The sequence below is a fragment of the Streptomyces sp. NPDC030799 genome (genome assembly GCF_055572255.1).
Genome location: NZ_JBVIDS010000001.1, coordinates 285,481 through 343,151, shown reverse-complemented (window position 1 = coordinate 343,151; position 57,671 = coordinate 285,481). Strand labels below are relative to the sequence as shown.

Annotated in this window: 44 protein-coding genes and 2 tRNA genes (2 of these 46 only partly in view); 9 read left to right on the top strand and 37 right to left on the bottom strand. The window is 70.9% G+C overall.

Features of this window, described 5'->3' with window-relative positions:
* The 3 genes from ACZ41I_RS01445 to lepA all read right to left on the bottom strand — a co-directional run.
* Positions 1–655 carry the 5' end (the start) of a SpoIIE family protein phosphatase gene (locus ACZ41I_RS01445; protein WP_468513075.1) on the bottom strand. The gene continues 1,169 nt to the left of window position 1, outside the view, so 655 of the gene's 1,824 nt are visible here — the first part of the coding sequence; its start codon is at positions 653–655; its stop codon lies beyond the left edge, outside the window.
* A 208-nt stretch (positions 656–863) separates the two neighbouring features.
* Positions 864–2,738, bottom strand: coding sequence for an AMP-dependent synthetase/ligase (locus ACZ41I_RS01440; RefSeq protein ID WP_399772033.1), 1,875 nt, complete (start codon positions 2,736–2,738; stop codon positions 864–866).
* A 271-nt stretch (positions 2,739–3,009) separates the two neighbouring features.
* Entirely contained in the window at positions 3,010–4,884 is a 1,875-nt protein-coding gene (lepA, locus tag ACZ41I_RS01435) for a translation elongation factor 4 (protein WP_399772037.1), read from the bottom strand.
* A 226-nt stretch (positions 4,885–5,110) separates the two neighbouring features.
* On the opposite strand from lepA, the gene rpsT reads away from it, so the two are divergent.
* The gene (gene rpsT / locus ACZ41I_RS01430) at positions 5,111–5,377 is read left to right on the top strand and encodes a 30S ribosomal protein S20 (protein ID WP_089106790.1); all 267 of its coding nucleotides are present in this window, start codon (positions 5,111–5,113) and stop codon (positions 5,375–5,377) included.
* Positions 5,378–5,749: 372 nt separating this feature from the next.
* Here the strand turns inward: rpsT and holA are convergent, their stop codons facing one another.
* The 8 genes from holA to leuS form a co-directional block, all read right to left on the bottom strand.
* Positions 5,750–6,739 (bottom strand): DNA polymerase III subunit delta, encoded by a 990-nt coding sequence (gene holA, locus ACZ41I_RS01425; RefSeq protein ID WP_363217918.1) that lies wholly within the window; start codon positions 6,737–6,739, stop codon positions 5,750–5,752.
* A gap of 88 nt (positions 6,740–6,827) precedes the next feature.
* Entirely contained in the window at positions 6,828–7,073 is a 246-nt protein-coding gene (locus tag ACZ41I_RS01420; RefSeq protein WP_363217919.1) for a hypothetical protein, read from the bottom strand.
* Positions 7,074–7,128: 55 nt separating this feature from the next.
* A complete protein-coding gene (locus tag ACZ41I_RS01415; RefSeq protein ID WP_468512897.1) occupies positions 7,129–7,965 on the bottom strand; it encodes an arylamine N-acetyltransferase family protein in 837 nt (278 codons plus the stop codon).
* A gap of 26 nt (positions 7,966–7,991) precedes the next feature.
* Positions 7,992–10,742: a ComEC/Rec2 family competence protein gene (locus ACZ41I_RS01410; protein WP_468512896.1), complete on the bottom strand. Its 2,751-nt coding sequence runs from the start codon at positions 10,740–10,742 to the stop codon at positions 7,992–7,994.
* Positions 10,739–11,749 carry a ComEA family DNA-binding protein gene (locus tag ACZ41I_RS01405; protein WP_468512895.1) on the bottom strand — a complete coding sequence of 337 codons (1,011 nt, stop codon included), beginning with the start codon at positions 11,747–11,749 and terminating at the stop codon, positions 10,739–10,741. Before ACZ41I_RS01405 ends, ACZ41I_RS01410 begins: the two co-directional genes overlap by 4 nt.
* 120 nt (positions 11,750–11,869) lie before the next feature.
* Complete coding sequence (locus ACZ41I_RS01400; protein WP_399772049.1) at positions 11,870–12,715, bottom strand: DegV family protein; 846 nt, start codon at positions 12,713–12,715, stop codon at positions 11,870–11,872.
* A gap of 69 nt (positions 12,716–12,784) precedes the next feature.
* On the bottom strand, positions 12,785–13,429 hold the full coding sequence (locus ACZ41I_RS01395) for a hypothetical protein (RefSeq protein WP_399772052.1): 645 nt from the start codon (positions 13,427–13,429) through the stop codon (positions 12,785–12,787).
* A 173-nt stretch (positions 13,430–13,602) separates the two neighbouring features.
* Positions 13,603–16,473 (bottom strand): leucine--tRNA ligase, encoded by a 2,871-nt coding sequence (gene leuS / locus ACZ41I_RS01390; protein WP_363220074.1) that lies wholly within the window; start codon positions 16,471–16,473, stop codon positions 13,603–13,605.
* 457 nt (positions 16,474–16,930) lie between these two features.
* On the opposite strand from leuS, the gene ACZ41I_RS01385 reads away from it, so the two are divergent.
* Positions 16,931–18,241, top strand: a complete 1,311-nt coding sequence (locus ACZ41I_RS01385) for a cytochrome b/b6 domain-containing protein (protein WP_399772056.1) — start codon at positions 16,931–16,933, stop codon at positions 18,239–18,241.
* Entirely contained in the window at positions 18,238–19,848 is a 1,611-nt protein-coding gene (locus tag ACZ41I_RS01380) for an NADH-ubiquinone oxidoreductase-F iron-sulfur binding region domain-containing protein (RefSeq protein ID WP_399772058.1), read from the top strand. The genes ACZ41I_RS01385 and ACZ41I_RS01380 overlap by 4 nt, the downstream gene beginning before the upstream one ends.
* A gap of 114 nt (positions 19,849–19,962) precedes the next feature.
* On the opposite strand, the gene ACZ41I_RS01375 is transcribed toward ACZ41I_RS01380, so the two are convergent.
* Positions 19,963–20,035: transfer RNA gene (locus ACZ41I_RS01375), tRNA-Ala, on the bottom strand.
* Positions 20,036–20,138: 103 nt separating this feature from the next.
* On the opposite strand from ACZ41I_RS01375, the gene ACZ41I_RS01370 reads away from it, so the two are divergent.
* The gene (locus ACZ41I_RS01370; RefSeq protein WP_468512894.1) at positions 20,139–21,380 is read left to right on the top strand and encodes a glycosyltransferase 87 family protein; all 1,242 of its coding nucleotides are present in this window, start codon (positions 20,139–20,141) and stop codon (positions 21,378–21,380) included.
* Here the strand turns inward: ACZ41I_RS01370 and ACZ41I_RS01365 are convergent.
* The 3 genes from ACZ41I_RS01365 to ACZ41I_RS01355 form a co-directional block, all read right to left on the bottom strand.
* The gene (locus ACZ41I_RS01365; protein WP_006136074.1) at positions 21,349–21,582 is read right to left on the bottom strand and encodes a hypothetical protein; all 234 of its coding nucleotides are present in this window, start codon (positions 21,580–21,582) and stop codon (positions 21,349–21,351) included. The two genes, ACZ41I_RS01370 and ACZ41I_RS01365, sit on opposite strands and share 32 nt — an antisense overlap.
* A gap of 3 nt (positions 21,583–21,585) precedes the next feature.
* Positions 21,586–21,759: a hypothetical protein gene (locus tag ACZ41I_RS01360; RefSeq protein ID WP_014672673.1), complete on the bottom strand. Its 174-nt coding sequence runs from the start codon at positions 21,757–21,759 to the stop codon at positions 21,586–21,588.
* A gap of 69 nt (positions 21,760–21,828) precedes the next feature.
* Positions 21,829–23,193: an MFS transporter gene (locus ACZ41I_RS01355; protein WP_468513074.1), complete on the bottom strand. Its 1,365-nt coding sequence runs from the start codon at positions 23,191–23,193 to the stop codon at positions 21,829–21,831.
* A gap of 295 nt (positions 23,194–23,488) precedes the next feature.
* Here ACZ41I_RS01355 and ACZ41I_RS01350 point away from each other — a divergent pair, with 295 nt between their 5' ends.
* Complete coding sequence (locus ACZ41I_RS01350; RefSeq protein WP_468513073.1) at positions 23,489–24,415, top strand: helix-turn-helix transcriptional regulator; 927 nt, start codon at positions 23,489–23,491, stop codon at positions 24,413–24,415.
* A gap of 51 nt (positions 24,416–24,466) precedes the next feature.
* Here ACZ41I_RS01350 and ACZ41I_RS01345 read toward each other — a convergent pair.
* The 7 genes from ACZ41I_RS01345 to ACZ41I_RS01315 form a co-directional block, all read right to left on the bottom strand.
* Positions 24,467–24,539, bottom strand: a tRNA-Ala gene (locus ACZ41I_RS01345).
* Positions 24,540–24,655: 116 nt separating this feature from the next.
* Positions 24,656–25,324: a histidine phosphatase family protein gene (locus ACZ41I_RS01340; RefSeq protein WP_363218429.1), complete on the bottom strand. Its 669-nt coding sequence runs from the start codon at positions 25,322–25,324 to the stop codon at positions 24,656–24,658.
* The gene (gene rsfS, locus ACZ41I_RS01335; RefSeq protein ID WP_363218430.1) at positions 25,324–25,767 is read right to left on the bottom strand and encodes a ribosome silencing factor; all 444 of its coding nucleotides are present in this window, start codon (positions 25,765–25,767) and stop codon (positions 25,324–25,326) included. Before rsfS ends, ACZ41I_RS01340 begins: the two co-directional genes overlap by 1 nt.
* A 98-nt stretch (positions 25,768–25,865) precedes the next feature.
* Positions 25,866–27,584: an LCP family protein gene (locus ACZ41I_RS01330; RefSeq protein WP_468512893.1), complete on the bottom strand. Its 1,719-nt coding sequence runs from the start codon at positions 27,582–27,584 to the stop codon at positions 25,866–25,868.
* Positions 27,585–27,600: 16 nt separating this feature from the next.
* A complete protein-coding gene (gene nadD, locus ACZ41I_RS01325; protein ID WP_363218432.1) occupies positions 27,601–28,287 on the bottom strand; it encodes a nicotinate-nucleotide adenylyltransferase in 687 nt (228 codons plus the stop codon).
* Positions 28,288–28,343: 56 nt separating this feature from the next.
* Positions 28,344–28,508, bottom strand: coding sequence for a hypothetical protein (locus ACZ41I_RS01320; RefSeq protein WP_363218433.1), 165 nt, complete (start codon positions 28,506–28,508; stop codon positions 28,344–28,346).
* A 122-nt stretch (positions 28,509–28,630) separates the two neighbouring features.
* Positions 28,631–28,795, bottom strand: coding sequence for a hypothetical protein (locus ACZ41I_RS01315; RefSeq protein WP_468512892.1), 165 nt, complete (start codon positions 28,793–28,795; stop codon positions 28,631–28,633).
* Positions 28,796–28,896: 101 nt separating this feature from the next.
* Here ACZ41I_RS01315 and ACZ41I_RS01310 point away from each other — a divergent pair, with 101 nt between their 5' ends.
* On the top strand, positions 28,897–29,979 hold the full coding sequence (locus tag ACZ41I_RS01310; RefSeq protein WP_399772072.1) for a M48 family metallopeptidase: 1,083 nt from the start codon (positions 28,897–28,899) through the stop codon (positions 29,977–29,979).
* Positions 29,980–30,077: 98 nt separating this feature from the next.
* Here the strand turns inward: ACZ41I_RS01310 and ACZ41I_RS01305 are convergent, their stop codons facing one another.
* The 8 genes from ACZ41I_RS01305 to ACZ41I_RS01270 form a co-directional block, all read right to left on the bottom strand.
* The gene (locus ACZ41I_RS01305; protein WP_468512891.1) at positions 30,078–31,148 is read right to left on the bottom strand and encodes an SCO2583 family membrane protein; all 1,071 of its coding nucleotides are present in this window, start codon (positions 31,146–31,148) and stop codon (positions 30,078–30,080) included.
* Positions 31,149–31,236: 88 nt separating this feature from the next.
* Positions 31,237–31,803 carry an SCO2584 family spore wall biosynthesis protein gene (locus ACZ41I_RS01300; RefSeq protein WP_468326936.1) on the bottom strand — a complete coding sequence of 189 codons (567 nt, stop codon included), beginning with the start codon at positions 31,801–31,803 and terminating at the stop codon, positions 31,237–31,239.
* A 99-nt stretch (positions 31,804–31,902) separates the two neighbouring features.
* Positions 31,903–33,189 (bottom strand): glutamate-5-semialdehyde dehydrogenase, encoded by a 1,287-nt coding sequence (locus ACZ41I_RS01295; RefSeq protein ID WP_363218438.1) that lies wholly within the window; start codon positions 33,187–33,189, stop codon positions 31,903–31,905.
* 128 nt (positions 33,190–33,317) lie between these two features.
* The gene (locus ACZ41I_RS01290; RefSeq protein ID WP_399772077.1) at positions 33,318–34,283 is read right to left on the bottom strand and encodes a phage baseplate protein; all 966 of its coding nucleotides are present in this window, start codon (positions 34,281–34,283) and stop codon (positions 33,318–33,320) included.
* A 128-nt stretch (positions 34,284–34,411) separates the two neighbouring features.
* A complete protein-coding gene (locus tag ACZ41I_RS01285; RefSeq protein WP_363218440.1) occupies positions 34,412–34,837 on the bottom strand; it encodes a hypothetical protein in 426 nt (141 codons plus the stop codon).
* Between the two features lie 120 nt (positions 34,838–34,957).
* Complete coding sequence (gene proB / locus ACZ41I_RS01280) at positions 34,958–36,064, bottom strand: glutamate 5-kinase (protein WP_468513072.1); 1,107 nt, start codon at positions 36,062–36,064, stop codon at positions 34,958–34,960.
* A 189-nt stretch (positions 36,065–36,253) separates the two neighbouring features.
* Positions 36,254–36,976, bottom strand: coding sequence for a hypothetical protein (locus ACZ41I_RS01275; protein WP_468512890.1), 723 nt, complete (start codon positions 36,974–36,976; stop codon positions 36,254–36,256).
* Positions 36,966–43,520 carry an RHS repeat domain-containing protein gene (locus tag ACZ41I_RS01270; RefSeq protein WP_468512889.1) on the bottom strand — a complete coding sequence of 2,185 codons (6,555 nt, stop codon included), beginning with the start codon at positions 43,518–43,520 and terminating at the stop codon, positions 36,966–36,968. The genes ACZ41I_RS01275 and ACZ41I_RS01270 overlap by 11 nt, the downstream gene beginning before the upstream one ends.
* Positions 43,521–43,895: 375 nt before the next feature.
* Between ACZ41I_RS01270 and ACZ41I_RS01265 the strand changes: the two genes are divergently transcribed.
* The 3 genes from ACZ41I_RS01265 to galU all read left to right on the top strand — a co-directional run bounded on the left by ACZ41I_RS01265 (position 43,896) and on the right by galU (position 48,468).
* Entirely contained in the window at positions 43,896–44,996 is a 1,101-nt protein-coding gene (locus tag ACZ41I_RS01265; RefSeq protein WP_363218443.1) for a phage baseplate protein, read from the top strand.
* Between the two features lie 225 nt (positions 44,997–45,221).
* Entirely contained in the window at positions 45,222–47,525 is a 2,304-nt protein-coding gene (locus tag ACZ41I_RS01260; RefSeq protein WP_468512888.1) for a bifunctional glycosyltransferase/CDP-glycerol:glycerophosphate glycerophosphotransferase, read from the top strand.
* A 28-nt stretch (positions 47,526–47,553) separates the two neighbouring features.
* Entirely contained in the window at positions 47,554–48,468 is a 915-nt protein-coding gene (gene galU, locus ACZ41I_RS01255) for a UTP--glucose-1-phosphate uridylyltransferase GalU (RefSeq protein WP_468512887.1), read from the top strand.
* A gap of 100 nt (positions 48,469–48,568) precedes the next feature.
* Here the strand turns inward: galU and obgE are convergent, their stop codons facing one another.
* The 7 genes from obgE to ACZ41I_RS01220 all read right to left on the bottom strand — a co-directional run.
* The gene (gene obgE, locus ACZ41I_RS01250; RefSeq protein ID WP_363219394.1) at positions 48,569–50,014 is read right to left on the bottom strand and encodes a GTPase ObgE; all 1,446 of its coding nucleotides are present in this window, start codon (positions 50,012–50,014) and stop codon (positions 48,569–48,571) included.
* Between the two features lie 152 nt (positions 50,015–50,166).
* Positions 50,167–50,421, bottom strand: coding sequence for a 50S ribosomal protein L27 (rpmA, locus tag ACZ41I_RS01245; protein WP_023550764.1), 255 nt, complete (start codon positions 50,419–50,421; stop codon positions 50,167–50,169).
* A gap of 14 nt (positions 50,422–50,435) precedes the next feature.
* Positions 50,436–50,756, bottom strand: a complete 321-nt coding sequence (gene rplU, locus ACZ41I_RS01240; protein WP_003990208.1) for a 50S ribosomal protein L21 — start codon at positions 50,754–50,756, stop codon at positions 50,436–50,438.
* A gap of 191 nt (positions 50,757–50,947) precedes the next feature.
* Entirely contained in the window at positions 50,948–52,009 is a 1,062-nt protein-coding gene (locus ACZ41I_RS01235; protein WP_399769078.1) for an iron-containing alcohol dehydrogenase family protein, read from the bottom strand.
* Positions 51,997–52,749 carry a phosphocholine cytidylyltransferase family protein gene (locus ACZ41I_RS01230; RefSeq protein ID WP_399769075.1) on the bottom strand — a complete coding sequence of 251 codons (753 nt, stop codon included), beginning with the start codon at positions 52,747–52,749 and terminating at the stop codon, positions 51,997–51,999. The genes ACZ41I_RS01235 and ACZ41I_RS01230 overlap by 13 nt, the downstream gene beginning before the upstream one ends.
* Before the next feature lie 108 nt (positions 52,750–52,857).
* Complete coding sequence (locus tag ACZ41I_RS01225) at positions 52,858–57,276, bottom strand: Rne/Rng family ribonuclease (protein ID WP_468512886.1); 4,419 nt, start codon at positions 57,274–57,276, stop codon at positions 52,858–52,860.
* A gap of 262 nt (positions 57,277–57,538) precedes the next feature.
* A protein-coding gene (locus ACZ41I_RS01220; protein WP_363214819.1) for a TIGR03936 family radical SAM-associated protein crosses the window boundary here: on the bottom strand, positions 57,539–57,671 show its end. It continues 644 nt past the right edge of the window; the window shows 133 of its 777 coding nt (coding positions 645–777); the start codon falls outside the window, past its right edge; it ends in the stop codon at positions 57,539–57,541.

Below are 57,671 nucleotides of genomic sequence, written 5' to 3'. Positions count from 1 at the left end.
AGTCGGCGAGCCGGGGCACGATGAGCTGGCCGGTGAGGGCCGTCACCAGGTTCTCGTCCAGCTGACCGGCGAGCAGGTCGGAGGCCTCGGCGAGGAAGGACAGCGCGCCCCGGCCGAGCCAGTCCCGGTCACCGCCCGCGCGGTGCGGCTGCGGGACCAGGTCCTCGGCCACCTCCAGGGCCGCGTCCGGCGCGGGTGTGTCCGCGTCCGTCACGCCGCCCGGGGGCAGCCGCGCCCAGACCGTCTTGGCGCCGGCGCGGTAGGTGACGCCCCAGGACTCGGCGAGCGTGGTGACCAGCCGCAGGCCGCGCCCGTACTCGGGGGTGTCGTACGCCCCCTCGCCGCCCGGGGAGTCGCGCGGGGCGCGGCAGGGATGCTGGTCGCCCACCTCCACGGTGAACGCGCCGCTCTCCTCCAGCCGCCAGACGACCTCCACGTCCGTACCGGCGTGCACGACGGCATTGGTGACCAGTTCGCTGACGACGGCCATGGCGTCGTCGACGAGCCGCGCCGAGACCTCGGGCGCCTCGGCCAGCGCTGCCCGCACCAGCGCACGGGCCGAGCCGGGCGCGAGAGGACTTCCGGGCAGCGTGGTACGCCCGTGCACCTCCCGAGCCCTGGGCTCACTCTCCCGCTGCGTGGGTATGGCCGCCATGTCCATGCGGCCAGGGTGACAGACAGGGGGCACCTATAAGCGCTGAGTCACTGAAGTGGGCAGAAGACGACCACTTTCGAACGCCGGTGAGCTCAACTTACCCAGGGGCGCGGGGCTCTGCCCGATATGCGGCTCCGCCGCGTGGGCGCGAACAACCACGACGCATCCGCAGCCGCCGGCAGTCCCCAGCCACCCCTTCGAGACCGCGTCAGGCCTCCCGCGTCCCGGCGTACATCTCGTCGATGAGGTGCTTGTACTCCCGCTCCACCACGGGCCGCTTCAGCTTCAGGCTCGGCGTGATCTCCCCGTGCTCCACATCGAGATCCCTCGGCAGCAGCCGGAACTTCTTGATGGTCTGCCACTTCTGCAGCCCGGCGTTGAGCTGCCGCACATACCCGTCGACCATCTCGACGGTCTGCGGCGCCGCGACGATCTCGGCGTACGGCCGGCCCTCCAGCCCGTTCTCCTTGGCCCAGTCCAGGATCGCGATCTCGTCCAGGGCGATGAGGGCCGTGCAGTAGTTCCGGTCTGCGCCGTGCACCAGGATGTTGGAGACGTACGGGCACACGCCCTTGAACTGGCCCTCGACCTCGGCCGGAGCGACGTACTTGCCGCCGGAGGTCTTGATGAGGTCCTTCTTGCGGTCGGTGATGCGGAGGTAGCCGTCGGGCGACAGCTCGCCGATGTCACCGGTGTGGAACCAGCCGTCGGACTCCAGCACCTCGGTGGTCTTCTCGGGCAGCCCGTGGTAGCCCTCCATGATGCCGGGGCCGCGCAGCAGGATCTCGCCGTCGTCGGCGATGCGCACCTCCGTGCCGGGCAGCGGCTTGCCGACCGTGCCGGTGCGGTAGGCCTCGCCGGGGTTCACGAAGGAGGCCGCGGAGGACTCGGTCAGGCCGTAGCCCTCAAGGATGTGGATGCCGGCGCCGGCGAAGAAGTAGCCGATCTCGGGCGCGAGCGCCGAGGCGCCGGAGACACAGGCGCGCAGCCGGCCGCCGAAGGCGTCGCGGAGCTTGCCGTAGACGAGGGCGTCGGCGACCTTGTGCTTGGCCGCGAGGCCGAACGGCACGGCGTGGGTTCCGGTGCGCCGGAAGTTGTCCTGGCTGACCTTGGCGTACTCGCGGGCGACCTCGGCGGCCCACTGGAAGATCTTGTACTTGGCGGCGCCGCCCTCGCGGGCCTTGGCGGCGACGCCGTTGTAGACCTTCTCGAAGATGCGGGGCACGGCCGCCATGTACGTCGGCTGCACCACCGGCAGGTTCTCGATGATCTTGTCGACCCGGCCGTCGACGGCGGTGACGTGGCCGACCTCGATCTGGCCGGAGGTGAGCACCTTGCCGAAGACGTGCGCGAGCGGCAGCCACAGGTACTGCACGTCCTCGCCGCTGATCAGGCCGGTCGCGGCGATCGCCTTCGCCATGTACGCCCAGTTGTCGTGCGGGAGCCTGACTCCCTTGGGGCGGCCGGTGGTGCCGGAGGTGTAGATGAGGGTGGCGAGCTGGTCCTTGGTGATCGCGCCGACCCGCTCCTTGATCAGCTCGGGGTGCGTCTCCAGGTAGGCGACGCCGCGCTGCTCCAGCTCGGCGAGGGTGATCACCCAGTCGCTCGTCTCGGCGCCGGCCGGGTCGATGACCACGACCTTGGTGAGGTCGGGCAGCTCGGCGCGCTTCTCGACGGCCTTGGCGGCCTGGGCCGCGTCCTCGGCGATCAGCACCCGGCTCTCGGAGTCGGAGAGGATGAAGGCCGATTCGTCCGCGTTGGTCTGCGGGTAGATGGTGGTCGTCGCGCCGCCGGCACACAGGATGCCGAGGTCGGCGAGGATCCACTCGACCCGGGTCGACGAGGCGAGCGCCACGCGCTGCTCGGGCTGCACGCCCAGCTCGATGAGGCCGGCCGCGATCGCGTACACCCGCTCGGCGGCCTGCGCCCAGCTGAGCGACTTCCAGTCGTCGGGGCCCTGGCCGGACGCGGGGGGCACCGGATAGCGGTAGGCCTCGGCGTCCGGTGTGGCCGCCACGCGCTCCAGGAAGAGGGCCGCCACGGACGGCGGACGGTTCTCGATCAGGGTCTGTGTGTCGCTCACGACATCCTCCGGGGCCCGCGACGGTGCGGCTGACTCGGTGCGGCTGGGTTAACTCACGGTGGGGGTTCGTGCTGCTGCTTCGCTGTTGTTTAACTCGCGAGTAACTATCGAGCAGGGATCAGAGTAAGCCGCGACCGGCCGCTGCGTAAGGGGCTTCGGCCTGTCACTTTCCACGCAGAGCGACGCTACGCACGCGTAGGGGCCCACCGCACTTTCGTACGACAGGCCCCCGCGTGCCCTTTTTAGGGACGCCACCGGTTGTTACCGACGGTTACTTCTTGCCCTTGGCCGACCCCGCGCTGTCATCGCTGGACAGGACGGCGATGAAGGCTTCCTGCGGAACCTCCACGGAACCCACCATCTTCATCCGCTTCTTGCCTTCCTTCTGCTTCTCCAGCAGCTTCCGCTTACGGGAGATGTCACCGCCGTAGCACTTGGCGAGGACGTCCTTGCGGATGGCGCGGATGGTCTCGCGGGCGATGACCCGGGAGCCGATGGCGGCCTGCACCGGCACCTCGAAGGCCTGCCGCGGGATCAGCTCCTTGAGCTTGGCGACGAGCCGCACGCCGTACGCGTACGCCTGGTCCTTGTGGGTGATCGCGGAGAACGCGTCCACCTTGTCGCCGTGCAGCAGGATGTCGACCTTGACCAGGGAGCTGGTCTGCTCGCCGGTGGGCTCGTAGTCCAGCGAGGCGTAGCCGCGGGTCTTGGACTTCAGCTGGTCGAAGAAGTCGAAGACGATCTCCGCGAGCGGGAGGGTGTAGCGGATCTCGACACGGTCCTCGGAGAGGTAGTCCATGCCGAGCAGGGTGCCGCGCCGGGTCTGGCACAGCTCCATGATCGAGCCGATGAACTCGGTGGGCGCGAGGATGGTGGCCCGCACGACCGGCTCGAAGACCTCGTTGATCTTGCCTTCGGGGAACTCGCTCGGGTTGGTGACCGTGTGCTCGCTGCCGTCCTCCATGACCACGCGGTAGACCACGTTGGGAGCGGTGGCGATCAGGTCGAGGCCGAACTCGCGCTCCAGGCGCTCACGGATCACGTCCAGGTGCAGCAGGCCGAGGAACCCGACGCGGAAGCCGAAGCCGAGGGCGGCGGAGGTCTCCGGCTCGTAGACCAGCGCGGCGTCGTTGAGCTGCAGCTTGTCGAGCGCCTCGCGCAGCTCGGGGTAGTCGGAGCCGTCGAGCGGATACAGCCCGGAGAAGACCATCGGCTTGGGGTCCTTGTACCCGCCGAGGGCCTCCGTGGCGCCCTTGCTCTGGCTGGTGACGGTGTCACCGACCTTGGACTGGCGGACGTCCTTCACACCCGTGATGAGGTAGCCCACCTCACCGACGCCGAGGCCGTCGGCCGGGAGCATCTCGGGCGAGTTGACGCCGATCTCCAGCAGCTCGTGCGTGGCGCCGGTGGACATCATCCTGATGCGCTCGCGCTTGTTGAGCTGGCCGTCGATGACACGGACATACGTCACGACACCGCGGTACGAGTCGTACACGGAGTCGAAGATCATCGCGCGGGCGGGCGCGTCGGCCACCCCGACCGGCGCCGGGATCTCCTTGACGACCTTGTTCAGCAGCGCGTCCACGCCGAGACCGGTCTTCGCGGAGACCTTGAGCACGTCCTCCGGGTCGCAGCCGACCAGGTTGGCGAGCTCCTCGGCGAACTTCTCGGGCTGGGCCGCGGGAAGGTCGATTTTGTTGAGGACGGGGATGATCGTGAGGTCGTTCTCCATCGCCAGGTAGAGGTTGGCGAGGGTCTGCGCCTCGATGCCCTGGGCGGCGTCGACGAGGAGGATGGTCCCCTCACAGGCGGCGAGCGACCGCGAGACCTCGTAGGTGAAGTCGACGTGCCCCGGGGTGTCGATCATGTTGAGGATGTGGGTCGTGCCCTGGTCGGGGCCCTCGGTCGGGGCCCAGGGCAGACGCACCGCCTGGGACTTGATCGTGATGCCGCGCTCGCGCTCGATGTCCATCCGGTCGAGGTACTGAGCACGCATCTGCCGCTGCTCGACCACCCCGGTCAGCTGGAGCATCCGGTCGGCGAGCGTGGACTTGCCGTGGTCGATGTGCGCGATGATGCAGAAATTGCGGATCAGAGCCGGGTCGGTACGGCTCGGCTCGGGCACATGGTTAGGGGTCGCGGGCACGCAGGGTCCTGTCTCTTGAGGCGCCTTATGCCTCGGGTCGGATCGATACGTAGTCTCCATGGTCCCACGCGAAGGGACCGGCTACCGTTTTGGGCCGCTCGCAGGGCCACTGGTACTGTAGGTGGCTGTGCCTCATGCCCTCTCAGCGCGAGGCACGTCAGAGAAATTTTGGATCACCGGTACGGGACCTTCGCGGCCCCGCACCAGAACCTGAAAAGGCTCCTTCGTGGCGAACATCAAGTCCCAGATCAAGCGGATCAAGACCAACGAGAAGGCTCGGCTGCGCAACAAGGCCGTCAAGTCCTCCCTGAAGACCGCGGTCCGCAAGGCCCGTGAGGCCGCTGCCGCGGGTGACGTCGAGAAGGCCACCGAGCTGCAGCGCGCTGCCGCGCGTGCGCTCGACAAGGCCGTCTCGAAGGGCGTCATCCACAAGAACCAGGCCGCCAACAAGAAGTCGGCGCTTGCTTCCAAGGTCGCGTCCCTCAAGGGCTGAACTCCTTTCTGATCTGACCGCCGGAAGGACCCAGAGCGGGCCCTCTCTCATCCGCTCCCGACCGGCACCCCAGAGCCTGTTCGCGGCCTGCGTTCGCCACGCGGGAACGGGCTCGACAGCTTGAACCGAGAACCCCGGCGCCTTCCCTTCCCCAGGGCGGGCGCCGGGGTTCTCGTCATACGAGGGTCAGGCGCCTCCCGGGGCGAAGCTCTTGCGGGGGGCCGGGGCGAAGCCTCCGGCGGGGGCAAGGGCGGAGCCTCCGGCGCAGATCCGGGGCGGAACCTCCATCTCGGATCCAAGGCGAAGCCCCGGCGCGGTCCGGGCGGAACCTCCGGAACGGCCCGGGACGAAGGGGCGGAACCCCGGGACCGGCTACCCGCGCCCGCGGGACCGTGCGGCCCGGGCAATCACCACAACCGCCTTCTCCAACGCGTACTCGGGATCATCGCCGCCGCCCTTCACCCCCGCGTCCGCCTCCGCAACGGCCCGAAGCGCCGCCGCGACACCGTCCGGCGTCCACCCCCGCATCTGCTGCCGCACCCGATCGATCTTCCACGGCGGCATCCCCAGCTCCCGCGCCAGATCGGCCGGCCGCCCCCCGCGCGCGGAGGACAGCTTCCCGATCGCCCGTACGCCCTGGGCCAGCGCACTGGTGATCATCACCGGCGCCACGCCCGTCGCCAGCGACCACCGCAGCGCCTCCAGCGCCTCCGCCGTACGCCCCTCCACGGCCCGGTCGGCGACCGTGAAGCTGGAGGCCTCGGCCCGGCCGGTGTAGTACCGCCCGACAACGGCCTCGTCGATGGTCCCCTCCACGTCGGCGACCAGCTGCGACACCGCCGAGGCCAGCTCCCGCAGATCGCTGCCGATGGCGTCGCACAGTGCCTGACAGGCCTCGGGCGTCGCCGACCGCCCCGCCGCCCGGAACTCACCGCGCACAAAGGCCAGCCGGTCCGCCGGCTTGGTCATCTTCGGGCAGGCCACCTCGCGGGCCCCGGCCTTGCGCGCGGCGTCCAGCAGCCCCTTGCCCTTCGCCCCGCCCGCGTGCAGCAACACGAGCGTGATCTCCTCGGCGGGCGCCCCGAGATACCCCTTCACGTCCTTGACCGTGTCGGCGGACAGGTCCTGCGCATTGCGTACGACCACGACTTTCCGCTCGGCGAAGAGCGAAGGACTGGTGAGCTCGGCGAGCGTGCCGGGCTGCAACTGGTCCGGGGTGAGGTCGCGTACGTCCGTGTCGGCGTCGGCGGCCTTGGCGGCGGCCACCACCTCCTGCACGGCACGGTCGAGCAGGAGGTCCTCCTGGCCCACGGCGAGCGTCACCGGGGCGAGAGGGTCGTCATTCGCAGTCTTCCTGGCCATCACGCACAGCATCCCACGAGGCACTGACAACGGGCCCGTACAGGCGCGGACAGCCGTACTCGCTCGGCTGCGGGCAGGCGGCGCTGGGTCACGGCTCCTCGCGCCAGCCGTCCCACTCCCCCGCGAACGCATCCAGCGCCGCCGGATCCAGCCGGCCCCGCTCGTCCCGCAGCACCAGCAGCCACTGCGCATCCTCGGCATCGTCCTCGCCGGCCAGCGCGTCCCGGACGAGCTGCGGCTCCTCGTCCAGTCCGAACCGCTCCCCCAGCGCCTCGGCCGCCTCCTCGGCAGCATCCCGGTCGGGCAGCACCAGCACGTGTCTCACATCGCTCACGGGCCCATTCTCCGGCACCGCACGGGAACCGAACCGCCGGGGACTCGGCACCGGCTCAGGGGGTCGGATTCCGGTTCCGCACCGTCGGCACACGGTCCAGCTCGATCCCGAACCGCTCCCGGTACACGGTCAGCACCTCCTCGTCCGTCTCCAACTCCCGTGTCTCCCGCTTCCCGTCGGCCGCCGTCGTCTTCAGCACACGCCCGCTGAGCGTGATCCTCCCTCCGTCCTCGGTGACCCGTGAGCAGACCAGCGACTGGGTGAAGTGCGACAACGGCGAGGTCCTGTGCCACCAGGCCCCGGCCACGAAGTCCCCGAGCACCCGGGGCCGGGTCTCCAACCGGTACTGCGGCCTGCCGTCCCTCAGGACGTCCAGGTCCCCGGCCCCCGCCGAGCCGCCGCCGGGCACCCCGGCCGCGTCCGGCCCGGCCTCCGCCACCCGGAACACCCCGCCGGGGTCGACCTGCTCCGCCCGTTCCGCATAGCTCAGCGGATAGTGGCTGTGCGCCCCGAACCCGACGTCCGCGATCCAGGTGTCCCCCTCCACCGTCCGCACCCGCAGGGCGAGATGGTCGTACGGGATCCCGAGCCGCCCCTTGTCGTCGTACACGCGGGCCGCGAGCAGTTCCACCCCGTAGCCGAGCGCGGTGAGCAACGCGCCGAACAAGCCGTTCAGTTCGTAGCAGAAGCCTCCCCGCCCGCGTCCTGTCACCTTGTCCAGCAGCCACTCCTCCTCCAGCAGGATCTCCTCGTCGAGGTGGATGGACAGGTTCTCGAAGGGAACGCTCTGCAGATGCCGCAGGTGCAGCTCACGCAGGGCCCGCCCGGTGGGCCGCTGCGGGCGCTCGGCCCCGATCCGGCGGAGACAGTCGTCGACCTGGTGTGAGTCCATGGACCCAGTCTGGGCGAACCCCGGTCTCAGCCTCTGGCCACCCGCACTTCCCCACCGGTCCCTCCCGTCCCGCCGACGGCAAGCTCCCCGTCCCGGTCGGTGCGCAGCACCAGCGCGCCGCCCGCCCGCAGCCCGGCCACGGTCGCCGGAGCCGGATGTCCGTACGGGTTGTCGGCACCGCAGCTGATGAGCGCCACCCGGGGAGCCGCCAGCCGTATCAGCTCCGGGTCCTGATAGGCCGAGCCGTGGTGGGCCACCTTCAGTACGTCCACACCGGTCAGCTCGGCCGCCACCGGTGACCGCGCCAACGCCTGCTGGGCCGGCGGTTCGAGGTCGCCCAGCAACAGCAGCCGCAGTCCGCGCGAACGGACCAGCATCGCGACGCTGGCGTCGTTCGGTCCGTCCGGCTCCGGCAGCGGGCCCGGCCACGCCGGGTACTGCGGGTCGGACGGCGGCCGGGTGCTCGGCGGGGGCCACAGGACCTGCCAGGAGAGCGGTCCGGTACGCCGTTCCTCACCCGCGACGGCCCGCGTCACCGGAATGTGCCGCGCCGCCGCCTCCCTTCTGACGAACTCGGCCTGGTCGGCGGGTTCCTCGAAGCCGGTCGTCTCGATCGCGGCCACCGAACGGCCCCGCAGGACACCGGGCAGCCCCGCCACATGGTCGGCATGGAAATGGGTCAGCACCAGCAACGGGACGCGCGTGATGCCCAGCTGCCGCAGACAGTGGTCGACCAGCACCGGATCGGGCCCGGCGTCCACGACCACCCCTGCTCCCTCGCCCGCCGCCAGTACGGTCGCATCCCCCTGTCCGACATCGCACATCGCGAACCGCCAGCCCGGCGGCGGCCAGCCGGTGATCACCCGGGTCAATGGGGCCGGCCGCACCACCACCAGCACCAGCAGCACCGCGAGCACCCCGGTCCACCACGGGTGCCGCAGCAATCGCCGGCCGGCCAGGACGACGGCCACGGTGACCGCCGTAAGCGCCAGCGCTCCCGGCCAGCCTCCCGGCCAGCCCACTCCCGCTCCGGGCAGCGCCGCCCCTGTCCGGGCCACTTCGGCGATCCATCCGGCCGGCCAACTCGCGCACCAGGCCAGCGCCTTGGCCGGTGCCATCGCCAGCGGCGCCGTCACGAGCGCCGCGAACCCGAGCACGGTGGCCGGTGCCACCGCCACCTCGGCCAGCAGGTTGCACGGCACCGCCACCAGGCTCACCCGCGCCGACAGCACGGCCGTGACGGGGGCGCACACCGCCTGCGCCGCGGCGGCCGCCGCCAGCGCCTCCGCGACCCTCGGCGGCACCCGGCGCCGCCTCAGCGCCTCGCTCCAGCCCGGTGCCACCACCAGCAGCGCGCCGGTGGCCAGCACGGAGAGCAGGAAGCCGTAACTGCGGGCCAGCCAGGGGTCGTAGAGCACCAGCAGCAGGACGGCCGTGGCCAGTGCGGGGACCAGGGATCTGCGGCGCCCGGTGGCCAGGGCGAGCAGTGCCACCGCGCCACAGGCGGCGGCGCGCAGCACGCTGGGGTCGGGCCGGCTCACGACCACGAAGCCCAGCGTGAGCGCTCCGGCGAGCAGCGCAGTCCCCCGCAGTGAGAGCCCCAGGCGCGGGGCCAGGCCGCGGCGCTCGACGCGCTGGGCCAGTCCCGGCGGCCCGATCAGCAGCGCGAGCAGGATGGTGAGGTTGCTGCCGGACACGGCGAGCGTGTGCGCCAGATCCGTCTCCTTGAACGCGTCGTCCAGCTCGGGCGTGATCCGTGAGGTGTCCCCGACGACCAGCCCGGGAAGGAGCGCCCGCGCGTCCCCCGGCAGATCGCCGGTCGCCTCCCGCAGCCCGGCTCTGAGCCGTCCCGCGAGCCGTTGCGGTCCGCTGGGGCCCGCCACGATCCGCGGCCCGGGCCGGCCACGCACCCGCAGCACGGCCGCGGACCGGTCCCCGCCGGTCAGCGCGGGCGCCAGCCGTCCGCCCACCCGCAACCGCGTGGACGGCAACAACCGGAGCCAGGCCTCGCGCGCACCCCGCGTGCCGCGGATCCCGGCCCCCGCCGCGCCCTCCTCCGCCGGACCGCCGTTCCGGGCAGCACCCTCCGGCGCCGGAACGTCCGCGTCGACGACCAGCAGCACCGGAGTCCGCGTCCGCACGCTCGTCCCGTCGGTCCGCTCGACGCGCCGCACCTCCGCCCGGGCCAGTACCGCCACCGGCGCCGCGTGATCACCTCGTACCCGTGGCCGGCTGAGCCAGGGATCGCCGCTCACCTCGACCTCGGCGGTCACGGTCGCATACCGGCGGGCCAGCTCGGGCACCGGCCCGCGCCGGACATCCGCCCCGTGCAGTCCGGCAGCGACGGCTGCCGCGGCGACGCAGAGCAGCACGGCGGCGATCGAGGCACGGGCCCACACGAACCGCTGGAGCGTCCGTCCGCCCTGCGTCCTCGATCCGCCCCGCCTGGTCCGTGCGAGCCGTCCGGACCGGGCGGGCCGGCGCGCCGACAGCACAACGATCCCGCCCACCAGGCAGACGACCGCGATACCGGCCGTCCAGGCCGCCGGTGCGTCCAGTGACAGGGCCGCCGTGGCCCAGGCCGCGAGCGCAGGCGGTACCAGGCGCAGGTCCGTGGTCCCGGCCCGGTCGCCGCGCACGGTCCCGTTCCCCTCGGAGTCACGGACCACGGCATCCGCGGATCCCCCGTCCTCCGGCCGTCGGCCTCCTGGCCCGGCATCCGCGAGCACTCCGGGCCTCCCCCGTCCCGCCGGCCCGCTGTCGATCACCCGGCTCATGGCCGTACCAGATTCCGTAGATCGCCGAAGCGGCGGTCGCCGATGCCGTTGACCTCGCGCAGTTCGTCCACCGAGCGGAAACCGCCGTGCCGGGTGCGGTAGTCGATGATGTGCCGGGCGAGCACCGGGCCGACCCCGGGCAAGGTGTCGAGCTGGTCCGCCGTGGCCGTGTTGAGGGAGACGGGTGCCGCCGGGCCCGCAGCCGCCGGCCCGGCGGCCGGTCCGGGGGGCGGTGCCGGCCCGACGGGCGCGCCGACGACGACCTGTTCTCCGTCGACCAGGAAACGGGCCCGGTTGAGCCCGTCGGTACTCACGCCCGGACGGACACCGCCGGCCGCCCGCAGCGCGTCCGCCACCCGGGAACCGGCCGGCAATCGCCGGATCCCCGGTTTGCGGACCTTGCCGCTGACGTCCACGACGATCTGTCCGCCGGGTGTCGGCGACGCACCCGCTCGCGCACCGGCCTTCGCGTCATCTTCCTTCTGGGCGTAGGGAGTCCGCGCACGCACCACTTGAGGGGCGCTGACGGACTCCGTCCGCCCGGCCCAGAAGTGCTGGGCGGCGAACACCGCGGCGGCCACGAGGACCACGGAGAGCGCCACGACTCCGCGCCGCTCCACTGCGAACCGCGCCTGCAACCGGACCGGCATCCGCTCCCGCAACGCCAGCCCGGCCCGCTCCCGCCAACCGGGGCCGACGGGCTCCCGGGACGGCAACGCGTGCGTGGTGCCGGCAGGTTCGGGTTCCGGCGCCGGCTCGGTGTCGGTCGACGGACACCCGGGGCTCTCCCCGTCCGGGGGTCCGTTCCCCGACTCCCGCCATCGCACGGCTCGTTCACCGAAGAGGAGCTCCGCCCGGCGGCGCAGTTCCTCGGCCGACGCCGGCGGGCGGTGGCGGGAGCGACGGTGGTCGACGCCGCGGCGGTGACGGGTACGACCGTCGGAGGCGGGACCGCGGCCGGGGCCGCTGGTCGCCGTGGCTGTGCGTGTACGTGATCGAAGTGCCATGCGACGAGGATGGAACATCCCGCCGATTCGCGATGATCTTGGTCAATTCCCGGGGACGACCGCCCGGTTGTGGACAACTCCGCCACCCGTACGAGTGAACGGTCAGCCTGCGAACGAAGATCAGCGGGGGGAGACCACTGCTCCCAGCAGCCCGGGACCGGTGTGTGCCCCGATCACCGCCCCGACCTCGCTGACATGCAGGTCGGCCAGGCCCGGCACCCGTTCCCGCAGCCGGTCGGCAAGCGCGGCGGCACGGTCGGGGGCCGCGAGATGGTGGACGGCGATGTCGACCTCGGCGCCGCCCGCCCGCTCGGCGGCGATCTCCTCCAGCCGGGCGATGGCCTTGGACGCCGTACGGACCTTCTCGAGCAGTTCGATACGGCCGCCGTCCAGCTGGAGCAGGGGTTTGACGGCGAGCGCGGATCCGAGCAGGGCCTGTGCGGCTCCGATGCGACCGCCGCGGCGCAGATAGTCGAGGGTGTCGACGTAGAAGTAGGCGGACGTGCCCGCGGCCCGCTTCTCGGCGGCCGTGACGGCTTCGTCCACGGTGCCGCCCGCCTCCGCGGTCTCGGCCGCCGCGAGCGCGCAGAAGCCGAGGGCCATCGCCACCATCCCGGTGTCCACCACCCGTACCGGCACCGGCGCTTGGCGCGCCGCGAGGACCGCCGCGTCGTAGGTGCCCGACAGCTCGGCGGACAGATGCAGGGAGACGATTCCGCTCGCGCCGGACTCGGCGACCCTGCGGTAGGTTTCCGCGAACACCTCGGGGCTCGGTCGGGAGGTCGTGACAGGGCGGCGTTTCTGCAGTGCCTGGGCGAGCGAGCGCGTCGAGATCTCGGTGCCCTCTTCGAGTGCCTGGTCGCCGAGGACCACGGTCAGGGGCACCGCTGTGATGCCGTGACGCTCCATCGTCCGCGGCGGCAGGTAGGCCGTTGAATCGGTGACGATCGCGACATGGCGGGACATGAGCTGGAGGTTACCTGCCGTGGCGCGCACGCGGCAGCCCGGCCCCTGGGGTGCGGGCCGGACGGCCGCTCAGGTGGTGCTCTCGGGGCGGGGCCTCTTCTGCCAGAGGTGGGCGGGGCGGGGCGACGACGGGGCGATCGCCTCCGGCTGCTGCCCCTCGGCGGAGCCGGCGGGGGTCCAGTGGCGCAGGGCGTCGGCCTCGATGTCTATCTGGTCGCTGAGCGCGCCCAGGTCGTCGTCGACGAAGCGGCGCGCGCGGTCGCGGACGGCCCAGCGCAGTGAGTCCGCCGACTTGGTGATGCGCTCGGTGCGCCCGCGCAGCTCGGGCAGCCGCGCGGTGACCTCGGTCCGGTCCGGCTCCGACTCCAGGCGCCTGAGGTCCGCGTCCAGCTCGTGCCCGTGCGCGCTGAGGCGCTCGAAGAGGCCGAGGGACTCCTTCAGGGACTCGTCCTCTGCCGCGCCCGCGTGCAGGGCGTCCTGGGTTGCGCGCATGGAGGTGCGCAGCGAGAGCCGCAGGTGCGCGATCTCGGCGGCCGGGCCGACCTGGACGAAGGACTTGGCGCGCAGCGTGTGGTCCTCGACCGTGCGGCGGGCCTGCTCGATCCTCCGGTCCACCCCGCGCTTGGCGGCGCCGACCGCCTTGACCGTGGCGTACACGCCCAGGCCGATGAAGAGCAGAAAGAGCAGGGCGAACACGGCGATCACTGCTTCCACGACGCTCCTCCTCCGGCCGGCGCGGCGCTCGCCGCTGCGCCTTCCACAGTAAACGCAGCGGGCAGGCCCGGAGTTCCGGAAGAACCCCGAACCTGCCCGTAGGGGACTACCCTGACGCCCGTCGTACCCGGCGTCCGGTCACCAGCACCCTGACTGCGCCGTACCGATGCGCGTCACGCCGGAACGATGTTCACCAGCTTGGGCGCCCGGACGATCACCTTGCGGATGCCCGCGCCGCCCAGCGCCGCGACCACCTTCTCGTCGGACAGGGCCACCTTCTCCAGCTCCTCCTCGGAGATGGCCGGCGGCACCTCCAGACGGGCCTTGACCTTGCCCTTGATCTGCACGACGCAGGTCACGGTCTCGTCCACGACGTAGTCCGGGTCGGCGACCGGGAAGTCCTGGTGGACGACCGAGTCGGTGTGGCCCAGCTTGCGCCACAGTTCCTCGGCGATGTGCGGCGCCAGCGGGGCGACCAGCAGCACCAGCGGCTCGGCCACGGACCGCGGCACCGCGGTGCCGGCCTTGGTCAGGTGGTTGTTCAGCTCGGTGACCTTGGCGATGGCGGTGTTGAAGCGCAGCCCCTCCAGGTCCTGGCGGACGCCGTCGATCGCCTTGTGCAGGGCACGCAGGGTCTCCTCGTCCGGCTCGGCGTCGGTGACGGTGACCTCGCCGGTCGTCTCGTCGACGATGTTGCGCCACAGCCGCTGCAGCAGCCGGAACTGGCCGACGACCGCGCGCGTGTCCCACGGGCGGGAGACGTCCAGCGGGCCCATGGCCATCTCGTACAGGCGCAGGGTGTCGGCGCCGTACTCGGCGGCGATCTCGTCCGGGGTCACCGCGTTCTTCAGGGACTTGCCCATCTTGCCCAGCAGACGGCTGACCTTTTCACCCTGGTAGTAGTAGGCGCCGTCGCGCTCCTCCACCTCGGCGGCCGGTACCGCGATGCCGCGGCTGTCGCGGTAGACGTAGGCCTGGATCATGCCCTGGTTGAACAGCTTGTGGAACGGCTCGGCCGACGAGACGTGGCCCAGGTCGTACAGGACCTTGGACCAGAAGCGCGCGTACAGCAGGTGCAGCACGGCGTGCTCGGCGCCGCCGACGTACAGGTCGACACCGCCGTGCGGCAGGCCCTCGCGCGGGCCCATCCAGTACTGCTCGATCTCGGGGTCGACCAGCTGCCGCTCGTTGTGCGGGTCCAGGTAGCGGAACTCGTACCAGCAGGAACCCGCCCAGTTGGGCATGGTGTTGGTCTCGCGGCGGTACTTCTTCGGCCCGTCGCCCAGGTCCAGGGTGACGTTGACCCACTCCTCGTTGCGCGACAGCGGGGTCTCGGGCTGGGTGTTCGCGTCGTCCGGGTCGAAGGTGCGCGGGCTGTAGTCCTCGACCTCGGGCAGCTCCAGCGGCAGCATCGACTCGGGCAGCGCGTGGGCGATGCCGTCCTCGTCGTAGACGATCGGGAAGGGCTCGCCCCAGTAGCGCTGGCGGCTGAACAGCCAGTCGCGCAGGCGGAAGTTGACGGTGCCCTCGCCGATGCCCTTGTCCTGCAGCCACGCGGTGATGCGGGCCTTGGCCTCGGCGACGCCCAGGCCGTCCAGCGAGATGTCGTCGTTGGACGAGTTGATGATCTTCGCGTCGTACGACGCGAAGGCGTTCTCCCACGTCGAGGTGTCGGTGCCACGGCCGTCGGTCGGCTCGACGATGCAGTGGATCGGCAGCTCGAAGGCGCGCGCGAACTCGAAGTCGCGCTGGTCGCCCGCCGGGACGGCCATGATCGCGCCGGTGCCGTAGCCCATCAGGACGTAGTCGGCGATGAAGACGGGGACCTGCTCGCCGTTGACCGGGTTGGTCGCGTACGCGCCGATGAAGACACCGGTCTTGTCCTTGGCCTCGGCCTGCCGCTCGACGTCGGACTTGGACGCGGCCTGCGCGCGGTACGCGGCGACGGCCTCGGCCGGGGTGGCGTGGCCGCCGGTCCACACCGCGTGCGTGCCCTCGGGCCACGCCTCGGGGGTGAACTTCTCGACCAGCGGGTGCTCGGGTGCCAGCACCATGTAGGTCGCGCCGAACAGGGTGTCCGGGCGGGTGGTGAAGACCGTGATGCGCTCGCCGTCGATCGGGAAGTCGACGCGGGCGCCCTCGCTGCGGCCGATCCAGTTGCGCTGCTGCAGCTTGATGGCCTCGGGCCAGTCCAGCTCCTCCAGGTCCTCCAGCAGCCGGTCGGCGTATGCGGTGATACGCATGTTCCACTGGCGCAGGTTCGCCTTGAAGACCGGGTAGTTGCCGCGCTCGGAGCGGCCGTCGGCGGTGACCTCCTCGTTGGCCAGCACGGTGCCCAGGCCCGGGCACCAGTTGACGGGCGCGTCGGAGGCGTAGGCCAGGCGGTACTCGCCCAGGATGTCGGCGCGCTCGGTGGCGCTCAGCTCGTTCCACGCGCGCGTGGTGCCCGGAATCGCACGCTCACCGGACTCGAACTGGCTGATCAGCTCGGAGATCGGGCGGGCCTTCCGCGCCTCCTCGTCGTACCAGGAGTTGAAGATCTGCAGGAAGATCCACTGGGTCCACTTGTAGTAGTCCGGGTCGATCGTGGCGAACGAGCGGCGCTTGTCGTGGCCCAGGCCCAGCCGGCGCAGCTGGGCCTTCATGTTCTCGATGTTGGCCTCGGTGGACACGCGCGGGTGCGTGCCGGTCTGCACGGCGTACTGCTCGGCGGGCAGGCCGAAGGCGTCGAAGCCCAGGGTGTGCAGGACGTTGTGGCCGGTCATGCGCTGGAACCGGGCGAAGACGTCGGTGGCGATGTAGCCCAGGGGGTGGCCGACGTGCAGGCCCGCACCCGAGGGGTACGGGAACATGTCCATGATGAACTTCTTGGGCTTGGCGGCCAGCTCGGCGTCGCCGGCCAGGTCGCCCTTGGGGTTCGGCGCCGCGTAGGTGCCGTCGGCGTCCCAGAAGTCCTGCCAGCGTGCCTCGATCTCGGCCGCCATGGCGGCCGTGTAGCGGTGCGGCGCCGCCACCTCGGCGGCAGCGGGGTTCGTCTCGCTCATGATCCTCAAAGCTCCATCGATCGTCTCTGCCTGCGGCTGTGACATTCAAAGAAACGAAAAAACCCCTCGCACAGGAGGGGACGCCGCGCCGATGCCGACCTCGCGGTTCGACCGGGGGTCGGTACTGATCAGCGCGGCCCGCTAAGCAGAAGGCGTACGGCACGCATGGCGCTAGGGTACCGCAGGCCCCGAGCCGGCCGCGACGACCTCGGGGAGGCGGGGACGGCTTGAGCAAGCCGCGACGCGCTTCCGTATCCCTTGTGGACATGCCAGGAAGCCCCGCCGGAACTGAACAAAGGTCAAGGATTACTTCGCGTACCGTCCCCTAAGGGACATCACCCCAGTCACATCGTCCGTTGATAACAACGCAATAACTCAAACCCCGTACTGATCGGTATGGCGCCACTTAGAGTTCGGCAGCGGGACCGCTTTCCCGAAACTGCTCGGAGTTGCCCCCATGAACCCTCGTCGTAGTACCAGCTCCCTTCCCAAACCGGGCCGCTCGGCCTATGGGGTGGCGTCGGCTGCCGTCCTGCTGCTCATACCCGTGGTCGTACTGGTCGGAGGCAACCAGTTCCGCGACTTCCTGAACTTCGGCGCGGGCGTGCTCTCCCTCGTCTCGCTCAGCTGCTCGGTGATCTGGGGCCTGTTCGCCCAGGACCGGATCTTCCTGAACACACGGCAGCGGATCGTCGGCCAGGCGGTGCACCGCACGACGGCGGTGGCCTCGATCGCGTTCCTGCTGCTGCACATCACCACGAAGGTCGCGCTCGGCCACACCCAGGTGATCGCCGCGATCATCCCCTTCTCGCTCGGCGTCACCGGAATCGGCGGCCTGATCGGACTGGGCTCGCTGGCGGGCCTGCTGATGATCTTCGTGGGTGTCACCGGCGCCCTGCGCAGCAATTTCGCCGCCCCGGCCCCTGTCGCCGCCCGCTGGCGCGCCATGCACATGCTGGCCTACCCGGCCTGGTGTGCGGCGCTGATCCACGGCCTCTACGCGGGTCGCTCGGCCAAGCCGATCTTCGTGATCCTCTACAGCCTCTCCCTGCTCGGTGTGATGGGCGCCCTCGCGCTGCGCGCCGCCCCCCGCCCGGTCAAGCGCAAGGTCGCAGACCGACTGGTGGCGCTCTTCGGCAGCTCGGAGCGGCCGGGGCTCGAAGGGCTGGACGCCAGCCGTGCCCGGGCGGCCGAGCCGGCGACGGCGGGCTTCGAGGGCCGACGCGAGCCCAGGGCGGCAGCCGCTCCCTCCGCGCCGCTGTACCAGTCCCCGGCCACCCCCGCCGCGGAACCCGCATCGGGCTTCGCCGCCGCCCCCGCCGCGGAACCCGCATCCGGCTTCGCCGCCGCCTACCGCGCCGTCTCCACCCCGGGCCGCACCCAGCAGCCGTACGCGGCCGGCCAGACCGCCCGCATGGACCTGCCGCTGGACCTGCAGGCCACGGGGGCCGTCCCGCGCGTGGACGGCCCCTCCAGCACCTCGGGCAGCTGGCCCATCCCCTCCCCGCCGCCGGTCGGTGAGGCTCCGCCGTCCGCGTACGACCCGCTCCAGGACACCGGGCAGACCATCCCGGTCTACGGCAATGCGGACTCCGCCGGCTACGGCGGAAGTGACATGTACGACACCCGTGAGACAAACGGCTTCTACGGCGCGTACAACCCGAGTGACACGTACAACAGCGGTCCCGCTACCGAAACGCTGCCCGGCGCGTTCGACGCACCGGGTTCGGGCGAACCTTGGAACATGCCGTCCGGAGGCTTTAAGTGAACGAGGCCCTGCCCGACGTCCCCGAAGTCCGCGTGGTCGGCCTTCCCCAGCTCACGTCGGGCTTCGACCTTGTGGAACGACTCGATCTGCCCATGCACCTGAAGGTGCACGGGCCGCTCGACCCGCTCGGCGGCGAGCAGCTCGCGCAGCTCGCCGAACGCATCAATCTGAAGGGCCGCGGCGGCGCGGGCTTCCCCTTCCACAAGAAGCTGCGCTCGGTCGCCGAGTCGGCGATCAAGCGCGGCGTGCGGCCGGTCGTCGTGGTCAACGGCAGCGAGGACGAACCGGCCTGCCGCAAGGACACGGTGCTGATCAACCGCGCCCCGCACCTGATCCTGGACGGCGCGCTGCTGTGCGCCGAGGCGCTCGGCGCACGAACGCTCGTGATCGGCGTCACGCGTGAGTCCACACAGCGCTCCATGGAGGCCGCGCTGGCCGAACGCGGGCTGAGCAACAGCCGTAGATCGGCGCTGCGCGCGTGGGTGCAGCGCAATCCTGTGCGGATGGTCACCGGGGCCGCCGCCTCGCTGATCCGCTCGGTCGACGGCGGCCCGGCGATCCCGCCCGGCCGCAAGATCAGTGCCTCGCAGAGCGGGGTCGGCGGCGCGCCCACGCTGCTGTCGAACGCGGAGACGTTCGCGCAGCTGGCGATCGCCGCCCGCATCGGCCCCGAGCGCTACGGCAACACCGGCCTGTACGACGAGCCGGGCACCGTCATGCTCACGGTCTCCGGTGCGGTCGCCCGCCCGATGGTGATCGAGGTCCCCACGGGCGTGCCGCTGCGCTACGTGCTGCAGCTGGCGGGCGCCCCGCCGGTGCCGCAGGGCGTGCTGACCGGCGGCTACCACGGCAAGTGGATCGACGCGGCGACCGTCAACGAGGCGATCGTCTCCCGCAACTCGCTGGACGCGGTGGGCGGTTCGCTGGGCGCCGGCGCGATCCTGCCGATCAGCCAGGAGACCTGCCCGCTGGGCGAGTCGCTGCGGGTGGCGCAGTGGCTGGCCGAGGAGAGTGCCGGCCAGTGCGGCCCCTGCTACCTCGGACTGCCGGCCGCGGCGCGCGGGCTGGAGGACATCCTCAACGGCGGCGGACCGGCCGCCCTGGAGGCGCTGAAGCAGGTCGCGAAGAACGTCAAGCGCCGTGGCGCGTGTTCGCATCCGGACGGCTCGGCGATGTTCCTGGAGTCGACCATCAAGGCGTTCACCGACGACCTGGCCGCGCATGTCCTCGGAAACGGCTGCGGACGGCCCGTGGAGGGCGTTCTGCCGCTCTTCGAGGGAGGCAAGGCCCCTACGGGCATCCCGGGCGGCACAGAGCCCGAGGAGACCGGCGGCAGCCGCCAGAAGATCTACGTCGACTGGACGCTGTGCCGGGGCCACGGACTGTGCGCCGACATTCTCCCCGAGGTGTTCGAACTCGGTGCCGACGGTTTCCCGACCGTCGCCCAGGCGCACGTGCCGCGCTACGCGGAGGCGAAGGCGCTGCGGGCGGTGCGCCGCTGCCCGGCGCTCGCCCTGCGCATCGAGGAGGACACGCGCGGGCAGGCGCCCTCCCGGAACCTGCCGGTCGTTTCCCAGGGCCGCGGCCGGCGCGCTCTCGGCCGCTGAGCACACGTGGGGGCGGGTCACCCTGGCCGGGTGACCCGCCCCTGCGTTCGACCGTGTCCGCGCGCAACACGCCGAAGGCGGACCATCCTTCGAATGGTCCGCCTTCGATTTCTGTGGAGCTAAGGAGAATTGAACTCCTGACCTCCTGCATGCCATGCAGGCGCTCTACCAACTGAGCTATAGCCCCTTGTTTTGTTGTTTCGCCCGGTTCCCCCGGCGACGACGTAAACATTACAGGCCCGGGGGCGCAGCACCAAATCGGTTTCACCTCCACACCGGTACGACCGCTAATGTCACCTTTTGTGCCCGTGATCACGTCATCAGCAGCCCGCCGTCGGCTGCCGGTCGCGCCGGGGGTGTGCCTGGCGTCCTTCGCGGCGTTCTGGGCCGCGCAGCGGGCCGCGCACGTGTCGATGATCGATCTGTTGGTGTACCGGGCCGAGGGCGCCACCGTGCGCGCCGGCGGCGACCTGTACGCGCTGCGGGCGACGGCCGCGCATCTGCCCGCCACCTACCCGCCGTTCGCGGCCCTGCTCTTCACCCCGCTGACCCTGCTGGACACCGCGTCCCTGCGCGCCCTGGCGACGGCCGGGAACCTCGCGCTCCTGGTGCTCTTCGTACGGCTGTCGCTGAAACTCGTCGGCCACGCGCGCGTGGATGCCGTCTGGTGGGTCGCGGCAGCGGCCGTGTGGTGCGAGCCGGTGTGGACGACCCTGCGCTACGGCCAGGTCAACCTGCTGCTGGCCGTCCTGGTGCTGGGGGACCTGTCCCGCCGCCCCGGCGGCCGGTACGCCTCCTGGCCGGGGGCGGGGCTCGGACTGGCCGCGGCGGTCAAGCTGACGCCCGCACTGTTCCCCGTGTTCCTGCTGGTGACGGGCGTCGTGGCACATGTGCGGGGCGGGGACCCAGGGCCGTGGCTGCGGCACGCGCGCGGGGCGGGCGTCGTGTTCGGCGCGGCGACGCTTCTGGCGGCTGCCGTCCTGCCGTACGACTCGCGGCGGTTCTGGACGGACCTGGTGTTCCGCGCGGGGCGGGTCGGGCATGCCGAGGACACCGCCAACCAGGCCCTGCGCGGCGTTCTGGCCCGCCTGCTGCACACACCCGACCCGGGAGCCCTCTGGGCCGCCTCCGCGGCTGTCGTGACCGCCCTGGGCCTCGCGGCCGCCGTGGCAGCGGAGTTGCGCGGGCGGCGGGACTGGGCGGTGTGCGCCTGCGCCGTCACCGCGCTCCTGACCAGCCCGGTGTCGTGGACGCACCACTGGGTGTGGTGCCTGCCACTCGTGCTGCTGCTGTGGTCGCACGGCTCCCGGACCGCGGCCCTGGGCATGCTGCTGGTCTTCTGCTCCTACGCCCCCTGGTGGGTGCCGCACGGAACCGGGCGTCCCGAACTCCACCAGGGTGCCCTGGAATTGACGCTTTCGGCCCTCTACGGAGGTGCCGGCGCGTGCTTCCTCGTGCTGACCCGGACATCGTTGCCGAGGCGCGGCGGCGTGTCCGGCGTCAAGCGGTCACGAAGGAGTAGAACCGCTTGAGTGTGCAGTGCTCCTCCAGGAGGCGGCCGTAGATCGGCTCACCCTCCAGTTCCCGGTACGTCTCGATCGGGTCGCCTTTTATGATCAGCGCCCGCGCGCATTCCTCGCACCAGTACTGGTAGTCGGGATTGATCGGCTCCATGTCACGGACGATCGGCGTACCGCTGCCGCACCAGTCGCACTTTCGCCTGTGTGCACCCATCGATCAGCTCCAGCTGTGGCCGCAGGCCGTGCACACGTAGGAGATTCCGCCGTTGTCGCCGAGAACCTGGGCGACATGTGCGGAACCGCAGGAAGGGCAGCTCAGCCGGGTGGTCGTGTCCCGTATCAACGCCGCACCGAGGAGGTGGCCGACCTCCTCAAGGATGCTCGCAGGCATCGCTACTCCCTCCCGTCGGGCCGCGCCCCCTTCCGGCCGTTTGATTCTGCCACGGCCGGAGCAATACGGTCAGCGACGCCTCAGTACCAGTCCGGACACGGCTCCCGCCGCGGCCGTCGCGGCCAGCGCCCAGGCGCACACCCAGAACGCCTCCGCAGAGGTATACGAGCGCACGACGCCGAGTGACTCAAGCCGGTTCAGGAACAGTGTGCCGAAAGCCGCCACACCGATCAGCTGACCGAGCTGGGCGACCGTCGCCAGCAGGCCGCTGGCGTCCGCCGCGTCCTCGGGCCGTACGGTGGCGAGCGCTCCGGTGAGCGTGGGACTGAACGCGAGCGCCAGGCCGGCACCCACGCCCGCGTATCCGGCATACAGGAGCGCTCCCCCGTCGCCGCCCGCGTGGAAGGCCAGCCCCACGACGGCCACGGACACCGCGGTCAGCGCGAAACCGGCCGGGGTCAGGACGCGCCGCAGGCCGGCGGGCCACCTTTGCCAGGTCAGGCTGACGGCCCCGAAGACGGCGGCGGTCGGGGCGAAGCTCAGTCCGGCCCGCAGCGCGCTGTATCCGAGGCCGCCCTGGACATGCAGGGTCAGGGCGAAGAGGAAACCCGCGTTGACCGACATCACGGCGAGGATGCGGAGGACGGCCGGGCCGATCCCGGGATGGCGCAGCACCCGGGGTGCGATCAGCGGGGCGCCGCCGCGTCGGGCCAGCCGGGACTCGTACCCGCAGAACAACCCGAACAGCACCGCGGCGGCGGCCAGCGACAGCCAGGACCACACCGGCCAGCCCTCCTCCTGCCCGAGCACCAGCGGGACCGTCAGCAGCGACACGGCCGCGCCCAGCAGCACCAGTCCGGGCAGGTCGAGCGCACGGGCCCGCTCCTTCCCGGCCGCGCCGCCCCTCGGCAGGACCCGGCGGCCCAGTACGAGCAGCAGGGCACCCACCGGCACGTTGACCAGGAACACCGGCCGCCAGCTCGTGCCGAGGAGATCGGCGCTGACCAGCACTCCGCCCGCGATCTGCCCGGCCGCCGCGCCGACGGCGAGGACCGCCGAATAGGCGCCGAGGGCCCGCGCCCGCGCCTCGCCGGTGAACGTGCGCTGGATGAGGCTGAGCACCTGCGGGATCGCCGAGGCCGCGCCGGCGCCCTGCACCAGCCGGAAGACGATCAGTTCGGTCGCCCCCTGCGCCAGGCCGCAGGCGAGCGAGGCCCCGGTGAACAGGGCGACGCCGGCGAGATGCACCCGTCCGTGGCCGAGCCGGTCGCCGAGCCGGGCTCCGGTGATCATCAGCACGGAGTAGGAGATGGTGTAGCCGGCGATGACCAGCTGCAGATCGGCGCCCGAGGCATGGAGTTCGGAACCGATCGTGGGGGCGGCGACGTTCACGATGAAGACGTCGAGGGCCGCCATGAACAGGGCGGCGAGCAGGACCGTGAGCAACAGCCGGGGCCGGTTGTCAGTGCCGGATGCTTCACTGTCCGTGACGGAGGATTCCGCACTGCCGGTGACCGATGGGCCACTGTCAGTGGCGGATGCTTCACTGATCGCAGGGTTCGGAACGGGCTCGGTGCCCGGCCCGGTCCGGGATGTCGTCGTCATGGCGTCGAGCCTGCCGACGGGCCGGTACCGGTGCCGAGTGCCCGGCGATGCTGGTACTGCCAGCACCTGGCAGGGCCGGGCCCGGGTGCCGACGATGGAGACGGGGACGACGGGGGGCTGGACGATGGTGACGGAGCTGACGAGGACGACGCAGGCGACGCAGGTGACGCGGACACCGAGTACACAGCGGCGCAGGCCGGAGCTGGCCGCTTTCCTGCGCAGCAGGCGGGCGCGGGTGACCCCGGCCGACGTGGGGATGCCACCGGGCCTGCGGCGGCGCACGCCGGGGCTGCGCCGGGAGGAGGTCGCCCAGCTCTCCGGTGTGGGCGTGACCTGGTACACATGGCTGGAGCAGGGCCGGCCGATCAACGCCTCGCCGCAGGTGCTGGACGCGGTCGCCCGCACACTGCGGCTGGACTCGCCGGAGCGGGAGCATCTGTACCGGCTGGCGGAGGTGCCGTTCGAGCCCGACCGGGAGGTCCTGACCCGGCGTGTGGGCCCGCATGTGCAGGACATCATGGACGCCCTCGATCCTCTGCTCGCGGTGGTGTACAACGCGCGTTACGACGTCCTGGCCACCAACGCGGCCTACCGGGACCTGTTCGTGGTGCCGGACACCCCCGGCATCGACGTGCCGAATGTGCTGTGGACGCTGTTCACGCTGCCGGACGGCGCCTGCCCGCTGGTGCAGCGGGAGCAGGAGCTGCCGCTGATGGTGGCGACGCTGCGATCGGCCTACGGCAGACATGTGGGCGAGCCGGCCTGGGAGGACTACATACGCGGGCTGTGCGGGGAGAGCCCCTGGTTCGCGGCGCTGTGGGCGAGCGGTGAGGTGGTGCTTCCGGGGCCGCGGGTGAAGAGGTTCCGGCACGCCGCGGTGGGCGAGATGCGGATGAGCTCGCAGTCGCTGTCCATCGACGGGATGCCCGAGTGCCGCATCGTCGTCTACACCCCGGAGGACGAGGAGACGCGCGAGAAGGTCGCCCTGCTGCGGGAGCGACGGCAGCGATTGTGGTCGCCGGCGTACACAACAGAAAATCCCGCCCCCTGACGGGGACGGGACCTTCATCATCGATCTTTGACAACTCAACAGAGTGTCGAGTGGAGCTAAGGAGAATTGAACTCCTGACCTCCTGCATGCCATGCAGGCGCTCTACCAACTGAGCTATAGCCCCTTGCGCCACGCGGCGGAGCCGCTGGCTTCTCGCTCCGCTCGGCGGGGCGAACAAGAAGAACTTTAGCCTGTGACCTGCCAGAAAGTGAAATCCGGGGTCCGGGAGCCTGCGGCAGGTCAGTCGTCGTCGCCGAGGACGGGCTCCGGAAGGGTGCCCGCGTTGTGCTCCAGCAGACGCCAGCCGCGGGCGCCCTCGCCGAGCACGGACCAGCAGCAGTTGGAGAGGCCGCCGAGGCTCTCCCAGTGCTGGGCCTCCAGGCCGAGGAGCCGGCCGATGGTGGTGCGGATGGTGCCGCCGTGGCTGACGACGACGAGGGTGCCGTCCTCGGGCAGCTTCTCGGCGTGCCGCAGGACGACGGGCGCGGCTCGGTCGGCGACCTCGGTCTCCAGCTCGCCCCCGCCGCGGCGGACCGCCTCGCCGCGCTTCCAGGCGGCGTACTCCTCGTTGTAGCGGGCGATGATCTCGTCGTGCGTCAGGCCCTGCCAGACGCCCGCGTAGGTCTCGCGCAGGCCTTCCTCGCGGGTGATGTCGAGGCCGGTGAGGGCGGCCAGCTCGGCGGCCGTGTGCGCCGCCCGCTGCAGGTCCGAGGAGATGATCGCGTCGGGCCCCAGGGAGGCCAGCAGCCGGGCGGCACGGCGGGCCTGGCCGATGCCGGTCTCGGTCAGCGCGACATCCGTGCTGCCCTGGAAGCGGCGCTCGACGTTCCAGGCGGTCTGGCCGTGCCGCCACAGGATGATGCGGCGGCCGCGGCCCTTGCGGTCGGTCACCTCACCGGTGGCGCTCATCACCACTCCCCGCCCGGCTCCTGCTCGGCCTCGGCGGCCTGCAGCTTGGCGTGCTCCTCGGCCTTGCCGCGGGTGGCCTTGGCGTCGGCGGGCAGCTCCAGCTCGGGGCAGTCCTTCCACAGCCGCTCCAGGGCGTAGAAGACCCGCTCCTCGCTGTGCTGGACGTGGACCACGATGTCCACGTAGTCGAGCAGGACCCAACGGGACTCGCGGTCGCCCTCGCGGCGCACCGGCTTGGCGCCGAGTTCCTTCTGCAGGCGCTCCTCGATCTCGTCGACGATGGCCTTGACCTGGCGGTCGTTCGGGGCGGAGGCCAGCAGGAAGGCGTCCGTGATCGACAGCACGTCGCTGACGTCGTAGGCGATGACGTCGTGGGCGAGCTTGTCGGCCGCCGCCTGGGCGGCGGTGTTGATGAGCTCAAGAGAACGGTCGGTGGCGGTCACTACGAAGCTTTCGGTCGGCGGTCAGGACCTCAAGGGTCTCACGGACCGCCCCGGGCACCCCACGTGATTACGGCGGCACGTGGGGTGCGGGGCCCCGGTCAGGACGCGGCGGGCTGGTAGTTCCGTCCGAGGACGACCGAGACATCGGCGCCCGAGGAGACGGTTCCCTTGGTCACAGAGCCGGCGGGCAGGCCGAGGGTCTTGGCGACCTCGGTGGCGTCCGGCTTGTGGGAGGCGTCCGAGTAGACCACCTTCGAGGCTGTCTGGGCGCCGGAGGCCGTGCCGCCCTCCAGGAACGTGAAGCCTCCGTTGAGGAGCGCCACGCGGGCCTTCTCGGTGTCGTCCTTCACACCGGTGGCGTTCTGCACGGAGACCCGGACCGCGGCGCCGGCGTCGGGGCTCTTGGCGGTGCCGCCGAGGATGTCCTTCACCACACTGTCGCTGGTCTTCGCGCTCAGGGTGCCGTCGGCCTGCACGGGCAGCAGCGCGGTCTTGTAGTCGCCGCTCTTGGCGAGGTCGGCGAGCCTGGCGAGGAAGGTGCCGAGGTCCTTGTCGGTGAGCGGCGGGTCGAGGATCTGCGCGAGGGTCTGCACGGTGATCGTCGCCGACGCCGGGTCGGAGGACAGCTTGCGCAGCACGCCCTGCATGACCTGGCCGAACCGCTCCAGCTGGGCGTTTTCCGACTCGCCGGTGGCGCGGTAGGTGGCGTAGGCGACGGCCATCTTGCCGCTGAGGGTCTGGGCGCTGCCCTTGTGGACGAGCGGCTCGGCGCCCTTCTTCTTGGCGTCCGGGTCGGGCACGTCCGTGTTGGTGTCGAGGTCGATGTTGCCGACCAGGTCGACGAGGTTCTGCAGGTAGGGGGTGTCGAGGCGCCAGGTGCCCTGGATGTCGGTGCCGAGGACGGTGTCGAGCTGGTCGCGGGTGCCGGAGGCGCCGTCGTCGTCCACCGACTTGGCGAGAGTGGTGGTGGACCCGTCGTCGCCGCTCAGGGCCAGCGAGTTGGGCAGCAGTACGGTGCTGCCCTGCTTGGTGGTGGTGTTGTCGACCAGCAGCGCCGTGGAGGTGCCGCCCTTGCCGGTGTTGTGCAGGTGGACGACGATCACGTCGCGTTTCTGGGCGCTGACGGGCGTGGCCGCGCCGGGCTTGGAACCGGCAGAGGACAGGCCGGGCAGTTTTCCGGCGTACCAGAGGTAACCGACGCCGCCCACGGCGACGAGGGCGAGGACCACGAGGAGGGCGATGATCCGGCTGCGGGCGCGGCGGCGGGCCTCTTCTCGGCGCTCGGTGCGGTTCTCGGTGAACTTCAGCCAGTCGATGACGTCCTCGGAGTCGCCGTCCGGCTCCTCGACGAACGCGAACTGCTCGGTGTGGTAGTCCCGTTCGCCCTCGTCCCGCGGTTCCTCGGGGTGCGCCGGGGCGTGCGGCTGCTCCACCGGGCCGGCCTGCTGCGGGATGTACGCGGTCTGCTCGGCGACCCGGGGCTGCTGCCCGCTGCTCGCGGCCTGTCCGTAGGGGTCGTAGCCGGCGCCGTGCTGGGTGCCGGTGCCGTACGTGTCGTAGGGGGCGTGGGAAGCGTACGGGTCGTCGTACGACGGCGAGGGCCGGCCGGTGTCGTAGGAGGGCGCCGACGGCTGCTGACCGGTGGCGTAGGGGTCGTATCCGTAGCCCTGCTGCTGGGTGTACGGGTCGTAGGTCGCCTGCTGGGCCTGCTGTGCCGGGACCTGCCGGTACACGGGCTGGCCGTACTCGTCGTAGCCGACGAGTTCGTACGGGCCGGCGCCGTAGCCGCCGTCGCCCGTGTCGTATCGGTCGTTCACCGGTGCCCCTCTCGGCTCACTCGCCGCGGTACAGCTGGCGCTTGGCGATGTAGCGCACGACTCCGTCGGGCACCATGTACCAGATGGGGTCGCCCTTGGCGACTCTCGCACGGCAGTCCGTGGAGGAGATGGCCATGGCCGGCACCTCGACGAGCGAGACGCCGCCCTCCGGCAGCCCGGGGTCGGTCAGGTGGTGGCCGGGCCGGGTGACGCCGATGAAGTGGGCGAGGGAGAACAGTTCCTCGCTGTCCCGCCAGGTCAGCAGCTGGGCGAGCGCGTCGGCACCGGTGATGAAGAACAGATCGGTGTCGGGATTGAGGGCGCGCAGGTCGCGCAGGGTGTCCACGGTGTAGGTGGGGCCGCCGCGGTCGATGTCGATGCGGCTGACGGAGAACTGGGGGTTCTCGGCGGTGGCGATGACCGTCATCAGGTAGCGGTCCTCGGCCGGGGAGACCTTGCGGTGGGACTTCTGCCACGGCTGGCCGGTGGGCACGAACACCACCTCGTCCAGCTGGAACTGCGCGGCGACCTCGCTTGCCGCCACGAGGTGCCCGTGGTGGATCGGGTCGAACGTTCCGCCCATGACACCGAGGCGTCGCTTGCCCGTGTGGGCGGGGCCGCTGCCCGGTCCGTACTGCGGGTGTTGCACCGTGTCGTCGGCGGACTCGTACGCCGGACCGGTAGGCATGTCCTGCTCTCCCATGCGTGCAGACCCTACCGGCCCGGTCTCGGGTGTCCGGCCGGGGACGGGGTCCCCGCTCAGCGGTCGCGGTTGAAGCGCGTGGTGATCCACAGCAGGAGCAGCAGGATGATCAGGGCGCCGCCGCCGGTGACGGCGGGGTTCAGGCTGTCGTGGTTTCCGCCGTGCGGCTCGCCTTCGGCGGCAAGGGTGACCAACTGGGCTGCGGCGCTGTGGAAGCTCATCTTCGGCAGGACCTATCGCGTGTGGGCGGGATAAAGATGTCGGCTCATCGTAAGCGGGCGGCCGCGCGGCGATCACGCCGACTCCTCCGTTGGGGACGGCCGGCCGGAACTTCCGGCGGCTGTCAGTCGTCCTTCCGCTTGTAGCCGCGCAGCAGGAACCAGGCGGTCAGTACGCAGCCCAGGACCATCACGATCAGGATGAGGCGGAGGAGATTCCCCGACCCGTGCTGCTGGACAACGCTCGCGGCGGCCTCGGTCAGCCAGGCGGCTGCGGGGTGGTGATCCATGAGTGGGCTCCTTCGGCTGTACTGCCCGTCAACGGTATCTCCGCCTAGGCTGGGCCCCGCCTCGGGGGCACAGTGGCACTCATACGCACTTGGGGGAAGACATGTCCGACGACGGCCAGCAGCCCACGGGGCACGAGCGCGTGCCGAGCAGGCAGCGCAGGCGCTTCCCGGGGATCTCCTCGCGTGCCTACGAGCATCCGGCCGACCGCTCGGCCCTGGTCGCGCTGCGCAAGCTGAGTGGATTCGACACCGTCTTCAAGGCGCTCAGCGGGCTGCTGCCCGAGCGGAGCCTGAGACTGCTGTTCCTGTCCGACTCGGTGCGGGTTTCCGAGCGGCAGTTCCAGCACCTGCACGACATGCTGTTGGACGCCTGTTACATCCTGGACCTGGAGAAGGTCCCGCCGATGTACGTCACGCAGGATCCGCAGCCCAACGCGATGTGCATCGGCCTGGACGAGCCGATCATCGTCGTCAGCACGGGGCTCGTGGAACTCCTCGACGAGGAGGAGATGCGGGCGGTCGTCGGGCACGAGGTGGGACATGCGCTGTCCGGGCACTCGGTGTACCGCACGATCCTGCTGTTCCTGACCAGCCTGGCGCTGAAGGTGGCCTGGATTCCGCTGGGCAACCTCGCGATCATGGGGATCATCACGGCACTCAGGGAGTGGTTCCGCAAGTCGGAGCTGTCCGCGGACCGGGCGGGGCTGCTGGTGGGGCAGGACGTCCGGGCCTCGATGCGCGGGCTGATGAAGATCGCGGGCGGCAACCACCTGCACGAGATGAACGTGGACGCGTTCCTGGAGCAGGCCGAGGAGTACGACTCCGGGGGCGATCTGCGCGACTCGGTGCTGAAGATCCTGAACGTGCTGCCGCGCTCGCACCCGTTCACCACCGTGCGGGCCGCCGAGCTGAAGAAGTGGGCCGAGTCCCGCGACTTCCAGCGGATCATGGACGGCCACTACCCGCGGCGTGACGAGGACAAGGACGCCTCGGTCAGCGACTCCCTCCGCGAGTCGGCGGCCCACTACGCGAGCGATGTGAAGGCCTCCAAGGACCCGCTGATGAAGCTGGTCACGGATCTCGCGGGCGGCGCGGGCGACCTGGGCGGCCGGGTCCGCCGAGGCTTCGAGGGCTTCCGGACCCCGCCCCCGCCGAAGGAGGGCCCGGCGGACGCCGCGGAGTAGAGCCGAGCAGAGCTGTCCCCTCCGCCGCAGCGGCGTCCGGCCGTGCTCGACCTGCCCTCCCCCGCTCACACCCGCGCCGATCCGGAGAGGTTCCCCGCCTACACCGTCGGCTGAGCACCGGCGGCCAGCGTCCCGCACAGGGCCGCAGGGCTGTCCGTCTCATAGGGATTGGTGCCCGCGGGACCACCCGTGCGGGCCGTCTGGCCGGCCAGCAGGGGGCGGAGGTAGGCGGTGGAGTCCTCGGCGCAGGCCAGAGGGCCCGCCTGGACGTAGGACGTGACCAGCTGGACCTGGTGGGTGCGCAGGTCGTCGCGGGTGAAGCGGAAGGTCAGCTCACGGCGGACGGTGAACAGGGACACGGCCGCGTTCGCCGCGGCACGGGCAGGGCGCAGGGCGTAGACGAAGGTGTGGTCGGCGGTGACCTCCAGCGCGCCCGAGTCGGTCTCGGTGGCCTGCAGGTCGCCCTGGACGCGGATCCTGTCGTCGGCGAGCCGGACGCGGGAGGGGTCGAGACGGACCAGCCACCCGGTGGCGGCGTGCCGGCCGTCCGCCGCCGGGTGCTGGATGCTCTGGTCGAACTGGTCGAGCTGGTCGGCGTCGAGGAGGGACCGGGCGGGGTGCACCTGACGGCCGGTGAGCACCTCGGGGTAGAGCGAGGAGCGGACGATGTAGTCCTTGGCGGTGGTGAGGGCGGTCACGACCTGGCTGTCGGAGAAGTGGGCGGTGCTGCGGGAGACCGGCAGGGGTATGCCCTCCGCGCCGACCTCGTACGGGGCGGCGGGGCTGTGCCTGTACAGGCTCTCGGCGTCGGTGGCGCCGGGCACCTCGGCCGTCGGGGCGAGCGGGATCACCGTCATCCGCAGGGGTTCGACGGTGCGCCGGGCCTGCGCGGTGCTGTAGGGGTGGCGGACGCCCATGTAGATGGCGGTGGCGAAGGCGACGGCGATCAGCAGGACCAGGATCAGGGCCTGCCGGGTGAGTCCGCGGTGCAGCGGCGGGCGCCGGCGTACGGCGGGCGCGTGGTCGGCCATTCGTTCCTGGGCGGAGTACTCCTGGAGGCGGGCAGCACGGACGAACGACTCGTCGAACACGACGGATCGGTACTCGTCCTCTCCACCTGCGGGGCCGCCCTCGGGTGTGCCCTCCGGTGGGTCTCCAGGCCCGCCCATACTTTCAGAGTAGGTCTCGGGGGCCTCGGGTAAACGCCCTGCTACACGACAAGTTCTGACAGGTGCTCACCAAGAGTGGGGCGGGCGTTCAGGGGGAGCGCGGGATGGCGGAGGCGGCCGGCTGGGAGGTCTCGGCGGAGGCGGAGGGAGCGGCGGCGCCGCCCTGTTCGAGGCCGCTGGAGGCGGGTGCGGGTATGCCGTCACGGGTGGTGGCGGAGCCGCCTCGGTAGACGGCGGCGAAGGCCAGGGCGACCATGCCGATGCCCATCACGACGGCCAGCACCCAGGCCACGGGCCGGTGCCAGCGGACCTGCTTGCCGTATCCACCGAAGTGGCGGTCGCCGAGGACGTAGGTGTCCTCCGGCTCGTCGTCGTCCGGATCTTGACCGAAATCGGTCCCCTCGGGGCCGTAGGCGTCGTCGTAGCGCTCGCCTCGGGCGTGGGCGCGGCGGGCCTCCGCCTCGGAGGCCTCTGCTCTGGCCTGGGCGGCGGCCAGGAGGCGCTCGACGGCGGTCGGCTCGTGGACCGTGGCCGCCTGTACGAAGGCCTCGTCGAAGACCACGGAGGCGAACTCTTCGTCCGACACCCCGCGGTCGTGGTCGTCGTCGGGCTCCCAGCCGTCCGGGAACGGCGTGCCCCCCACGTCCTCCGGCACGGATCCAGAGTAGACCTGGGGGGTCAATTTGGGCAGACGGTATGGAAATTCATCCGCCTGATGAGACGCGTTTCGGACGTGCGGCCGAACGGGTGAGTCTCAGGGGCGCACGTGGCCGTCGCCGGTGACGATGTACTTGGTGCTGGTCAGCTCGGGGAGGCCCATCGGGCCGCGCGCGTGCAGCTTCTGGGTGGAGATGCCGATCTCCGCGCCGAAGCCGAACTGGCCGCCGTCGGTGAAGCGGGTGGAGGTGTTGACGGCGACGGTGGTGGAGTCGACCAGCTGGGTGAAGCGGCGGGCGGCCTGCTGGGAGGTGGTGACGATGGCCTCGGTGTGGCCGGAGGTCCACAGCCGGATGTGCTCGACGGCCTTGTCGAGGGAGTCGACGACGGCGGCGGCGATGTCGTACGAGAGGTACTCGGTCTCCCAGTCCTCGGCCACGGCCTCCACGACCGTCGCCTTGGAGTCCTTGGCGTAGGCCAGCACGCGCTCGTCGGCGTGCACGGTGACGCCGGCCTCGGCGAGGGCGTCGAGGGCGCGCGGCAGGAACACGGGGGCGATGTCCTGGTGGACGAGGAGGGTCTCGGCGGCGTTGCAGACGCTGACCCGCTGAGCCTTGGAGTTGATCAGGATGTCGATCGCCATGTCGATGTCGGCCGCCGCGTCGACGTAGACGTGGCAGTTGCCCGTGCCGGTCTCGATCACGGGGACGGTGGACTCGTTGACCACGGTCTGGATCAGGGAGGCGCCGCCGCGCGGGATGAGGACGTCGACCAGGCCGCGGGCGCGCATCAGCTCGCGGACGGACTCGCGGCTCTCCCCGGGCACCAGCTGGACGGCGTCGGCGGGCAGCCCGGCGCCGCCGACGGCGTCGCGGATGACCCGGACGAGGGCGGTGTTGGACTCGTAGGCGGAGGCGGAGCCGCGCAGCAGGACGGCGTTGCCGGACTTCAGGCACAGGGCGGCGGCGTCGACGGTGACGTTCGGGCGGGCCTCGTAGATGATGCCGACGACACCGAGCGGGACGCGGACCTGGCGCAGGTCGATGCCGTTGGGAAGGGTGGAGCCACGGACGACCTCGCCGACCGGGTCGGGCAGCTTCGCCACGTCCCGGACGTCGGAGGCGATGGCGCGGACCCGCTCGGGGGTGAGGGTGAGCCGGTCGACGATGGCCTCGCTGGTGCCGTTCTCCCGGGCCTTGGCGACGTCCTTGGCGTTGGCCTCGACGATCTCGCTGGTCCGGACCTCCAGGGCGTCGGCGATGGCGAGCAGCGCGTCGTCCTTCTCGGCGCGCGGGAGCGGCGCGAGGTCGGCGGCGGCGGCCTTGGCCCGGTAGGCGGCCTGGGTGACCGGGGACATCGAGTCGTACGGCGAGAGCGTGGTCATACCCGCAGGGTAGTGCGCCTGCAGACGGGGGCGGCAACCGTCCCGGGGGCCGAGACGGCGAGCCCCCGGGGCCGTGTGCGCCCCGTGCCCGTGCCTCCGGCGGCACGGGCACGGGCACGATCACAGGATCAGATCAGCGCCTTCTTGTAGAAGATGTTCGAGCGGCGGTCGCCCGCGGTGCCGGAGGCGAAGCCGATGAAGAGGCGGGCCTGACCGGAGTCGGTGCGGTAGACGGCCAGCCCCTCCGGCTCGCGGTAGGAGAGGCTCTCGCCCGCCTTGGTGAGTACCGGCCCCTGCTTGACGGCCCCCGAATTGAGGTCGACGCAGGTGATGCGGGTGTTCCCGGGCCGCGGGTTGCTCGCGGAGTAGGCGTTGCCCGTCAGGTGGTACAGGTACTGGCCGTAGGAGGTGTAGCCCTGTGCGGTGCCCGGGATCGAGGGCTGCTTGAAGTACGCCACCGGGCTGCTGAAGTTGCCCGCGGAGGCCTGGCTCATCCGGTAGGCGGCGATGTACTTGGCGCCGTTCTTCTGGTGGCGGACGACCATGATGCCGTGCACCTGGTCGATGGAGCAGGTGAACTCCACGCCGCTCGCCACCGGGCGGTACTTCTGGATCGCGGAAGAGGTGTGGGACAGCGAGCCGCCCCGTACGAACTTGAAGCGGCCGAGGCGGGTGCCGTAGCCGTTCGTGTTCGCGTCCACCTCCGTCCACAGCCAGCTGTCGCGGCCCCGCGGCTCGACGCCGAAGGCGACGCCGTGGCCGAAGCCCGTCAGGTGCATGGCCGAGACGCGGTTTCCGGCGAAGTCCAGCTCGGTGATGCAGAGGTCGCCGGACGTCTCGCCGCTGCCGTTGCGTCGCTGTGCGACGAAGAGGCGCTTGTTGACGCTGTCGAAGGCGAAGCCCTGCTGGACGGTGTCGTCGTGCAGCTGCCGGCCGCGGAACAGGTCGTAGGACGGCGCGGTGAGGTCGAAGCGTGGCGAGGCGGCGATCGCGGCGGAGGCCGTGCCCCGGCCGGCCCCCACACCCAGCGCGGCGATCCCCAGACCGCCAGCGGCCCGCAGGATCCCTCGACGGCCGATGGTGTGCTGCTCCATGGTCCCCCTTGTGTGGCGGTGGGTAAGCGGAGACGCATGATCCACATGCGTCGCGCCGAACCTACCGGGCGGCCCCTGGGGGCCGGTATGCGGGACCAGGGCACCGGTGCGGGATCGGAAGGGCGGGTTCAGAAGGGGTGGACGCCGACGGGTGTGGCGGGGGCGGGGCCGTAGCCCTCGGCGATGCGCTGGTGGTAGGTCTCGCGGTCGATGACCTCCAGGCCGACGATCTCCCAGGCGGGCAGCCCGGCGCTCTGCCGGTGCTCGCCCCACAGGCGCAGGGCGACGGCGGCGGCGTCGTGCAGGTCGCGGGCCTCTTCCCAGTATCTGATCTCGGCGTGGTCGGTGGCGTATCGGCTGGTCAGGAGGAAGGGGTGGTCGTAGGCCAGCTGCTCCAGGGCACGGCGCAGGTCGGGCAGGGGGACGTTCTCCCCGGAGACGCTGAGGGTGACGTGCCACAGCCGGGGCAGGTCCTTGGGTTCCTCGTAGGCGTCCCCGGCCGCGATGCTCGTCAGAGCACCGCGGGTTGTCACCCCAGGGCGCACTCGTCTCACGACGGCCTCCTTCACCCAGCACTCGGAAACGTGTCCTGACACAAAGTTGAGCAGGCCCTACGGCACCGCGGGGCGGTTTTACGGAACGTCCCCCACCGGGGGCTGTCGTTACGTCCCGTTTTACGAGTGCAGCAGCACCAGGTCGTCCCTGTGTACGACCTCCCGTTCGTACGCGGGGCCCAGCTCCCGGGCCAGCTCGCGGGTCGAACGCCCGAGCAGCCGGGGGATCTCCTTGGAGTCGAAGTTGACCAGCCCCCGGGCCACCGCGCGGCCCGCCGCATCACGCAGCTCGACGGGGTCGCCGGCGCTGAACTCGCCCTCCACGGCCGCGATCCCGGCGGGCAGCAGCGAGGTGCGCCGCTTCACGACGGCGTCCACCGCGCCGTCGTCCAGGATCAGCGCACCCTGCGGGGTGGACGCGTGCTGGAGCCACAGGAGCCGGTCGGCGGAGCGCTTGCCGGTGGGGTGGAAGTAGGTGCCGGTGTCGGCGCCGCTCAAGGCGTCCGCCGCGTGCACGGCGCTGGTCAGCACCACGGGGATGCCGGCGGCGGCCGCGATCCCGGCGGCCTCGACCTTGGTGACCATCCCGCCGGTGCCGACGCCGGCCTTGCCCGCGCTGCCGATCTCCACGTGCGCGAGGTCCTCGGGCCCCCGCACCTCCGCCAGCCGGGACGTCCCGGGCTTGCTGGGGTCGCCGTCGTAGACGCCGTCGACGTCGGAGAGGAGGACCAGCAGGTCGGCGTGGACGAGGTGGGCGACGAGGGCGGCGAGGCGGTCGTTGTCGCCGAAGCGGATCTCGTCGGTGGCGACGGTGTCGTTCTCGTTGACGATCGGGAAGGCACCCATCGCAAGGAGCTTGTCGAGGGTGCGGGAGGCGTTGCGGTGGTGGGCGCGGCGGCTCATGTCGTCGCTGGTGAGCAGGACTTGGCCGACGCGGACGCCGTAACGGGCGAAGGAGGCGGTGTAGCGGGCGACGAGCAGGCCCTGGCCGACGCTGGCGGCGGCCTGCTGGCGGGCGAGGTCCTTGGGGCGGCGGCGCAGGCCCAGCGGGGCGAGACCGGCGGCGATGGCGCCGGAGGAGACGAGGACGATCTCCCGCTCGCCCCCGCTGCGGATCTTGGCGAGCACGTCCACGAGCGCGTCGACCCGGTCGGCGTCGAGGCCGCCGGCGGCGGTGGTCAACGAGGAGGAGCCCACCTTGACGACGATCCTGCGGGCCTCGCCCACGGCCTGCCTTGCCCTTGCCACCTGCGGTCCGTCCCCTTCACGCGCGTTTCACAGGCCTGACGCCCTGCGTCGCAATCTACGCCAAAGGGCTGGGCCGGTGCGCCGCGGTCCACGGAACGGACGACGCCCCGGGCGCCGAGCACCCGGGGCGTCTGCCGATGGTTCATCGCCTCGCCGTGTCAGGCGTTCCTATGTCCACCGCACCACGTGGACCAGCCCCCACCCGCCCAGCGCGAGGAGCACTCCGGTCGCAACCGACGCTCCCCATGCGTAGCGCGGCTTGAGCTCGGGCGCCTCGCCGGCATCGGGGGCCACACAGCGTTCCAGCAGCAGGAAGGTGAAGAACCCGAAACCGGTGACCAGGCAGACGGCGAACCAGACGCCACGGTTCTTGACCCGCATGTACCTTCTCGGCAGCGCGTAGGCCGCAGCCAGTACGGCCACGCCCACGCCGACCGCGGCCCAGCGCAGGACCGCGGACCGGAGGAAGAGCGGATAGGCCGCGGGCAGGAGGACATCCAGCGCTCCTGGCCCCTGGTCGGCCGACCGGTCGCGGAACGGGAGGTCACCCATGCGCTTTCCCGCCTTGGCGGCGATCGCCTTCTCGACGGCGGCCACATCGTCGCTGCCGGGAATCGCGCCCGGCGCATGGGTGTGCACTTCGCGGTAGATCAGCGGAACCGTCTCCCAGAGCAGGTTCACTCCGTGATCGTCGTACCAGGTCTCGACCACCGGGGGCCTGCCCGACCGCAGAGCATTCACCAGGTCTTCCTGGGTGCTCGGAATCGGGAACAGCTGGAACAGGCACGCCACATAGGACACACCCAGGACCGCCAGGGCGATGAACCGGGCCGCCCTGGTCAGCGATGTCGAGATGCCGAGCGACCTGCTGATGCGGGAGTCATTGGACATGAACCGTCACCGTTCCATAGAACTCCTGCGCGATGCTGGAGAACGCGTGACCAGAAGGAATGTCTCCCACACCGGGGGCATGCGTGAGCGAGGCCATACCCGTTTTGTTGTAGGAGGCGAAAGCAACCGTGAAGGAGTGGGATTCCCTCGACTGGGCGATCACCTGGTACTCGATGTTGTAGCTGCCGAGAAACGCAGCAGGAGTCTCGCTCCCGGCTCCGCCGTCCGTGAGCATGCCGAGCAGGTCCTTCCCGATGTTCGACTTCGCGTCGGCATGATCCGCGTTGCCTCCGAGTTCACCCACGGGAGCGTCGAAGTCGGCGCCGATGATCTTGCGGGCCAGGCCTTCCACCACCTTCTTGTGGGACGCGTCCAGCATCAGTTCCTGGGTCAACGGACTGCCGTCGTCGAAGGGAATGTTGTTCACGTCTCCCTTCCCGTCGGCCCACAGGTAGAAGAGATCCCTCCAGCTGAGCTGCGGGGAATGGCCGCTGAGGTAATTACATGCGGCGGCTTCTCCGCTCTTCACCGAGGCACCCGCGGTGCAAGGGCGCGTGTTTCCGGCGACAGCCTCGATGTACTTGCGCAGCTGAATGGCCAGCTCTTTGTGGATACCGGGCTTTTCATTGGCGACGAGGGAGTTCAGACTCCGAATGCACGCGGCGTCACAGCCGCCACCACTGGTGGACGTGTCGTTGTCGAGCGAGCCCGTGTCCACCAGGGCGCTGGAACCCTTCGGCTGCTGAGGATAGTCGTCTCCCGGCAGGGGGGCTCTCATGAGCCCGCTCGGATCGGCGAAGTTGACCGGGTTGTTGCCGCTGTAGCTGTAGGCCGAGAGGTTCTGCGGTGCGTACGGCTTGGTCAGGTCGTCCGGGCTGATGAAGCGGCCGAGGGCCGCGTCGTACATACGGGCGCCGAGGACGGACAGGGCGGTGGAGTCGTCCTCGGGTTTGCCGAGGAAGCCCCGGTCGGTCGCGGAGGGCAGGGCAGTGCTGCCGCGCTGCTTGCCGAACGGCGTGTACTTGCGGCGGGTGACCGTGCCGTCCATGGCGACCAGCAGGGAGGTGGAGGCCTGGGTGTCGCTCAGCAGCCAGGTCAGCTTGCCGTTGCTGCTGCCGTCGTCCTGGCGCATCGCCACCGTCGTCCCGGCGGCCGAGTACAGGCGGGTGGCCTTGACGCCGGCGGCGCCGGCCTTGTGCAGTTCCTGTCCGTCGAGGTAGAGCACGTTCTCCTGCGCAGACGTGCGCAGCAGGACGGTGCCGTCGGTGTCGTAGACATAGGTGGACGTCTCGTCGCCGCCGGTCTTGTGCTGGGTGATCCGGCTGACCCGGTTCTGCGCAGTCCAGTCGATGCCGGAGCTGACGCCCTTGACCGTGCGGGCGGTCATCTGCCCGGACGTGTTGTAGATGAAGGTGTCGGAACCGGCCTGGGTCACCGCGTGCGGGTGCGCCTGCCCGGCCGTGTAGGCGGTGCCGTCGGCGCTGTAGCCGGGGTAGGTGTAGCCCCTGGTCGTCGAGCCACTGGCGGTGGTGTCCTTGACGGACATCAGGTTGCCGAGCTCGTCGTAGGTGTACGTCTGGTCGTACGGGTCCAGGCTGCTGCTCCGGTCCGGCGTGGCCGCGCCGGTGCAGCCGTCGCTCGCCGCGGTGGTCCAGGCGTGGCTGAGCCGGTTGAGCTCGTCGTAGGTGTAGCACTCGCTCTGTTGGGTGACACCGTCGGTGATGCCGGTGATCTGGCCGGCGAGGTCACGGGTGTAGGTGTCGTCCTGTGCGGTCTTGGTGGTGCTGCCGGCGGTGACGGTGGTGCGGATGTCGGCCAGCGCGCCGGTGCCGTTCGTGTCGTTGAAGGTGTAGGCGCGGTTGACCGTGGCGTCCATGCCGCCGCTGGTGCCGTAGGTGCGGGCGTCGAGACGCCCCACACGGTCGAACCCGAAGGACGACTGGTAGGTGGCCAGGGGCGAGGACACCTTCGAGGGCCGTCCCTGGGCGGTGTAGGTGGTGGTGACCGTCTCCGCGGGAAGGCCGCCGGCCGCCGGGTAGGAGACCGACGTCATGTGGTCGGCCTGGTCGTAGCCGTAGCCCATGGTGTAGCTGCCGGCGAAGCCGGAGCCGTCGTCCGGGACGGTGACCTTCTTGCCCGTCGCCCGGCCGCGGTCGTCGTAGCCGGTCACCGCGACGGTGTAGGCCTTGCCGCTGGTGTAGCTGGTCGACGAGGCGAGCTGTCCCAGACCGCCCGGGGCCGTGTCGTAGGCCCACTGCGACAGCACGGTGGAGCCCTGGGAAACCGTCGTCTGCCGGCCCATGTTGTCGTACTGGTACGTGAGCGTCGTGCCGTTGACGGTCTCCGTGCCGACCTTGCCGTTCAGGTCGTACTGGGTCGAGGAGCTTCCGGCGTCCGGGTCGGCCACGGAAGTCCGGTCACCGGCCCAGTCGTAGCCGTATGTGGTGACGTTGCCCTTGGCGTCCGTGATCTGCTTCAGCTTGCCGCTGCGCGTGTACACGTACGACGTCGTCTGCGCCGCCAGGGGACCGTGCTCGACGACCTTGGTCACCTGGCCGAACACGTCGGTGAAGGTGTCGGTGCGCTCACCGGCCGCCGGGATGCTGGTGGTGTGGTCACCGTAGTAGTAGGTGCGGGTGTGGCCCGTCGCCTGTGGGGTGCCATTGACCAGGATCTGGGTCTGGGTCGTCCGGCCGGCCCAGTCGATGACCGGATCGGTGTAGGAGGGCAGGTCGGCCACCGTCGGGAGCACCATCCCGGAGCCCGCGGCGCTGGAGTTGTAGAAGGACGCGGAGGTGCCGGTGACGTTGCCCGAGGTGTCGTAGCGGGTGGAGATCACGTCGCGGCCGGTGCCGTCCGGCGCCGTGGTCTGGGCCTCACGGATGCGGCCCAGACCGTCCAGGTAGTTGTAGGAGTTCACGTACGTGGTGCCGGACTGCAGGACCCCGGTGGTCACCTGGCTCGGTCCGGCCACCGCGTCGGGGACGCCGTCGCTGTTGGTGGCGGTGGGTGTCACGTAGCCGAACTGCATCGACGGGTGTCCGTCGGGGTAGTTCGCGATCTCGGTCGGCTTGAAGACCTGGACGTAGCGGCCCACCGAGTCGTGCACGAGGCGGGTGGTGCGGCCGTTGGCGTCCAGGACCTTGTAGGGGGTGCCCCACAGACGCGAGTACCAGGTCGTGGTGGACTCCGTCGTGCCCGGACCGGTGCTGCCGTCCGGGTCAGGGGTGGTGACCGTGACGCCGTTGGCCGGCCAGGACGTGGCCGGCGAGTACGTCGTGGTGGTCTTGTTGCCCTTGCCGTCGTAGCCGGCGGTCACGCGGCCGGCGCCGTCGTAGTCGGCCTTGGTCGAGCGGTACGCGGAGGAATCGGTGTAGGTCCGCTTCTCCGTCGCGTTGCCGTCGACCAGGGCGGCGTCATTGTCCGTGACGGACGTCGAACCGTCGTACAGCGTCACCGTGTACGAGTCCTGGTTGGCCGAGCCGCGGGAGGCGCAGTCCGCCGCGTAGTGGCGGACCTCGTCCTGGAAGACCATCCAGCGCTTGACGTCCGAGTTCGGGAAGTTGAACGTGTTGTAGGCGCGGCCGTAGGTGGTGCACCGGTTGTCGTCGACGTTGACCTCGCCCCAGTCGTTGGTGCGCAGGGGCAGGCCGTAGGTGGTGCTGGTGGACGACGTGTCGTCGTATTCGTCGTTGACGACGCTCTCGCGCCAGCCCTGGGAGGTCAGCGTGTCCGTCGTGGTCTTGCTGTCCCGGACGAAGCGGGCGTCGGGCAGGCCGGCGTACTGGGCGGTGTCGTGGTCCCAGTACTCCTTGCGGACGCGCTCGTGGGACTGGCCGTCGCCGTCCCGCTTGGACATCTCCAGCGTCTTGCCGGCCAGCCAGGCGTGGTCGGTGAAGGAGTCGCCGAAGCCGTCGCTGACCGTGACGGTACGGGTCGCCGACGGGTCGGACTTGGAGGTGCGGTCGGCGCTGAGGCCCCGGTACAGCCAGTAGTAGGTGGACGCGGCGTTGCTCTGGCTGCCGGTGAAGACCTCGACCTGCTGGTAGCCGCGCCAGTCGGACCACGATTCGTCGGAGTCGGGCACGAGCGGGTCGTTGTTGAAGCGCCAGCCGGCGCCGCCGTGGTACTCGTACCGGGTGGTCATGACCGGGTCGCCGTCGTGGCCGGCGCCCTGGCCGACACCCGGGTCGACGGAGACCTGGGTGACCAGGTACTTCTTGAACCACCCGGTCTGTTCGGAGCCGCCTTCGGGTGTCCACTTCTGCCAGAAGCAGTCCTCGGTGTTGGACGACTCACTGGGCAGGTTGTTGATGTCGCAGGCGTCGGGCTGGCCGTAGGTGACGCTGGTGACCGAGCCGAGGTCGCTGTAGACGGTGTCGACGCGCCGGAAGTTCAGGGTGTGGGAGCCGACCTGGTTGTCCAGCCATTCACCGTTGAAGTTGATGACCGGCAGGGTGATGTCGGCGCCGTCGCCGTAGCCCTTGCGCTGGACGTAGTCGAGCCAGAGGGTCTTGCCGACCGAGCCGGAGGGGTCCGGCAGGCCGTACTTCATCTGGTACTGCATCGCGGGCGCCCAGGCATCGGTGTCACTGTCGCGCACGTAGGTCTTGATGTCCCACAGCATGTCGGTGCTGAAGAACGTCGGGTAGTACGTCTTGCCCGCGCAGTAGTTGTCCGCCGACGTGCCGTCGCACATCAGGTCGGTCGGCACGTCGGGGTAGGAGTCCGGGGTACTGGAGATGCCCGGGCAGGCCGCCGGCTCGTGGTCCAGCGGGTTGGCCTCACTCATCCGCTCCACGCACCGGCCCACGTGGCTCAGCAGGACCTCGGCCGGCAGCTGGGCGCCGGAGATCTGGGAGGCCCATCCGTACTCGATGCGGATCGGGTAACCGGCCGCGTCGTAGGCGCGTGCCTTGTCGGCGTTGATCACCGAGCGGTAGTGGTTGACGAACTTGTCGTAGAAGTAGGAGTTCTCGACCTCGTTGGGGTCGACCACGCGGTCCAGGTTCCAGCGCCAGGCCTGGGTGCACGGCTCCGGGAACTGGGAGTGGCAGGGCTCGCCCGAGTCGTCACCGGCCACCGGGACGGTCAGGACGGAGTGCGTGTACTTGTCCCAGTTGGGATCCGGGTCCGTGCGCTCGGAGCGGCCCCAGCCGAAGTAGTAGCGCATGCCGTTCTGGGTGGAGATCACCCAGTACTCGTCGTCGGCGCCGTGGCCACCGGTCAGGTGCTGCACGCGCCAGCCCGGGTCGTCCTGGAGGTGGTAGGAGCCGGTGCCGTTGCCGTCCTGGATCAGAGCCGTGTTCACGCCGTTGAGGCTGATGGTGTACTCGGCGCCGTCCGGCTCGGTGCCGGGATTCGGCGACTGCCAGCACAGGTCACCGACGGTGTTGTTGACGTCCTGCGAGCAGTTCTTGTACTTGCGCTCGATGTAGCCGACGTTCAGGTCCCAGCCCATGCCTGCCCAGGATGCCTGGTTGTTCGTCGCCGAGGTCCGGCCGTCGACCGACTGGGAGTCGTACGTCAGGGCGAGGTCCGGCGTCGCGCCGAAGGGCGCCTTGGGCAGGGTGACGGGCAGGTTGTAGGTGAAGTCGCCGGAACCGGTCGACACGTCCCACTTGCCGGTCGGACTCAATGTCGACGCCCGGTAGTCACCGGCGTCCGAGGACGACCCCGTCGTCAGCGTCGTCACCGTGGACGCGGTGGCCGCCGACATCATCGACATGCCGGACGCCGGGGCGCTCGTCGTCGCGGTGGGGTCCGCGTCGGCGTACACCGTCGCCGTCAGCCTGCCCGTTTTGATGTCGTTGTGGATCGGCAGGTAGCGGCGGGTGTCCGGGGAGCAGCCGCGCTTCTTCGGTGTGGTGAGCGCGCACGCGGGCATCTGCACCAGGCGGAGCCGGGAGGCGAAGTCGCCGCCGTGGGCGTACTTGAAGGCGTTGTAGTCGAGGGTGACGCCGACCGGTCCGGGGGCGGGCTTCCCGTCCTTGCGGGTCAGGCGCAGCGCCATGCCGACACCGCCGATGGACTTGATCTTCGCGCGGTCCAGGACCTGCACGTCGACGTCGCCGGGGGTGCTGCCGGAGGGGGAGAAGCCGAGCTTCCTGCCCTCGGCGACGGCGTCCTTGGCCGCCTTCTGGCCGAGCGCGAACGCCGACTGGGGCGGCAGTCCCGCGGTGCGGACCTGCGCCGCCGTCGGGGTCTGGACCGACACCACGGCGGACTTGGCGGCGGCACCGCCGGCCGAGCTGTCGACGACGGTGCCCGAGGGCGACACGGCCAGGGCGTGTCCGGGCCGGGCCTTCGCGAGGTGGACCCGGGCGCTCACCCCCTTGGGCCAGGCCACCTTCGGCGCCTTGGTCATGGTCGGCTCCGCCTGCTGCTCGGGCACCTTGCCGCCCTTGCCCGCCGGCACGCTCACGGTCCTGTCCTCGGGCTTCGCCACGGCGACGGACGCGGCGAACGCCGGCGTGGACAGCAGAGCGGACAGCAACGCGCCGGAGACCGCCACGACGAAGCCGCGTCTGTACGACGCATGCATCACGAACCCCCACCCCTCTGGCCGAATATCGACCACAAACGGTCACAAAGAGCGGGTCCGTGGCACGTAGGCAGCACAAAGCCGACACATGGCGAACACGCGTTGGCGGAGATTAACCAGATACTTAATCGCACCATTTCTAGTCAAAGCGGATCGCTATCCGTCAAACATCGTGGGCACCTTGGCGGAAGCTTTGCGCTGCCGTGACCAACGGAATATCTGATTCCGCCATCCCTGTCGCAATCGATTCACAGGTGCTTTAATGACCGGCCGGCAATCCAGCCGACTTCCCCTTGGTGCGGCATGTCCCTTTTGCCTGCCAAAGGCGCGGAGATCGGCGCTTTTCTCTTTTGGTCTTGGGGGGTTTCCACCGCCATGCTCGATCGCAGACGCTTTCTGCGCGCCGGAGGCGCCGTCGTCGGCGCGGCGGCCGTTCCGCTCGTCGCCGTCGGCGTGGCCGAGGGTGTCGCGCACGCCCGGCGCACGTCCTCCCAGGGCGACGTCACGCCCGGCTCGGTCACCGCGAGCAAGCGGTTCGACCTGAGCGATCCCTCCGACATGCTGCTGCGCGAAGTGCAGCTGACCGGCACCCGCGTGCTGCAGTCCTTCGCCTTCGACAACACCCGCGGGCATGTCTTCACCGTGCAGCTGGTCGACGGGGGACTCCAGCTCCCCGGGGAGACGCAGACGTACTCCGGCGCCGACCGCGAGGCCAACGGCGACCTCGTCCTGACCCGGCTGGACCTCTCCGGGAACATTCTCGGCACGATGTATCTGCGCGGATTCGGACACGGTGTGCAGATCGGCGTCGAATCCACCACGTCCGGCTCATATCTGTGGACCGAGACGCACAACATCCGTACCGCGAATTCCGACGGCACCTACACCGGCTGGGGCGACCGGCTCGCCCGGTTCGAGTTCGCCAACGGGTCGGTGCTCACCGCGAACTCCCCCGCGCTCACCCAGTACACCCTGGAAAGCGGCGTCGACCGCACCACCTGCGCCGTCGATCCGGTCACCAACCGGCTCGCGGTCCGCTGCCGTGTGAACGGGGTTTTCCGCTTCCGCCTGTACGACCTCGCCGCCTTCAAGTCGGGCGGCAGGACTCCCCTCGCCGACGTCGCCCAGCCCGCCGACCTGCAGCCCGGCTACACCGACGTCTTCCAGGGGTTCACGAGCTACGGCAGCTACCTCTATCTGCTGGCCGGCTCCGCCTACGGCAGCAACGGCTCGGTCTCGCCGGACGGCAACGCCTACATCACCACCGTGGACTGGAACACCGGCACGGTCACGGAGCAGAAGCTCACCAAGGCCGCCTCCTCCCTGCTCTACCGCGAGCCCGAGGGCATGGCCATCCAGATCCCCGACCCCGCCAACCCGTCGGCGCTGCGGCTGTGCAGCGGCTTCGCGTCGTACACCTCGGACACCGACCAGAGCAAGCGGGCGAGCATCTACTACAAGGACGCGCTGGTCTGATACGAAGACGTGTCCGATACGAAGACGTGCGGAGGTCGGGGTGAGCCTTGCCACACCCCGACTGACCAGCGGCGGGCGGAGCGCGGTAAGAACATCCCACCAGTCACGTTGGGGTAGGCTTAAATCAACGTTAACCTCGCACTCCTTGTGCCTTCTCGCCTCCCGTCCCGCGGCCCAGCAGCGGGACGCGGTCGCGTCTGAACCGACAGTCCAGGAGCCCCAAGCATGCCCCTCGCGAATGGAAGCGCTTCGCCGAAAATAAGCGTGGTTGTCCCTGTTTACAAAGTTCAGGGGTATCTGCGAGCGTGCTTGGACTCCATTCTCTCCCAGTCCTTCGAGGACTTCGAGATCGTCGCCGTCGACGACCACTCCCCCGACTCCTGCGGCCGCATACTCGACGAATACGCCGCCCTGGACGAGCGCGTCATACCGGTGCACTTCGAGGAGAACCGGGGCATCGGAAAGGCCCGGGACGCCGGTGCACTGAAGGCGCGCGGCGAGTACATCCTCTTCCTCGACAGCGACGACACCCTCGCCGAAGGCGCACTGCAGGCGATAGCCGAGCGCCTGGAGGTCACGGACAACCCCGACATTCTGCTGCTCAACCACGTCCGCACGTACTGGAACAACCGCGTCCAGGCGAGCGCGGCCGGCGAGATGCTCGCCGCCGCCGGCACGGACGTCTTCACGGCCCTGGAGCGGCCGGAGTACCTCAACATGTTCGCCGTGGTGTGGAACCGCGCGTACCGCCGTGAGTTCTACGTCGACGAGCACAACTTCACCTTCACCGACGGCATCTACGAAGACGCGCTCATGGTCTACAAGACCATGCTGACCGCGGAGCGCATCGCCGCCACCGACCACGTCTGCGTCGAGTACCGCCAGCGCCGCCAGGGCAACTCCATGCGCACGCCCGGCCGCAAGCACTTCGGGATCTTCGAGCAGTACGCCCGGCTCTTCGAGTTCCTCGACGAGAATCCCCACACCGAGCCGGTGCGTCCGCTGCTGTTCGAGCGCATGGCCAGCCACTTCCTGTTCACCCTGGCCCGTGAGGACCGCATCGTCCCCAAGGACCGGGTGGAGTTCTTCAAGCTGTCGGCCGCCCAGTACAAGCGTTTCAAGCCGAAGGGCTTCGTCCTTCCGGAGGGCTCGCAGGGCACCAGGTTCCAGCTGCTGGAGCGCGGTTCCTACACGGCGTACGCGGCGGTCATCGCCGCCGGCAACACCCGTCGCCAGGTGATCAAGCGGGCCGCCAAGGTCAAGACCAAGCTGGGCAAGACCGCCTACAACCGGCTCTACCAGCTGCATCTGCGACGCCCCGTCGACGAGAACCTCGCGGTCTACGCGGCCTACTGGAACCGCGGCGTCGCCTGCAACCCCGCGGCCATCTACCACAAGGCCAAGGAACTCGCCCCGAACGTCCACGGCGTCTGGATCGTGAAGCGCGACGCGGTGGACACCGTCCCGGCGGGCGTGGACTACGTGGTGGCGAACTCGCCCCGCTACTGGGAGGTCATGGCACGCGCCAAGTACCTCGTCAACAACGTCAACTTCCCCAACAACTTCGTGAAGCGCCCGGAGCAGGTCCACCTGCAGACGCACCACGGCACCCCCCTCAAGCAGATGGGGATCGACCAGCAGAAGTACCCCGCGGCCGCCAAGGGCATGAGCTTCGCCAAGATGCTGGAGCGGGCCGACAAGTGGGACCTCAGCCTGACCTCCAACCAGCACTCCACGGAGATCTGGGAGCGGGTGTACCCCTGCGCGTTCGAGGCGATCGAGTACGGCTATCCGCGCAACGACGTCTACTTCCGGGCCACCGCGGACGACGTCCTGCGGATTCGCCGTGAACTCGGCATCGAGGAAGGCAAGACCGCCATCCTCTACTGCCCGACGGTGCGCGACTACCAGAAGGGCTATGTGCCCCGCATCGACCTGGAGCGGTTCTGCCGCGAGCTGGGCCCGAACCACGTCGTCCTCGTGCGCACGCACTACTTCTACGGCGCGGACCCCCGGCTGGAGGCGCTGCAGGAGCGCGGCCTGATCAAGGACGTGTCGCGGTACCCGGTGGTGGAGGACCTCTGCCTGGCCGCCGATGCGCTGATCACGGACTACTCCTCGATCATGTTCGACTACGCCTGCCTCGACCGCCCGATCGTCACCTACGCGGACGACTGGGAGGTCTACCGCAAGGCCCGCGGCGTCTACTTCGACATTCTCTCCGGCGAGCCGGGCGAGACCCCGGGCGCGACCGCGACCACCGAGGACGAGCTGATCGAGGTCTTCCGTTCCGGCGCCTGGAACAGCGGCAAGGCCGCCGAACTGCGGGCGGCGTTCCGCGAGCGGTTCGTGCAGTTCGACGACGGGAACGCGGCGGAGCGCGTGGTGCGGCGCCTGTTCCTCGGCCAGGAGCCCACCCCTGCCGTGCTGCCCCTGGACGAGCGGACTCCGGCACCCGCGCCGGCTGCCTTCGCCAAGGCACGTATTCCGCAGCAGCCGACCGGCGAGCGTGGCCTCATCGGCGCCTGACGTGCAGAAGGAAAGAGACGAGCACCACATGGTTTCCCGCCCCACCCTCTCCAAGGCCGTCATTCCGGCGGCAGGTCTCGGTACCCGGTTCCTGCCGGCGACCAAGGCCACTCCCAAGGAGATGCTGCCGGTCGTGGACAAGCCGGCGATCCAGTACGTGGTCGAGGAGGCCGTGTCGGCGGGGCTCGACGACGTCCTCATGATCACGGGGCGCAACAAGCGTCCCCTGGAGGACCACTTCGACCGCAACTACGAGCTGGAGTCGGCGCTCGGCAAGAAGGGTGACGCCGAACGGCTCGCGAAGGTGCAGGAGTCCAGCGACCTGGCGACCATGCACTACGTGCGCCAGGGAGACCCCAGGGGGCTGGGCCACGCGGTGCTGTGCGCCGCCCCGCACGTCGGCCACGAGCCCTTCGCGGTGCTCCTGGGCGACGACCTGATCGACCCGCGCGACCCGCTCCTGCAGCGCATGATCGAGGTCCAGGAGCAGCACGGGGGCAGCGTGATCGCCCTGATGGAGGTCGCGCCCGAGCAGATCCACCTCTACGGCTGCGCGGCCGTGGAGGCGACCACCGACGGTGACGTCGTGCGGGTCACCGGTCTGGTCGAGAAGCCGGACACGGCGGACGCCCCGTCGAACTACGCGGTCATCGGCCGTTACGTCCTCGACCCGCACGTCTTCGACGTGCTGCGCAGGACCGAGCCGGGCCGCGGCGGCGAGATCCAGCTCACCGACGCGCTCCAGCAGCTCGCGACGGACGAGAAGACCGGCGGCCCGGTGCACGGTGTCGTCTTCAAGGGCCGCCGCTACGACACCGGCGACCGGGGCGACTATCTGCGTGCCATTGTCAGACTCGCGTGCGAACGTGAAGACCTGGGCCCGGGCTTCCGGACCTGGCTTCGCGATTATGTCGGCCAGGAGCTGACGGGCGACGACAGCTGACGCCGGCACCGAGAAGATGAGAGGGCGGGCCGGAGGATCACCTCCGGCCCGCCCTCTTTCGTTTCCCCTGCTCCGCGCGGCGGGCGGGCTGGAACGGCTGCTAGAACGGCTCGAAGTCGTCGAACTCCCGGCTGGCCTCGTCGCGTTCGGCCTGCCGGTCCCGGCGCCGCTGGGCGGCGGGGCGGGACTCTTCGAATCGGTGGTCCTCGCCACGGCGCCCGAGCATCTCCGCGCCGGCCGTGACCGACGGCTCCCAGTCGAACACGACCGCGTTCTCCTCGGGACCGATGGCCACGCCGTCGCCGGAGCGGGCACCCGCCTTCATCAGCTGCTCCTCGACACCGAGGCGGTTGAGCCGGTCGGCGAGGTAGCCGACCGCCTCGTCGTTGTTGAAGTCGGTCTGCCGCACCCAGCGTTCGGGCTTCTCGCCGCGCACCCGGAACAGCGGCTCCCCGCCGACCTCCTCGCGGGTGACCGTGAAGCCCGCGTCGTCCACGGCCTTCGGCCGGATGACGATCCGCGTCGCCTCCTCCTTGGGCTTCGCGGCGCGTGCCTTGGCGACCAGTTCACCGAGCCCGTACGACAGCTCCTTCAGCCCGATGTGTGCGACCGCCGACACCTCGAAGACGCGGTAGCCGCGCTCCTCCAGGTCGGGGCGGACCATCTCGGCGAGGTCCTTGCCGTCCGGTACGTCGACCTTGTTCAGGACGACGATCCGGGGCCGGTTGCCGAGGCCGCCGTACTGCCGCAGCTCCTCCTCGATGACATCGAGGTCGGAGACCGGGTCACGGTCGGACTCCAGGGTCGCGGTGTCCAGCACGTGCACGAGCACGCTGCACCGCTCCACGTGCCGCAGGAACTCCAGGCCCAGACCCTTGCCCTGGCTGGCACCGGGGATCAGACCCGGCACGTCGGCGATGGTGTAGACGGTGGAACCGGCGGTGACGACACCGAGGTTCGGCACGAGCGTCGTGAAGGGGTAGTCGGCGATCTTCGGCTTGGCCGCGCTGAGCACGGAGATCAGCGAGGACTTGCCGGCGCTCGGGTAGCCGACCAGCGCCACGTCGGCGACGGTCTTGAGCTCCAGGACGATGTCGTGCAGGTCACCGGGCTCGCCGAGCAGCGCGAAGCCGGGCGCCTTGCGGCGGGCGGAGGCCAGCGCCGCGTTGCCGAGGCCGCCGCGGCCGCCCTGGGCGGCGATGTACGAGGTGCCGTGGCCGACGAGGTCGGCGAGCACGTTGCCCGCCTTGTCCAGGACGACGGTGCCGTCCGGCACCGGCAGGATCAGGTCCTGGCCGTCCTTGCCGGAGCGGTTGCCGCCCTCACCGGGCTTGCCGTTGGTGGCCTTGCGGTGCGGCGAGTGGTGGTAGTCGAGCAGCGTCGTGATCGACTGGTCGACGGTCAGGATGACGTCACCGCCGCGTCCGCCGTTGCCGCCGTCCGGGCCGCCGAGCGGCTTGAACTTCTCGCGGTGTACGGAGGCACAGCCGTGACCTCCGTTACCCGCGGCGACATGCAGTTCGACGCGGTCCACGAAGGTGGTCATGGTTCAGTGCCTCCAGATAGTGCGGGTATGTGCAGTCGTTGACACCAGGGTCAACACGCGAAAGGCGGACCCGCCTTCCCGACCGGGAAGTGAGGTCCGCCTCGCGAAAGCGTTCGGTCGGAGCCTGGCTCAGGCTCCTTGAATCAGCCGATTCAGGCGACCGGAACGATGTTCACGACCTTGCGGCCACGGTGGGTACCGAACTCCACCGCACCGGCCTGCAGGGCGAACAGCGTGTCGTCGCCGCCACGGCCGACACCGGCGCCGGGGTGGAAGTGGGTGCCGCGCTGGCGGACCAGGATCTCACCCGCGTTCACGACCTGACCGCCGAAGCGCTTCACGCCGAGCCGCTGGGCGTTGGAGTCGCGACCGTTCCGGGTGGACGATGCGCCCTTCTTGTGTGCCATCTGTTCTCAGTCCCTTACTTCGCAGCCGTGGGGATCTCAGTGACCTTGATCGCCGTGTACTGCTGGCGGTGGCCCTGACGACGACGGTAGCCGGTCTTGTTCTTGTAGCGCAGAATGTCGATCTTCTGGCCCTTGTGGTGGTCCACGACCTCGGCCTGGACCTTGATGCCGGCCAGCACCCACGGGTCACTGGTCACAGCGTCGCCGTCGACAACGAGCAGGGTCGAGAGCTCGACCGTGTCGCCAACCTTGGCGGTGGAAATCTTGTCAACCTCAACGATGTCGCCGACAGCAACCTTGTGCTGGCGACCACCGCTGCGCACGATGGCGTACACGCGGATCTCTCTTTCGCTCGTTCAGAACCGGCACCCCCGCAGGCCAGCCGCCCAGAAACGCCATGGACGACCTCTCCCGGCCAACCCAGTGCCCGGGAGGAAGAGGTTTACGGGGATGTGGCGTGCTCAGTGGACACGCCGACGGTCAAGGTTACGGGGCACGGCCGTAGGGGTCAAACTGGGCGTCGGCCTCATGCAGCGACCGCGGCGACGTAGTCCGCGTACGCCTCCCTGATGCCCCTCGGCGACAGCTCCAGGTGCTCCAGGACGGTGTAGCGGCCGGGCCGGGTCTCCGGGGCGAACTCCACGGCCCGGACGAACTCGTCGTCGCTGAAGCCGATCTCCTCCGCCACGACGGGCAGCCCGTGCCGGCGCAGCACGTCGGCCATCAGCCGGGAGCCCTCGTGATCGCCCCGCAGGTGCGTGGCGAAGGCGGCACCGAGGCCCACCTGCTCGCCGTGGCTCGCCGCCCGCTTCGGATACAGCAGGTCGAGCGCGTGACTGATCTCATGGCAGGCACCCGACGAGGGGCGGGTGTGTCCGGCGATCGACATGGCGACGCCCGACAGCACCAGTCCCTCGGACAGCACGGTCAGGAACCCGTCGTCACCGCATCCGCCCGGGTGGCGCAGCACGGCCTCGCCCGCCTGACGGGCCATTGCGGCGGCCAGGCCGTCGAGCTTCTCGCCGTTGACGCGGTTGGACAGCTCCCAGTCCGCGACCGCGGAGATGTTGGACAGGGCATCGCCGATGCCCGAGCGCACGAACCGGATCGGAGCCTCGCGGATCACCGTGAGGTCGATGAGGAGGGCGATGGGGGTGGGCACGCCGTACGAGCCGCGGCCGGCGTCGTTGTCCAGGATGGACACGGGCGAGCAGATGCCGTCGTGGGAGAGGTTGGTGGCGACGGCGACCATGGGCAGTCCGATGCGCGCCGCGGAGTACTTCGCGCAGTCGATGACCTTGCCGCCGCCGAGCCCCACGACCGCGTCGTAGTGGCCGGACTTCATCTCGTCGGCCAGCCGGACGGCGTCGTCGAGGGTGCCGCCGCCGACCTCGTACCAGCCGGCGCCGGGCAGTGACGGGGCGATGCGCTCGCGCAGCCTGGCACCCGAGCCGCCGCTGACGGCGACGGCGAGCCGGCCGGAGTGCGAGATGCGCTGGTCGGCGAGGACGCTCGCCAGGTCGTCCAGGGCACCCGGGCGGATGTCCACGACGACCGGCGAGGGAATCAGCCTGGTCAGTACCGGCATGCGATCTCCCGTCCCCGGGCGAGGTCGTCGTGGTTGTCGATCTCGACCCACGGCACGTCGCCGATCGGCGCAACGTCGATCTTGAAGCCCCGGTCGACCAGCTCCTGGTAGCCGTCCTCGTAGTACAGCTGCGGGTCACGCTCGAACGTGGCCCGCAGGGCGTCGGCCAGCTCCTCGGCGGCGTCGCCCTCGATGAGCGTGACGCCGATGTACTCGCCGGTCGCCTCGGCCGGGTCCATCAGCTTGGTGATCCGCCGAACGCCCTTCTCGGGGTCGACGACCACCTTCATCTCCTCGTCGGCGAGGTTCTTCACCGTGTCCAGGGCGAGGATGATGCGACGGCCCTCACCGCGCGCGGCGAGCAGCGTCTTCTCGACGGAGACCGGGTGCACGGTGTCCCCGTTGGCGAGGATCACGCCGTCCTTGAGGGCGTCACGGCCGCACCACAGGGAGTAGGCGTTGTTCCACTCCTCGGCCTTGTCGTTGTCGATCAGGGTGAGCTTGAGGCCGTACTTCTGCTCCAGAGCCGCCTTGCGCTCGTAGACGGCCTCCTTGCGGTAGCCGACGATGATCGCGGCCTCGGTCAGACCCACCTCGGCGAAGTTGCCGAGCGTCAGATCGAGGACGGTGAGGACGTCCGGTGCGTCCTCCGCCCCGACGGGCACGAGGGCCTTGGGCAGAGTGTCGGTGTAGGGGCGAAGACGCCGTCCGGCACCAGCCGCCAGCACGAGGCCTATCATCGCGGTTCTCTCCTTTGTTTCACATGTGGCACGGTGGCTCGGCCCGACGGCAAACAGGTGTGGCCCTGTCCTGAGGTGGACAGGGCCACACCGTGTCGCGGCAACAGGTCAGCTGTCGTCGGAAGAAGCGGACGACGCGGACGACACCGTCTGCGGAGCCGCCGCGGTCTTCTTCGCCGTCGACTTCGCGGCGGCCGTCTTGGCGGTCTTCGCCGCCTTCTTGGCCGTCGTCTTCTTGGCGGCCGTCTTCTTGGCCGTCGTCTTCTTCGCCACGGTCTTCTTGGCGGCGGCCTTCTTCGCCGTGGCCTTCTTGGCGGTCTTGCGGGCCGCCTTCTTGGCCGGAGCGGCCTCCTCGGCCGTCTCCTCGGCGACCGGGGCCTCCTCCGCCGCGGCCGACGGGACGACCACGACGGCCGTCTCCTCGGACGCGGTCGGAGCGCTGGCCACGCGTACGGCACGGCGGCGCGGGCGGGCCGGGGCGGCGCTCTCGGCGGGCGCCTCCTCGGCCGGAGCCGCGGCCTCGGGCTGCGGCTCGGGCTGTGCCACCGGGGCCTCGGCCGCGGGCGCGGTCTCGGGCACCGTCACCACAGCCGCCTCGGCGCCCGCGGGGGAACCGGCTGGCGCCGACACCTTCCGGGTCGCACGACGGCGCGTACGGCCCTTGGGTGCCGCCTCCTCGGCGGCCTCGGCCTGCGGTGCCGGAACCACCTGGTCCTCGACGGCCGCGGGCTCAGCCAGGGCCTCGGCGGCCGGCTCCGGACGCACGGGACGCGACGCCGCCTCCTCGGCGGTGACCTCCTGTGCGGTCGGCGCCTCGGCGGCCACCGTCGTCGGGGCCTCTTCCTGCGCGGCCTCGGGCTGCGGGGCCTCCTCCCGAGGAGCCTTCGCGGCCCGCTCCGCCTTCGGAGCGCCCGCCGGAGCCGAGGCCCGGCGGCTCGCCCGGCGCCGCGTGCGGCCACGGGTGGCCGCCGCCTCCGCCTCGGCGACGCTGCTGTACAGCTCCTCGTCGGGGGCGAAGTCGGGCGCGGGCAGCGCGACGGGCTCGGCGACCTCGGCGGCCACCTCGACGGCCGTCTCGACCTCCGGCTCGACGGCCTCGCCGGTCTCCACGGCCACGGCGGCGGTCTCGTGCACGTGCTCCTGCACGTCACCGCCCCGGCCGCGCTTCTTGCGCTTGCCGCCACCGCCGCCGGCGGCGGTCGGCTGCTCCATGTGCACGATGACACCACGGCCGTTGCAGTGGACACAGGTCTCGGAGAAGGACTCCAGCAGGCCCTGGCCGACCCGCTTGCGGGTCATCTGCACCAGACCCAGCGAGGTCACCTCGGCCACCTGGTGCTTCGTACGGTCGCGGCCCAGGCACTCCAGCAGGCGGCGCAGCACCAGGTCGCGGTTGGACTCCAGGACCATGTCGATGAAGTCGATCACGATGATGCCGCCGAGGTCGCGCAGCCGCAGCTGGCGCACGATCTCCTCGGCCGCCTCCAGGTTGTTCCTGGTGACCGTCTCCTCCAGGTTGCCGCCCTGACCGGTGAACTTGCCGGTGTTGACGTCGACGACGACCATCGCCTCGGTCCGGTCGATCACCAGCGAACCGCCGCTGGGCAGCCAGACCTTGCGGTCCAGGGCCTTGGCGAGCTGCTCGTCGATCCGGTAGGTGGCGAAGACGTCGACCTCGGAGGTCCACTTCTGCAGCCGGCCCGCGAGGTCCGGGGCCACGTGCGAGACGTACCCGTGGACCGTCTGCCAGGCCTCGTCACCGCTGACGACGACCTTGGAGAAGTCCTCGTTGAAGATGTCGCGCACGACCCGGACGGTCATGTCCGGCTCGCCGTACAGCAGCGACGGGGCGTTGCCGTTCTTCGACTTCTTCTGGATGTCCTCCCACTGCGCCTGCAGCCGCTCGACGTCCCGGCGCAGCTCGTCCTCGCTCGCGCCCTCGGCGGCGGTGCGCACGATCACGCCCGCGTCCTCGGGGACGATCTTCTTGAGGATGGTCTTCAGCCGGGCCCGCTCGGTGTCGGGCAGCTTGCGGCTGATGCCGGTCATCGAGCCCTCGGGGACGTACACGAGGTAGCGGCCCGGCAGGGAGACCTGGCTGGTCAGACGCGCGCCCTTGTGCCCGATCGGGTCCTTCGTCACCTGGACGAGGACCGACTGGCCGGACTTCAGGGCGGACTCGATGCGGCGCGGGCCGTTGGCCATGCCCAGCGCCTCGAAGTTGACCTCACCGGCGTAGAGAACGGCGTTGCGTCCCTTGCCGATGTCGATGAACGCGGCCTCCATCGACGGCAGCACGTTCTGGACCTTGCCCAGGTAGACGTTGCCGACGTACGACGTCGCCTGCTCCTTGTTGACGTAGTGCTCGACGAGCACGCCGTCCTCCAGGACGCCGATCTGGGTGCGCTCGCCGTGCTGGCGCACGACCATCACGCGCTCGACGGCCTCACGGCGGGCCAGGAACTCGGCCTCGGTGATGATCGGAACACGCCGGCGGCCCTGCTCGCGCCCTTCGCGGCGGCGCTGCTTCTTGGCCTCCAGACGGGTCGAGCCCTTGATGGACTGCACCTCGTCGGACGGCTCGCTGGGCTTGCGCGGCTCGCGGACCTTGACGACCGTACGCTCGGGGTCGTCGGCGGACGGCTCGGTGTCGAGGGCGGTGTCACCGGCCCGGCGACGACGCCGGCGGCGGCGCCGGCTACCGGCGCTGGAGGACGCGGCCTCGTCCCGGTCCTCCTCGGCGTCCTCTTCCTCCTGCTCGGCGGTGTCCTCGGCGTCCTGCGCGGCCTGCTCGGCGGCCAGTTCATCGGCCTCGGCGTCCGCGCCCTCGCCCTCGGCGGCGTCACCGCGGCGACGGCGACGGCCGCCACGACGGCGACGGCGGCGCGAGCCGGACTCCTCGAAGCCCTCGGCGCCCTCCGTCTCCTCGGCCTCCTCGCCCTCGGCGAGGTCCTCGACGGGCTCCTGGGCCTGCTCGGTCTCCTCGGGCTCGGCGGCCTGGACGGTCTCCGGCTCCTCGGCGACGGCGGCGCCCCGGCGACGACGGCGGCGGCGCGGGCCGGTCTCGGCGCGCTCCTCCGCGTACTCCTCGGGCTCCTCGGGCTCCTCCGCCCCGGCGGTCTCGGCAGCCTCCGCGGCAGCCTGGGCGGCGGCGCGCTCGGGGGTCTGGAACTTCGGCTCGGTGAACACCGGCGCCTGGAAGACGGCGACGGCGGGCCGGGCGGGCCGACGCGGAGACTCGCCCTCGGCGTCCCCGGACTCGGCGGCCGGCGCGGGCTGCGCGGGCTCGGAGAACCCGAACACGGGGCGCACGACCCGGCGCCGGGCACGACGCGGAGCGGCCTCCTCGACGGGGGCCGACGGGGCGGCGGGGGCGGGCGTGGCGGCGGGGACCTCCGGGGTCTGCGCGCCGGCACCGGCGGGCGCGGCCTCGGCCGCGGTCGGCTCGGCCTCGGCGACGGGAGCGGCGGCGGCCTCGGCGGGCGCGGACGCGCGGCGTGTGGCCCGGCGCCGGGTACGGCGCGGGGCGGCCTCCTCGGCGGCACCGCTCACCTCGGCCGCAGCGGGGGCCGCCTCTGCGGCAGCGGCAGCCGGGGCTTCCTCGGCGACGGCCTTCGGTGCCCCGGCGGGCGCGGACGCGCGGCGGGTGGCACGACGGCGGGTACGGCCGGCGGGCGCGGCCTCCTGGGCCGGGGCCGGCATCTCGGCGGCGGCAGGCTCCTCCTGGGTCCGGCCGGCCTCGGCGGCCGCGGCCGCAGCGGCAGCGGGCGCGGCCTGCGCGGCGGTGGCCGGTACGACGGTCTCCGCGGCCTCGGCGGACACGGGCGCCCCGGCCGGCGCGGAAGCGCGGCGTGTGGCCCGGCGGCGCGGGCGGCCGGCGGGCGCGGCCTCGGCGGGAGCGGCCTCGGCGGGAGCGGCGGCCTCGGCGGGGACCGTGGCCTCGGCGGCCTCCTCCGTGGCGGCAGCGGCGGCGCTGGGAGCCTCCGGGGCTCCGGTGGCACCGGTCGGCGCGGACACGCTGCGCGTGGCGCGGCGGCGGGTACGGCGCGGGGCGGCCTCCTCGCCGACGACGACCTCGCCGCCCTCTGCGACGGCAGCGGGCTTCTCGGTCCCGGCGGCGGGCGTGGCCGGTACGACGGTCTCGACGGCCTCGGTGGCCGACGGCGCCCCCGCGGGCGCGGACGCACGGCGCGTGGCCCGACGGCGCGGACGGCCTGCGGGAGCGGCCTCCTCGGCGCCGGGCGCCGGGACGGGCTCTGCGGTCTCGGGGCTCTCCACGTCGGCCTCCACAGCCTCTTCGGCCTCGATTGCGGCTACGGCCTCGTCGGTGCCCTCCGCCGCAGCAGCCACGGTGATCTCGTCGGAGTCCGCGGCCGGTATGGCCGGCACGGTCACCTCGGCGGGTGCCTCCGCGCCGGCGGGCGGGCCCGCCGGGCGGGAGGCGGCACGGCGACTCCTGCGCGGCGGCAGGGTGTCGCTCGGAGTGTTCGGTTCGGAACCCTCACGGGGTTCGGTCGGCTCGAGCATGCGGGCGTTTCTCCCGTCAGGCTCCCGGGCGCCGCGCCTGGTCCGGCGACGGTCTCGGTGGACCGTCCGCCGTTGACGTCCGCGGCCCGCGTGATCCGCGATGGCCGCCGTCCGGGGCGCGGGCGCCGCACGGGAGCACTCTGTGTCCTGTCTCGCCGGTTCCGTACGCCTTGTCGGTACGGCCTGGCGAAAGTCTTCTGGTCGGTGCGCTGCCCGACCCAGGTGGCTCCCGAGTACAAGGGCGGCGCTACGACGTCCGTCCCTACGCGGAACCTTCCGGCGTCGGCGCCGTCGCGGCGGCAGCCGGCTGGGCCGTCAGGGCCTCGGCTGCCTCGCGGTCGGGCGCGAGCGGGTCGGTCACCGTGCCGGTCTCTTCATCGAACAGCCCCTGCGCC

Bases quoted from the DNA above. Each gene is read 5' to 3' on its own strand.
- holA (WP_363217918.1), bottom strand. From the start codon at position 6,739: ATGGCCAGGAAGACTGCGAATGACGACCCTCTCGCCCCGGTGACGCTC.
- ACZ41I_RS01415 (WP_468512897.1), bottom strand. From the start codon at position 7,965: ATGGACTCACACCAGGTCGACGACTGTCTCCGCCGGATCGGGGCCGAG.
- ACZ41I_RS01410 (WP_468512896.1), bottom strand. From the start codon at position 10,742: ATGAGCCGGGTGATCGACAGCGGGCCGGCGGGACGGGGGAGGCCCGGA.
- ACZ41I_RS01405 (WP_468512895.1), bottom strand. From the start codon at position 11,749: ATGGCACTTCGATCACGTACACGCACAGCCACGGCGACCAGCGGCCCC.
- ACZ41I_RS01400 (WP_399772049.1), bottom strand. From the start codon at position 12,715: ATGTCCCGCCATGTCGCGATCGTCACCGATTCAACGGCCTACCTGCCG.
- leuS (WP_363220074.1), bottom strand. From the start codon at position 16,473: ATGAGCGAGACGAACCCCGCTGCCGCCGAGGTGGCGGCGCCGCACCGC.
- ACZ41I_RS01385 (WP_399772056.1), top strand. From the start codon at position 16,931: ATGAACCCTCGTCGTAGTACCAGCTCCCTTCCCAAACCGGGCCGCTCG.
- ACZ41I_RS01370 (WP_468512894.1), top strand. From the start codon at position 20,139: ATGTCACCTTTTGTGCCCGTGATCACGTCATCAGCAGCCCGCCGTCGG.
- ACZ41I_RS01365 (WP_006136074.1), bottom strand. From the start codon at position 21,582: ATGGGTGCACACAGGCGAAAGTGCGACTGGTGCGGCAGCGGTACGCCG.
- ACZ41I_RS01360 (WP_014672673.1), bottom strand. From the start codon at position 21,759: ATGCCTGCGAGCATCCTTGAGGAGGTCGGCCACCTCCTCGGTGCGGCG.
- ACZ41I_RS01350 (WP_468513073.1), top strand. From the start codon at position 23,489: ATGGTGACGGAGCTGACGAGGACGACGCAGGCGACGCAGGTGACGCGG.
- ACZ41I_RS01340 (WP_363218429.1), bottom strand. From the start codon at position 25,324: ATGAGCGCCACCGGTGAGGTGACCGACCGCAAGGGCCGCGGCCGCCGC.
- nadD (WP_363218432.1), bottom strand. From the start codon at position 28,287: ATGGGAGAGCAGGACATGCCTACCGGTCCGGCGTACGAGTCCGCCGAC.
- ACZ41I_RS01320 (WP_363218433.1), bottom strand. From the start codon at position 28,508: ATGAGCTTCCACAGCGCCGCAGCCCAGTTGGTCACCCTTGCCGCCGAA.
- ACZ41I_RS01315 (WP_468512892.1), bottom strand. From the start codon at position 28,795: ATGGATCACCACCCCGCAGCCGCCTGGCTGACCGAGGCCGCCGCGAGC.
- ACZ41I_RS01310 (WP_399772072.1), top strand. From the start codon at position 28,897: ATGTCCGACGACGGCCAGCAGCCCACGGGGCACGAGCGCGTGCCGAGC.
- ACZ41I_RS01305 (WP_468512891.1), bottom strand. From the start codon at position 31,148: ATGGGCGGGCCTGGAGACCCACCGGAGGGCACACCCGAGGGCGGCCCC.
- ACZ41I_RS01295 (WP_363218438.1), bottom strand. From the start codon at position 33,189: ATGACCACGCTCTCGCCGTACGACTCGATGTCCCCGGTCACCCAGGCC.
- ACZ41I_RS01290 (WP_399772077.1), bottom strand. From the start codon at position 34,283: ATGGAGCAGCACACCATCGGCCGTCGAGGGATCCTGCGGGCCGCTGGC.
- ACZ41I_RS01275 (WP_468512890.1), bottom strand. From the start codon at position 36,976: ATGTCCAATGACTCCCGCATCAGCAGGTCGCTCGGCATCTCGACATCG.
- ACZ41I_RS01270 (WP_468512889.1), bottom strand. From the start codon at position 43,520: ATGCATGCGTCGTACAGACGCGGCTTCGTCGTGGCGGTCTCCGGCGCG.
- ACZ41I_RS01265 (WP_363218443.1), top strand. From the start codon at position 43,896: ATGCTCGATCGCAGACGCTTTCTGCGCGCCGGAGGCGCCGTCGTCGGC.
- ACZ41I_RS01260 (WP_468512888.1), top strand. From the start codon at position 45,222: ATGCCCCTCGCGAATGGAAGCGCTTCGCCGAAAATAAGCGTGGTTGTC.
- galU (WP_468512887.1), top strand. From the start codon at position 47,554: ATGGTTTCCCGCCCCACCCTCTCCAAGGCCGTCATTCCGGCGGCAGGT.
- obgE (WP_363219394.1), bottom strand. From the start codon at position 50,014: ATGACCACCTTCGTGGACCGCGTCGAACTGCATGTCGCCGCGGGTAAC.
- rpmA (WP_023550764.1), bottom strand. From the start codon at position 50,421: ATGGCACACAAGAAGGGCGCATCGTCCACCCGGAACGGTCGCGACTCC.
- ACZ41I_RS01235 (WP_399769078.1), bottom strand. From the start codon at position 52,009: ATGCCGGTACTGACCAGGCTGATTCCCTCGCCGGTCGTCGTGGACATC.
- ACZ41I_RS01230 (WP_399769075.1), bottom strand. From the start codon at position 52,749: ATGATAGGCCTCGTGCTGGCGGCTGGTGCCGGACGGCGTCTTCGCCCC.
- ACZ41I_RS01225 (WP_468512886.1), bottom strand. From the start codon at position 57,276: ATGCTCGAGCCGACCGAACCCCGTGAGGGTTCCGAACCGAACACTCCG.